A 57,671-nucleotide genomic window follows, 5' to 3' on the forward strand; every position below is an offset into this window, starting at 1 on the left:
GGTTGGCGAACATCGCCAACACCTGGTCACGGTCACGCTGTTCCAGATCGCCATGCAAACCGACGGCGGAGATGCCTTTGGCCGTCAGGTGGTCAACGGTTTCCTGAACCTGCTGCTTGGTGAAGCAGAAGGCCACGCAGGACGCCGGACGATGATGCGCGAGGATTTTGACCACGGCGTCCATGCGCTCTTCCGGGGAAATCTCGTAGAAGCGCTGCTCGATCTGCGTGTCGTCGTGGAACGCCTCGGCCTTCACTTGTTGCGGATTGCGCATGAACTTGGACGCCAGCTGCTTGATGCCCACCGGATACGTGGCGGAGAACAGCAGGGTCTGGCGACGCTCGGGGCACTGGGCAATGATTTCTTCGATGGAGTCGTAGAAACCCATGTCGAGCATGCGATCGGCTTCGTCCAGGATCAGCGTGTTCAGGCCATGAAGGATCAGCGAGCCCTTGCGCAGGTGCTGCTGGATGCGACCCGGCGTGCCGACGATGATATGCGCGCCGTGCTCCAGCGAACCGATCTGCGGGCCGAACGATACGCCGCCGCACAGGGTCAGGACCTTGATGTTGTCTTCGGAACGGGCCAGACGACGGATTTCCTTGGCGACCTGGTCGGCCAGCTCGCGTGTCGGGCAAATGACCAGCGCCTGGCAGCCGAAGAAGCGCGGATTGATCGGGTTGAGCAGGCCGATACCGAAGGCCGCGGTCTTGCCGCTGCCGGTCTTGGCCTGGGCGATCAGGTCCATCCCTTTCAGGATCACCGGCAAGCTTTGCGCCTGGATCGGCGTCATCTCGGCATAACCCAAAGAGTCGAGGTTAGCCAGCATGGCAGCGGACAGCGGCAAAGTATTAAAAGCGGTGGCGATGGTGGTCACGGGACTGGCCTGCAAAACAAAATGTCGCGCAGTGTATCAGTCCCGTGGCCATTGGCCCTAAGGTTCGATGTGTTCTTCCGGACGTTTGACACGCCGTCCGTCTTCCTTTGACAGCTGCGAGAAGATCGTCGCGGCCAGCATGGCCATGACGCCGACGGTCACGAAGGTCAGTTGGAAGGCGCCCAATACCGTGTCCACGCCATCGTTTCCGACCTCGGCCGTGAACCCGCCAAGCAGCGCACCGGCGCACGCAACGCCCAGGCTCAAGGACAACTGCGCGACCACCGACAGCAGGCTGTTGCCGCTGCTGGCGCTGGCGTCGTCGAGATCGATCAGGGTCACGGTGTTCATCGCGGTGAACTGCAAGGAGTTGATTGCGCCGAGAACCGCCAGCATGCCCAGCAGCAGCCAGTACGGCGTCTGCTCGCTGACCAGGCCCATGCTCGCCAGCATCAGACCCAGCGCCAACGTGTTGCCGGTCAGCACGATGCGATAGCCCAGGCGTTCGATCAGTGGCCGTGCCACCGACTTGGCAACCATCGCCGCAGCGGCCAGCGGCAACATGCTCATCCCGGCCTGGGACGGCGAGTAACCCAGCGCCACTTGCAGCAGCAACGGTACGAGGAATGGCAGCGCGCCGCTGCCCAGGCGGGCGAACAGGTTGCCGAGGATACCCACGGCAAAGGTCCGGGTCTTGAACAGCGACGGCGCGAACAGCGGATTATCGATGTGCCCGGCCCGCAGCCAGTACGCCGCCAGACAGGCCATGCCGCCGAACAGCAGCAACATCACGCGCAAATGCGGCAGGTGCAGTTCGCCGAGACCCTCCATGGCGACGGTGATCAGCACCATCGCCGCGCCAAACAGCAGGAAACCGAGGCTGTCGAAACGCGTGCGCTCAGTGCCGCGCAGGTCGGGGATGAATCTCCACACGGCGTAGCAACCGACGGCGCCGACCGGCAGGTTGATCAGGAAGATCCAGTGCCAGGTCAGGTATTCCACCATCCAGCCGCCCATGGTTGGGCCGATCAGCGGCCCGAGCAGGCCGGGAATGGTGATGAACCCCATGATCCGCACCAGCTCCGAGCGCGGGTAGGCGCGCAGCACCACGAGCCGCCCGACCGGGAGCATCAGCGCACCGCCCAGGCCTTGAATCACCCGGGCGCCGATCAGCATGCTCAAGGTGCTCGACAGGGCGCAGAGCAGTGAGCCGAAGCTGAACAGCAGGATCGCGCCGAAGAAGATTTTCTTGGTGCCGAAGCGATCGGCGATCCAGCCCGAGGCGGGGATGAGCAAGGCGACGGTGAGCATGTAGGCAATGATCACACCCTGCATGCGCAGCGGATCTTCCGCCAGGTCGCGGGCCATGGCCGGCAGGGCGGTGTTGAGGATGGTCCCGTCGAGGGACTGCATGAAGAAGGCAATGGCGACGACCCACGGCACCCAGCGGGCGGTGACAGCGTCGAGAGGCGGGCGGTTGGGCATGGGACCTCTTGTGGGATAGCCAGGAACCCTTGTGGCGAGGGGATTTATCCCCGTTCGGCTGCGAAGCAGCCGCAAATCCGACGAATGCGGTGTGCCTGAAACTCCGCGATTCGAGGTCATGGGGTCGCTTCGCGACCCAACGGGGATAAATCCCCTCGCCACAGGAACCCCTGTGTAAAGGGTTTTGTGTTTACAGCGTCAACGTCAGTTTGCTGATCAGCGCCCCCGGCAACAGCGCCGAAGCCGTTGCTCGCTGACTGTACGTGCTCGCCGACAGCAACAACTCGCGCTCTTCGGTCAACGCCTCCAGCTGTGAACCCAGCAAGCTGTAAGCACTGTCATCAAAACGCATGGTGCTCACCGGCGCCTGTATCTCGCCATTCTCGACCCAGAACGTCGCGAACCTTGTCATGCCGGTCATGCGCGCCCCCGGCTGGTCCGAGTAGTTCAAGTACCACAGATTGCTGATGTACAGCCCCGTGCCCAGTTGCTTGAGAATCTCTGCATCAGGCAACGTCCCGGCCGCCATGTTCAAGGCGCTCGGCATTTCACCGCCACTGGCACCGTTGGCGGTCAGGCCGTACTCGGCTGCACTGCGCGAGCTGACCATTTGCGCGCCGGCCTTGCCGTCGACAATCAACTTGAGATCGCTGCGCGGATACCCCTCGCCGGAGAACGCCGGGCTCAACGAACCGCTGACTTTTTCATCGACGGACACGAGCGGGCTGAACGAGCTGTTGCCTGCGAAAAGCTTCTGCAGCGGACTGTTTTTGCTGGCAATCGACTGCGCCGAAAAACCGCCCCAGCCGAGCATATCCATGATTTCGCCCATGGCTGCCGGTGCCAGAAAGGCGCGGTACTGACCTGGCGGCAGAGTGCGCTGCGGCCTGCCGAGAAACGCCAACTGCTCCCGTGCCTGGGCAAAGCGTTTGGCAAACCCTTCGCTGTTCCAGTCGTGCCCGGCGTAGCTGGCTTTCACTGCCTGCCCGTTGTCATGAAACAGGCTGAAGTCAAAGTTGAAGCTGTTGGCCTGGTGCCAGCCGAACGCGCCTGAAGAGCTGGCGAATCCGCGACTGATCGGACCGGCTGCATAGAAGCCCACCAGGTCCAGGCCTTCGGCAGCCTGGGCGATTTCGCCGACCACTTGCTCGGTGTCCGGCAGCGGATGCGCCTGCACGTTCTTGCTTTGCCAGCCGTTGTGGTTGAGCAGCAGATACGGATCTTTCGGCAGCAACGGCAAGGTCTCGCGCAACTGTTGCAGCCCTTCGGCCAAACGCTGGAGGTCGACTTCGGCATTGCCCGACAGCGTGATATCGAGGTCGGCATGCCGACCCTCGTTGATCAGTTTGAAGCCGACACTCGCTTGCTGAACCTGACCGGCCTGACGCACCTTGGCGTGGTTGAAACGAACAAAGGCCGATGACTCGGCGGCGTAGCTGAGGGTAAATTGCTCCGGTTCGCGAATGGCGTCGCGCAGCCAGTTGACCAAGGCCTTGAACCCGTCGGCCTGATTGTTTGACGTAGTCATCAGGCGTCTCCCCCAAACACATCCACATTGCTGAACACACAGGCCGGCGACGCATGGCCGACACGGATCACCTGGTTCGGCTCACCCTTGCCGCAGTTCGGGGTGCCAAGAACCTTGAAGGTGCTGGCATCGCCGACGGCGCTGAGGCTTTTCCAGAACTGCGCGGAAATCGCCCGGTAGTTCGGGTTTTTCACCACGCCTTTGAGCTCGCCGTTTTCAATCAACTGTGCCCATTCGCAACCGAACTGGAATTTGTTGCGCGCATCGTCGATCGACCAGGAGCGGTTGGTGCTCATCAAAATGCCGTGTTCGATGTTGCCGATCAGTTGCTCAAGCGGTTGGTCGCCAGGCTCGATGTTCAGGTTGGCCATGCGGTCGATCGGCGGGCGATTCCAGCCGCAGGCGCGGCTGTTGGCGACGCCGTCCATGCCGGATCGGAATTGCGACAGCGCACCGCCCAATGGACGCAGGAGCAAGCCTTCTTTGATCAGAAATTGCTTGCTGGCGGCGGTGCCGTCGTCGTCATGGCCGTAGCTGGCGAGCTGCTCGGGGATGTCCGGGTCGAAGGTCACGTTGAGCAGTGTCGAACCGTATTGCAGATGGCCGAAGTCTTCTGCCTTGACGAAACTGGTGCCGGCGTAATTGCGCTCGTCACCGAGGATACGGTCAAGTTCCAGCGGATGACCGATGGATTCGTGGATCTGCAGCATCATCTGGTCGGGCATCAACAGCAGGTCGCGCGGGCCTTGCGGGGCGTTCGGTGCCAGCAACAATTGCAGCGCCTGATCGGCGATTTTCGGGCCTGCACCCACCAGGCCGCAGCGACTGATCACATCAAAGCCGCCCTGTTGGCCGAAGTTTTCGCGGCCGAGGGTACGGGTCTGGCTGTCGCTGCCGTCGTAGGCGGTGACTTCCAGGCTCGGGTAGATGAAACGCTGGGCCTGGCGCAGTTCAGCGCCGGCGCTGCTGAGGTAGATCTGTTCGACGTTGGTGATGCCGATGCTCACCTGCCAGTTCACCAGTCGCTCGTCCTTGGGCACGGACGCTGATTCGGCGCCGAGCAGTTGATAGCAATCGCTCAGGGACGGGAAGGGCAGGTCGAAATTCGGCGAGAAGTAATCGGCGCGGTCGCTGGAGACGGCTTGATCACGCAAGTCGAGCAGGGCGTGGGGCTTGAGCCGGCGGGCGTGTTGCTCGGCTTTTTCCAGCGCGGCCTGCAGGCCGGATTGCGACAGGTCGTTGGTCGCGGCGTAGGCTTCGACGCCGTTGACGCGCACGGTCAACATCGCGCCTTCGTCACGACTCAGGCTCGGAGGTTCGGCGACGTTCTTGCGCACCGACAGGTACTGGCCGGACTCGCGCACATAACGCAGCGAAAAGAATTCAGCGCCCGTGCGCAAGGCAGCGAAGCGCTGCTTGAGCTGGGGGTGGAAATCGAACATTCGGGAACCTCCTTGGTATGGGGTTGCGATGTATCGGTGTCGCGAGGGGGGTGAAACGTTTGCGTGGCGCTAGATTAGGCCTGGGCGGGGATCGATATCAAGGGCGGGGCGGTGCAGGAAGTGCCGGGGTGTGTCAGGCAGGTAGGCGTTGTCTGGTCGGACCCCATCGCGGGCAAGCCCGCTCCCACAGGGGGCCTGGGTGAATCACAAATGTGTAATCCAACCCTGAACCTGGGGGAGCGGGCTTGCCCGCGATGAGCCACGCCGAGGCGTAACGGTCTTACTGAGCAGTCAGGCTCACATCCCGCAGCGGCTTGCCACGCACCGGTGCATCACCGGCCACGTAGTAGTCGGCCGTGCTGCGCGGCAACGGCTTGCGGCCACGGATCTTGTCGGCGATTTTCTCGGCGATCATGATCGTTGGCGCATTCAGGTTGCCGGTGGTGATGATCGGCATGATCGAGGCATCGACCACACGCAGGGCTTGCATGCCATGCACGCGACCTTCGGCATCGACCACGGCCATTTCGTCGGTGCCCATCTTGCACGAGCAGGACGGGTGGAACGCCGTTTCGGCGTGCTCGCGGATGAACTTGTCGAGCTGCTCATCGGTTTGCACGTCAATGCCCGGGCTGATTTCGCGGCCACGGAAAGCGTCCAGTGCCGGCTGTTGCATGATTTCACGGGTCAGGCGGATGCCGTCGCGGAATTCCTGCCAGTCCTGCTCGGTGGCCATGTAGTTGAACAGGATGCTCGGGTACTCGCGCGGGTCCTTCGACTTGGCCTGGATGCGACCGCGGCTCGGCGAACGCATGGAACCCATGTGCGCCTGGAAGCCGTGCTCTTTCACCCCGTTGCTGCCGTTGTAGTTAATGGCAACAGGCAGGAAGTGGTACTGGATGTTCGGCCAATCGAATTCTTCGCGGGTGCGGATAAAACCGCCGGCTTCGAACTGGTTGCTGGCGCCGATGCCGGTGCCGTTGAACAGCCACTCGGCGCCGATGGCCGGCTGGTTGTACCAGAGCAGCGACGGGTACAGCGAAACCGGTTGGGTGCAGGCGTATTGCAGGTACAACTCGAGGTGATCCTGCAGGTTTTCGCCGACGCCTGGCAGGTCGTGAACCACCGGGATGTCGAGCTTTTTCAGCAGTTCGGCCGGGCCGACGCCCGAGCGTTGCAGAATCTGCGGCGAAGCGATGGCGCCGGAGCACAACAGCACTTCTTTGCGGGCGCGGGCTTCAACGCGCTCTTCAGCGGCGCCGATCAGGTAACGCACGCCGACCGCACGCTTGCCTTCGAACAGGATCTTGTCGGTCAGGGCGTGGGTGACGATGGTCAGGGTCGAGCGCTTCTTGGCGATGTCCAGGTAGCCGCGTGCGGTGCTGGCGCGACGGCCGTTCGGCGTCACGGTGCGGTCCATCGGGCCGAAGCCTTCTTGCTGGTAACCGTTCAAGTCTTCGGTGCGCGGGTAACCGGCTTGTACGCCGGCTTCAACCATGGCGTGGAACAGCGGGTTGTTGCCGGCTTTCGGCGTGGTCACGCTGACCGGGCCGTCGCCACCGTGGTAGTCGTTCGGGCCGATGTCACGGGTTTCAGCCTTGCGGAAGTACGGGAGGCAGTTCAGGTAGTCCCAGTCTTCAAGACCTGGAAGCTTGGCCCAGTTGTCGTAGTCCATCGCGTTGCCGCGGATGTAGCACATGCCGTTGATCAGCGAAGAACCACCGAGGCCCTTGCCGCGACCGCATTCCATCCGGCGACCGTCCATGTGTGGCTCCGGATCGGTTTCGTAGGCCCAGTTGTAGCGACGACCTTGCAGCGGAAACGCCAGGGCGGCCGGCATTTGCGTGCGGAAGTCCAGGCGGTAGTCCGGACCGCCGGCTTCGAGCAGCAGGACGGTGACGCCTTCGTCTTCAGTCAGACGGGTCGCCAGGGTGTTACCGGCCGAGCCGGCACCGATGATGATGTAATCGAATTCTTGGGACATTTAAATGCACCCTCTTTGAAAGTGGTCAGGTCAGACCGTTGGGAGTGCTGCGCACTCGATCGCCACGGTGCGGCGATCCGACAGGCTGGCTCCCACATTGGAATACGTACTCTGTGGGAGCCAGCCTGCTGGCGATGACGGCCTCGCAGGCGAAGCAGATGCCGCCTTAGAACACCGAGGCGTAATCGCCCAGCTCAACCTGTACCGATTTGATGCGTGTGAAGTTGTTCAGCGAGCTGATGCCGTTCTCACGGCCAACACCCGACTGCTTGTAGCCGCCGACCGGCATCTTGGCGTCGGACTCGCCCCAGGCGTTGATCCAGCAGATACCGGCTTCCAGTTGATGAATCACGCGGTGAGCGCGGTTCAGGTCCTTGGTGACGATGCCAGCGGCCAGGCCGAAGTCGGTATCGTTGGCACGACGGATCACTTCTTCTTCGGTGTCGTAGGTCAGGATCGCCATGACCGGGCCGAAGATTTCTTCGCGCACAATGGTCATCTCGTCGGTGCAGTCGGTGAACACGGTCGGTGCCACGAAGGCGCCTTTGGCGAAGTCGCCTTCGGTCAGACGGCTACCGCCGCAGAGCACGCGAGCGCCTTCTTCCTTACCTTTGGCGATGTAACCCAGCACGCTTTCCATGTGGGCAAAGCTGACCAGCGGGCCGAAGTTGGTGTTTTCGTCTTCCGGGTTGCCGATACGGATACGGGCAACGCGCTCAGCGATCTTGGCTTCGAACGCCGCTTTCAGATGGCTCGGAACGAACACTCGGGTACCGTTGGTGCAGACCTGACCGGAGCTGTAGAAGTTGGCCATCATCGCGGTGTCGGCGGCGCGATCGAGGTCGGCGTCATCGAAAATGATCAGCGGGGACTTGCCGCCCAGTTCCATGGTCACGTCTTTCAGCGAGGAGCTGGAAGCACTGGCCATCACCTTCTTGCCGGTGTCGGTGCCGCCGGTGAAGGAGACTTTCTCGATGCGTGGGTGCTCGGTCAGCCAGGTGCCGACTTCACGGCCGCTGCCGGTCAGGACGTTGAACACACCCGCTGGAACGCCCGCTTCGGTGTAGATCTCGGCCAGTTTCAGCGTGGTCAAGGACGTGACTTCGCTCGGCTTGAAGATCATCGCGTTACCCGCCGCCAGGGCTGGTGCGGATTTCCACAGGGCAATCTGGATCGGGTAGTTCCACGCACCGATACCGGCGACAACGCCCAGCGGCTCGCGACGGGTGTAGACGAACGAGGTGGTACGCAGCGGAATCTGCTCGCCTTCGATGGCCGGAACCAGGCCCGCGTAGTACTCCAGCACGTCAGCACCGGTGACGATGTCGACATACTTGGTTTCGGAGAACGACTTGCCGGTGTCCAGGGTTTCCAGGGCGGCCAGTTCATCGTTGCGCTCGCGCAGGATGTCCACGGCACGGCGCAGGATGCGCGAACGCTCCATGGCGGTCATCGCGGCCCAGATTTTCTGGCCCTTTTCGGCGCTGACGACAGCGCGCTCGACGTCTTCCTTGGTCGCACGCTGTACGTTTGCGAGGACTTCACCGTTAGCCGGGTTGATGGCTTCGAAAGTGGCGTCGCTGCTGGCGTCGGAGTAACCGCCATCGATGTAGAGTTTTTGCAGTTCGAAACGGGCCATAGTGTCCTCGCAAGTGCATAAGTGGTTGGCGTAGGCCACCGCGGTGAAGCCATACAAGTGTGGCAACACCGATCGGCAGCAGTTCAGGGGCTGAGCGTTATGTGTGCTCTAACTCACCTGCTTGGCCAATTGGAAATCCATGTATTCGTAAGCGATCCGGTGCGCCTGCTCCGTGTCGAAAGCATCTCCCGACAGCGCCCCCCGCAACCACAAACCGTCAATCAACGCCGCCAGGCCCCGGGCTGCACTGCGCGCATCATCGAGCGGCAATACGCGACGGAACTGGCAGCACAGGTTGGAATACAGACGGTGATCGTTGATCCGCTGCAACCTGTGCAAAGACGGGTGGTGCATGCTGGTGGCCCAGAAGGCCAGCCAGGTTTTCATTGCCGGGCCATTGACCTGGCTGGCGTCGAAGTTGCCTTCGATGATCACCTGCAGATGCGCCCGCGGGCTGTCATCTTCCAGCGCCTGACGGCGCGCGGTGACGTTCTCGCTGAGGACACTCATCAGGTACTGCGCCGTGGCAGCTATCAGGCCGTTCTTGTCCTGAAAGTAATGACTGATGATGCCATTCGAGACACCGGCCAAACGGGCGATCAGCGCAATGCTGGCGTCCCCCATCCCGACCTGATCGACGGCCTGCAATGTGGCTTCGATCAATTGCTGGCGGCGGATGGGTTGCATACCGACCTTGGGCATCTTGCACATCTCCTTAGGCCTTCCGGCAGACGCAAAACGTCTATCGGGTTGAGGGCCAGTCTATTTTGTTTTGATTGAACGTTCAATCAACAAAGAATAAGATCTGCGACAAATCGTCGCTGCTTACAGATTTTTTCTACGTGTAAATGGCGATAAACCGACATCCAAAACGGCTCGAAACCTATACGCAACCGCGTCTACAGGCTTCGGGCTTTTTTCGGGGTGTCTTTATATCACCCGCCGGTCGGCTGCCAACTCATCGATTGGTCGGGTATCGCGTTGCCTTGTGTTCTTCTCTCGCACTGCCGGAGCCTCTGTGCCATGAGTTCTGCCTCTCTTATAAAGACCCCGCCCGAGAAGGTGACGGTCAACGGTTGGGTGTTCTACACCTCTACCGCGCTGATCCTGCTGTTGACCGCCATTCTGATCATCGCCCCGCAAGAGGCCGGCAGAATGCTCGGAGTGGCTCAGGCCTGGTTGTCCCGCAGCTTCGGCTGGTACTACATGGTGGTGATCGCCGCGTACCTGGTTTTCGTGGTCGGCCTGGCGTTTTCGTCCTACGGCAAACTCAAACTGGGCAGCAAGGACGACACCCCGGACTTCAGCTATGGCGCCTGGGCGGGGATGCTGTTCTCCTCGGGTATCGGCATCTCGCTGCTTTACTTCGGTGCTTCCGAGCCGCTGGACCACTACTTCAACCCGCCGGAAGGCGTTTCGGCCAGCAACATGGCCGCGCGTCAGGCGGTGCAGCTGACTTTCCTGCACTGGGGCCTGCACGGTTGGGCGATCTACGCACTGGTCGGCCTGGCCGTTGCTTACTTTGCCTATCGTCATAATCAGCCGCTGGCGTTGCGTTCGGCGCTGTATCCGCTGGTGGGCGAACGTTGGGTCAAAGGCGCGGCCGGTCACGCGGTGGACGGCTTCGGCATGTTCGTGACCCTGCTGGGGCTGGTGACGAACCTGGGGATCGGTTCGCTGCAAGTGTCGTCGGGCCTTGAAAACCTGTTCGGCATGGAACACAGCAACACCAACCTGCTGATCGTGATCATCGTGATGAGCACCGTGGCGACCATCGCTGCCGTGTCCGGCGTGGAAAACGGCATTCGCCGTCTGTCCAACCTGAACATCGTGTTGTTCAGCGGGCTGCTGATTTTCGTGCTGCTGTTCGGCCCGACTTTGCACCTGCTCAACGGCTTTGTGCAGAACATCGGTGACTACCTGAACGGCGTGGTACTGAAGACCTTCGACCTCTACGTTTACGAAGGCAACAGTGAGAAGTCCGACCGCTGGTTGGGCTTGTGGACCCTGTTCTACTGGGCCTGGTGGATTTCCTGGGCGCCATTCGTAGGCATGTTCATCGCGCGTATTTCCCGTGGTCGCACGGTGCGTGAACTGGTGGCGGGCGTGCTGCTTATTCCGCTGGGGTTCACCCTGGCGTGGCTGTCGATCTTCGGTAACTCGGCCCTGGACCTGGTGATGAACCATGGGGCGGTGGAGCTCGGGAAGACGGCGCTGGAACAGCCGTCCATGGCGATCTACCAGTTGCTGGAGCATTACCCGGCGTCGAAAGTGGTGATCGGCGTATCGATCTTCGTGGGTTTCGTGCTGTTCCTGACCCCGGCGGATTCCGGTGCGGTGATGATGGCCAACCTTTCGTGCAAGGGCGGCAATGTCGACGAAGATGCGCCGCACTGGCTGCGGATCTTCTGGTCCGTGGTGATCACCCTGGTGACCATCGGCCTGCTGTTCGCCGGTAACTTCGAAGCCATGCAAACCATGGTGGTGCTGGCCGGCCTGCCGTTCTCGGTGGTGCTGGTGTTCTTCATGTTCGGCTTGCACAAGGCCATGCGCCAGGACGTGCAGATCGAACAGGAGCAAGCGGAACTGGCTGCACGCGGTCGTCGTGGTTTCAGCGAGCGTCTGACCCAGCTGGACCTGCAACCGAACCAGTCGATCGTTCAGCGCTTCATGGACAAGCAAGTCAGCCCGGCGCTGGAAGAGGCCGTGGTTCAGCTGCGTGGCAAAGGTCTGGACGTGCAAACGTTGCTGGGCAAGGCCAAGCGCTGCATGGGCCTGCGGATCGAGATGGAAGAGGGCAACCCTTTTGTCTACGAAGTGAGCCTGGACGGCTATCTGGCGGCGGCGAGCGACACGGTGTCGGCCGAAAGTGCCGATGAACCGCGCGCACGTTACTACCGCGCCGAGGTGTACCTGCACAACGGCAGCCAGGATTACGACTTGATGGGCTTCACTCAGGATCAGATCACCCGTGACGTGCTCGATCAGTTCGAAAGCCATCGGCAGCTCCTTGGCCGGGTCTATAGCTGAAACTTGAGGTCATGCGGTGCAAGTTGCTGCACCGCAGATCCATTGTGGCGAGGGAGCTTGCTCCCGCTCGACTGCGTAGCAGTCGCATTTAACGATAACGCGGTCTTTCTGAATGACCGTGGTGTCTGGTTTTGGGGTTGCTACGCAACCCAGCGGGAGCAAGCTCCCTCGCCACAGTTATCAGCATTCCAAGCCAAATATCTGCACTAACAAAAACGCCGCGATCCTCTCGCGGCGTTTTTGTGTGTGCTGCCTTAGCCCAGGTTCTTGCCGAGCAGCGCGTGATACAGCTCGCTGTCGCCGAGAATCCCGACCACCTTGTTGTTGTCGTGCAGTACCAGCTTGTTGCCGGTCTGATAACGAATCTGCAGCGCATCGCGCATGCCGATGTTCGAATCCACCAGGGTGGGTCGACGACCCAGCCCTTCTACCGCCTGACCCGGCACCCAGTTCTGCAGATCCAGCGCTGAACCATTCTGGCGTGCGCCCTTGATGGTGTTGCCTTCGGCCAGGTCCAGCCACGAATCGCCGCCCGGATCGAGGCAGACCGAACCGTTGATGCGTTTGCAGTTGTCGAGGGTGCGCATCAGGCTGCGACCGCACAACACGTTCAGCGGGTTGGTGTGCGCGACAAAGGTCCGCACGTAATCGTCCGCCGGGTTCAACACGATTTCTTCTGGCTTGCTGTACTGAATGATCCGACCGTCTTTCATGATCGCGATGCGGCTGCCAAGCTTCAGGGCTTCATCGAGGTCGTGGCTCACGAACACGATGGTTTTGCTGAGCTTGCGTTGCAGTTCCAGCAGTTCGTCTTGCAGGCCCTGGCGGATCAGCGGGTCGAGGGCCGAGAAGGGTTCGTCCATCAACAGAATGTCGGCGTCCATCGCCAGCGCGCGGGCCAGGCCAACACGCTGCTGCATGCCGCCGGAGAGCTCGTCCGGCTTCTTGTTGCGCCACTGGGTCAGACCCACCAGCTCAAGCTTTTCGTCCACCAGTTTGCGCCGTTCTTTCTCGGGGCGGCCCTGCATTTCCAGACCGAAGCTGATGTTCTCGCGCACCGTCAGCCAAGGCATCAGGGCGAACTTCTGGAACACCATCGCGATACGCTTGGTGCGCATCATTTTCAGTTCTGCCGGAGTACAGGACGCGATGTCGATCTGCTTGCCTTCGTGCTCGACAAACAACTTGCCACGGCTGACGGTGTTGAGGCCGTTGATGCAGCGCAGCAGGCTCGATTTGCCGGAGCCGGACAGGCCCATCAACACGCAGATTTCACCTTTATCGATATCCAGGCTGGCCTTTTCAACACCGACGATCTGGCCGGTCTTTTTCAGGATCTGGTCGCGGGTCATGCCTTGATCGAGGAGCTTGAGCGCCTCGCGCGGATCTTTGGAGAAGATTACGTCGACGTCTTCGAAGCGAATAATGCTCATGCGTCACCCCCTGCTTTAGCGTCGGGTTGTTTGCAGATACGGTCGAGCATGATCGCCAGCAATACGATCGCCAGGCCGGCTTCGAAGCCCAGGGCGATATCAGCAGTGTTCAGTGCGTTGACCACGGGTTTGCCCAGGCCGTCGGCGCCCACCAGTGCCGCGATCACCACCATCGACAACGACAGCATGATGCACTGGGTGATACCGGCCGCGATGCTTGGCATGGCGTGGGGCAATTCAATCCGTGAGAGCAATTGACGACGCGAGCAGCCGAAGGCTTTGCCAGCGTCCATCAGTTCCTGAGGAACATCGCGAATGCCCAGGTAAGTCAGGCGGATAGGCGCGGCAATCGCGAACACTACCGTTGAAATCAGACCCGGGACCACACCCAGACCGAAGAGGGTCAGGGTAGGAATGAGGTAAACGAAGGTCGGTACGGTCTGCATCAGATCGAGTACCGGACGCATCACGGTGTAGAACATCGGCTTGTGCGCGGCGACGATGCCCAGCGGCACGCCGATGACCACGCAGACCAGGGTGGCGAACAACACCTGGGCGAGGGTTTCCATGGTTTCCTGCCAGTACCCCAGATTGAGGATCAGCAGAAAGGAGGCAATGACGAAAACGGTCAGCCCCCACTTTCGTTGAATGAAATGTGCCAGTAGCGCGATGAGGCCGATCAATGCCAGCGGGTTGAACCAGGTCAGCGCAAAAGTCACGCCGTGGATCATCGTTTCCAGTGACACGGCGATTGCGTCGAAGGTGTTGGCGCCGTGTTGCGTCAACCATTCAACGAAGCCCGCAATGTACTGGCCTAGAGGTATTTTCTGATCAATCAGCATGGTAGTGAACGTCCGCATGCAAGGAAATAAACAGCCCGGGCGAGCGAACCCGCCCGGCGTAAGCGATTACTGCGCGAGCTTGGCTTTCACGGCCTCCAGGCCTGGTTTACCGTCAATGGTGGTCACGCCAGCGAGCCAGGTATCGAGGACCTGTGGGTTCTTTTTCAGCCAGGCCTTGGCGGCCGCTTCAGGCTTCATTTTGTCGTCCAGGATGTTGCCCATCAGTGAGCTTTCCATGTCGACGGTGAATTCCAGGTTTTTCAGCAACTGGCCCACGTTGCTGCACTCCTGGACGTACCCCTTGCGGGTATTGGTTGCCACGGTGGCTGCACCGAAGTCAGGGCCGAAGAAGTCGTCACCACCGGTCAGGTACTGAATCTTGAAACGCTTGTTCATCGGATGCGGCGCCCAGCCCAGGAATACGACGGCGGTGTCGCGTTTCTGCGCGCGGTCGACTTGCGACAACATGCCCGCTTCGCTGGATTCGACCATCTTGAATCCGGCGTCCTTCAAGCCGAAGGCGTTCTTGTCGATCATACTCTGGATCAGACGGTTGCCATCGTTACCCGGTTCGATGCCGTAGATCTTGCCGTCGAGTTCTTTCTTGAATTTGGCGATGTCGGCGAAGTCATGCAGCCCTTTGTCGTACAGCGCCTGCGGCACGGCGAGGGTGTACTTGGCGCCGGTGAGGTTGGTGCGCACGACATCCACGGTGCCGGCATCGCGGTAGGCCTTGATGTCGTTTTCCATGGTCGGCATCCAGTTACCGAGGAAAATGTCCATGTTCTTGCCATCGGCCAGGGACTTGTAGGTCACCGGAACGGAAATCATGGTGGTTTTGGTCTTGTAGCCCAGGGCATCGAGCACGACGCTGGTGGTGGCGGTTGTCGCGGTAATGTCGGTCCAGCCGACATCGGAGAAGTTTACGGTACTGCACTGAGCGGGTTCTGCGGCTTGAGCCAGTAACGGCAGACTCAGCATGGCGGCCAACAACAACGACGGGGAACCTTTCATGGATGGACTCCTTGGTGTTTTTTTTGGCAGTGTTCCGACTGGACCACCGCACTTATAGGTTGCGGTTGGATGGCGTTTTGGAGACAGCTCTACCAGGGCGCCTTGCAATCGAGTCGATACGATCATGTACCAGTGAAAATCTGACGCCTACAGGGTGCGTCGTAACCAGTACAGGGATGGTCGCATCCAGTGTCGGTGACGTCGTTTACAGATTTTTTCAGCCCCTTTTCCCCCTCTGCATCGCCAAAAAATGGCGAAAACATGGCGTAAAACGCACACGGCGTTGGTGGGCATGAGTGCGTCGGTGTGAGACGTCGAACGACACCGCAAAAGCCTGATGATGCGGCCATCTCGGCGGATTGCAGCTTGAGCGTAGCAGCTCCGTCACCGGGCGCTTCTGCGTCTGGAGTAGGCACATCCAGGAGTTCGGCAGTAATGGCTATCAGCGTTTTCGACCTGTTCAAAATCGGCATCGGTCCTTCCAGTTCGCACACCGTGGGGCCGATGCGCGCCGCGGCGCTGTTCGTGCAAGGTTTGCGTGAACAGGGTCTTTTGGAACAAGTGCGGCGCGTCGAAGTTCAGCTTTATGGCTCGTTGTCCGCCACCGGCATCGGTCACGGCAGCGACAACGCGGTGATCATGGGCCTGATGGGCGAGTGGCCGGACGCGATCGATCCGTCGCAAATCGGCATTCGCATTGAAACCCTGCGCGAAACCCACACGCTGCTACTCGATGGCCGTTTGTCGGTGCCGTTCATCTGGGGCCGGGACATGCGCCTGATCGACGAAAACCTGCCGTTCCACCCCAACGCCATGACCCTGATCGTCGAAGGCGATGACGGCGAGCTGCACCGCGACACCTACTATTCCATCGGCGGCGGATTTGTCGTTGATGAAGCCCAGGCATCCAGCGGTGTGGTGGATCTGGATCGCACCGAGTTGCCGTACGATTTCTCCAGCGCCGTCGAACTGCTCAGCCTCTGCAAGCAGCACAACTTGCGTGTTGCCGAATTGATGATGGCCAACGAGAAGGTCTGGCGCAGCGAAGAAGAAATCCGCGCCGGGCTGATGAAACTCTGGCGGGCGATGCAGGATTGCGTCGAGCAGGGCCTCAAGCACGAAGGCATCCTGCCCGGTGGCCTGAACGTGCGCCGCCGTGCAGCCAAATTGCACCGTAGCCTGCAGGAGTTGAACAAGCCCAACGTGATCGGCTCGACCTTGAGCGCTATGGAGTGGGTCAACCTGTTCGCCCTGGCGGTCAACGAAGAAAACGCCGCCGGCGGGCGCATGGTCACGGCGCCGACCAACGGCGCAGCGGGGATCATTCCGGCGGTGTTGCACTACTTTATGAAGTTCAGCGAGGCGGTGACCGACGCCAACGTGGTCGACTATTTCCTCAGTGCCGCCGCGGTAGGGATTCTGTGCAAGAAGAACGCTTCGATTTCCGGTGCGGAAGTCGGTTGCCAGGGCGAAGTCGGTTCGGCTTGCGCCATGGCGGCTGCGGGGCTGGCGGAGATTCTTGGCGCCACGCCGGAGCAGTTGTGCAATGCGGCGGAAATCGGCCTGGAGCATAACCTCGGCCTGACCTGCGATCCGGTCGGCGGACTGGTGCAGGTGCCGTGCATCGAGCGCAATGCGATTGCCGCGGTGAAAGCGATCAACGCGGCACAGATGGCGTTGCGCGGCGATGGTCAGCACTTTATTTCGCTGGACCGGGTGATCCGCACCATGCGTGATACCGGGGCGGATATGCATGACAAATATAAAGAGACATCGCGGGGTGGGTTGGCGGTGAGTGCGGTCGAGTGCTGAAACCGCGTCGACCCTGTGGCGAGGGAGCTTGCTCCCGCTCGGCTGCGCAGCAGTCGCAAGACCGGCGACTGCGGTGTACCTGAAAGAATGCGGTCGCAGGGTTTGGGGCTGCTGACGCAGCCCATCGGGAGCAAGCTCCCTCGCCACAGGACGGTTTCTGCCACACCAGACCAGTCAAAACTGCGCGCTAAGTGAACACAGGAATTGAAACGCGCCACGTTTTGGCGCGTCGCTTACAGATAAGCCACGTGTATCAAGCCAGGGATCCAAACCGGCCCTGACCGTTCGTCTCTCGTGCTTGCGGTGACACTCTTTCCAGGAGCGCCGCAGCCCTGTTCCCACAAGTGCTACCGATCTGCTCACACGCAACGGAGCAGAGCGCTTGCTGCCCTTCCTGATACGTATAACCCCTACTCGCGACGCGGCTTATATAGACACGCCGCGACGTCGTTTTCAGGAGTTATTGAACGCGCATTCAATTTTAGGCATGGCAATTGCTCTGTCATTACAAAGCCCGTCTCCCATGCGAGAACGATGGCAATAACAAGAGCCTCCGCCTGAGGCCATCACCCGCTTTGTGTGAGGAGATACCGCGATGACGACGTTCAACTCCGGGGCTCAACCCCAGAACCGTGCGCCTCAATCCATCGGCTTTCTGCTGCTGGACAATTTCACGCTGATTTCTCTGGCCTCCGCCGTAGAGCCCCTGCGTATGGCCAACCAATTGTCCGGTCGCGAGCTGTATCGCTGGACCACGCTCACCGTCGACGGCGGTCAGGTCTGGGCCAGTGACGGTCTGCAGATCACCCCCGACGCCTCGATGCACAAAGCCCCCTCCATGGACACCATCATTGTCTGCGGCGGTATCGGCATCCAGCGCACCGTAACCCGCGAGCACGTGTCGTGGCTGCAAAGCCAGGCGCGTCAGTCCAAGCGCCTCGGTGCGGTTTGTACCGGCAGCTGGGCCCTGGCCTGTGCCGGCCTGCTGGACGGTTTTGATTGCAGCGTGCACTGGGAATGCCTGGCCGCTATGCAGGAAGCCTTCCCGCGCGTGGCCATGAGCACCCGTTTGTTCACCCTCGACCGTAACCGTTTCACCAGCTCCGGCGGCACCGCGCCGCTGGACATGATGCTGCACCTGATCAGTCGCGATCACGGTCGTGAACTGTCGGCTGCGATCTCGGAAATGTTCGTCTACGAGCGCATCCGTAACGAACAGGATCACCAGCGCGTGCCACTCAAGCACATGCTCGGTACCAACCAGCCGAAGTTGCAGGAAATCGTTGCGCTGATGGAAGCCAACCTTGAAGAGCCGATCGACCTCGACGAACTGGCGGTGTACGTCGCCGTGTCCCGTCGACAACTCGAGCGGTTGTTCCAGAAATACCTGCATTGCTCGCCGTCGCGTTACTACCTGAAACTGCGTTTGATCCGCGCCCGGCAATTGCTCAAGCAAACGCCGATGTCGATCATCGAAGTGGCGTCAGTGTGCGGCTTCGTGTCCACGCCGCACTTCTCCAAGTGCTACCGCGAATACTTCGGCATTCCGCCGCGTGACGAACGCGTAGGCTCCAACACCACGCAACAAGTGGCGATGATGCCGCTGCCGCAAGCATTGGTGCTGTCGCCGTTGTCCGGGCCGTTGTCGGCGCTGAGTCAGGCGCGCAATGAGTCGACGTTTGCCAGCGTAAGGCTCTAAACCGAGGCGCCTTTGGAAAAAGATCGCAGCCTTCGGCAGCTCCTGCAAAGATCGGTGTAGGAGCTGCCGAAGGCTGCGATCGTTTGATCTTTTATCAGGCGCTACGGCTTTGCTGGTACTCCGCCAATGCCGGCAACAATTGCTTGTCGATGGCCTGGCGCACCGCCGGCAGGATGGTCGCGCTGCTGGTATACATCTGCTTGACCATAGTCCGCAGTGTCATCGCCCGCTCATCATTCAAGCCCCGCACCGCACACTCGCAAGCCTGCTCGGCCGTGGAGCCGTTCGGTACTTGAAAACCCAACGATTTCAGTTGGCCCAACAGGTCTTCCTGGTCAATCAAATCGGCGTGCATCATGACGCAATCCTTCTTCAGGGAACGGTGTCGTGGTTCGATTCTCGTAGGGGTACGGGGTGGCGGCAAGGACGATTTGTCGCAATGGCCGCAATACCTATGAACAGGTCGTTTTCGGCTAACTTGCGAGAGGGGAGAGTGGGCACACTGGATTCAGCTGGCTCCTCGACGGTTTGGTCACCCTCGCGCAACGGCTCCTCAACAGTACCTTCTACCCCGATCCTGTCACGGCTTGATCGGGGTTTTTTTTGTCTGTGAATACGGGGTTTTTGTGTTGTATGGGCGGACGCCATCGCGGGCAAGCCACGCTCCCACAGAATCGGGGGGGGCACCACCGGTTTGGCGAACGCCGCGCAACCTCTGGGAGCGTGGCGTGCCCGCGATGAACGATGACGCGGTTTAACGCTGTAACACGAGGATTCGCGAGAGCAACTCATCCCGATCGACATAGCACCCCTGAAAATGCCGGGCGCCGCTGGCGGGGTCGAAGGCGTTGCGTGCGTGAAGGGTGCGGCGGTTATCAAAGCACCACATCTCCCCCGGATTAAGCCGTGTCATCACCCGGAATCGCGCCTCGCGAGTCATCGCAATGAAGCGCCGGTAAGCGCGATACAACCTGGGCATCTCATCCACCGATGCATCAAACGGCCCACGCAAAAAGTTCGCCATACGGATTTCCGACACCTGCCCCAACGCATCCAGCGCGATGATCGGCGCGAGGCAGCGGTAGTCGCTGTGACGGTCCTTGTTGCGAAACTCCACAGGGATTTCACACAAGGCCTTGAACGACTCGGGATCTTCCTCGCGCAACGCGTGGGCAATTGCAAAACCGTCGACAAAAATACTCTCGCCCCCGTCCGCATCATTGACCAGGCAATGCAGGAATTGCAGGCCCGGTTGCAACTCCCGGGTCGGCAGGTCGCTGTGCAACGGCAGATTGAAAGCGGTGTAGGCATTGCTGTCGGCATCGGCCTTGGATTGCACGTTGAACAGCACGCCGAAATTGCTCTCCCGGATGAAGGAAATCCGCTGGGCAATCAGCTTCAGCGAGCCCGGTTCGGTGGGCACGCCGCGCACTTGAGTCAGGCCGGTATCGCGCACCGCTAAAAGCCACTGCAACAGCGCATCGTTATCGTTCATCAACGCCTGGTAGTCGAACACTGGCAGTTGAAAGTCGCTTTTCCACAGCCTGGATTTCGGCTTGCCGGCCCGGCGTTCGGCGCGGGATTCGTCGTCATAGGCGTGGGCCCGCAACCAGCCTGGATCAAAGCGACTCTGGTGGCCGTCCTGCCAATCGACACGCAGGCAACCTTCAGCATCGACACGCGCATTTGCCGCCGTCAGGTCCTCAGCCACATCGACGATTTCCAGTACCTGCTCGCGGGTCACGGTGTAGACGCATTGCGGACACGGGCAGTTGTCCCGCAGCCATTGATGATGAAAGGGGCTGACACGGGTATCCGCCCATGTCACAAGAATGCGATCCGCCAAGGCCTGCACGCCACTCAGCGCGCTGATCAACGGATAAGTACGAAAGTCGGCAAACGCAGCGGCGGTGTTCATGGTGATCTCCTTGTTATTTTTTTGTAGGTAGAGCGATCACTCGGCCAATGCAGGCAGGGGCAGGCAGGTCGGTTTGTTCGGCAACGATGGCTTGCAGCTTTTCCAGCGTTGCTTCGCTGAACGGCGCGGAACGCGGTCCTGCGAGGTCGACGTGCAGCAGCATTTGTTCGTTGCCCGCCAGTTCCTTGTCATCGCCGACCAGATGCAGGCTGTGATAGAGGTGCAGGCGTTTGCTGTCGTGAGCAATGATCTGGGTGTGCACTTCAACGTTGGCGCCGAGCTTCACTTCGTGCAGGTAGTTGAGGTGCAGTTCGAGGGTAAACAGCGAGCTGCCGCTGGCTTCGCGGTTGTCGCTGTCCATGCCCAGGCGGTCCATCAGTGCGTCGGTGGCGTAGCTGAAAATCAGAAGGTAGAAGGCGTCGCGCAGGTGGCCGTTGTAGTCGACCCAGTCGGGGATGATTGTGGTTTGGTAGGTGGTGAGGGTGGGCATGGTGGAACTCCACAAATAGTGCGGGTGTGTGGCGAGGGAGCTTGCTCCCGCCGGAATGCGCAGCAGTCCCAAACCGATGTATGCGGTGTATCAGTCAAATCGCATTCGCTGGTTTACGACCGCTCGCGGCCGAGCGGCAGCAAGTTCCCTCGCCACAAGGGCAGTGTTTATTCGCTGAACGCCATCCCATGCTTTTCTTTGGTGGTCTTCACCGCCTCAAGCACCGCCAGCAGGCAGTCATCACGATAGCGCTCCAGCGCGGAAATGCTGTGCTTGCCCAACTGATCACTGGTGCCGTCCACCACATCGTCGATCAACTTGTCGGTCAGTTCCGGTGCTGGCAGGTACGTCCACGGCAATTGCAACGCCGGCCCGAACTGCGCCATGAAGTGCCGCATGCCGGCATCGCCGCCGGCCAGGGTGTAAGTCAAAAAGGTGCCCATGAACGACCAGCGCAGACCCGCGCCAAAACGGATCGCGTCGTCGATTTCACCGGTGGTCGCCACACCGTCGTTGACCAGGTGCAGCGCCTCGCGCCACAGTGCTTCGAGCAAACGGTCGGCGATGAATCCTGGCACTTCCTTGCGCACATGGAGCGGACGCATGCCCAAGGATTCGTAGACTTTCATGGCGGCTTGAACGGCTTCCGGGGCAGTGTTCCTGCCGCCGACCACTTCCACCAGGGGCAACAGATAAACCGGGTTGAACGGGTGGCCGACCACGCAGCGTTCGGGGTGGGTCGAGCTCTCGTAGAACTCGCTCGGCAACAGGCCCGAAGTGCTGGAGCCGATCAAGGCATCGGGCTTGGCCGCCGCGCTGATTTTGCTGTGCAGTTCCAGTTTCAGATCGAGGCGTTCCGGGGCGCTTTCCTGAATGAAATCGGCATCGCGAACACATTCTTCGATGGTCGCGACAAAGCGCAGGCGATCTTGCGAAGCACCGGGCGCCAGGCCTTGTTTCTCCAGCGCGCCCCAGGCATTGGCGACGCGTTTGCGCAGGGCGGCTTCGGCACCGGGCGCCGGGTCCCAGGCCACCACGTCGAGGCCGTGGGCGAGAGCGCGGGAGACCCAGCCGCTGCCGATGACACCGCTGCCCAGGGCGGCGAAGGTTTTGATTTCGGTGATAAAAGTCATGGCGATTACCTGAATTTGGCTCGGAAAAAACTGTGTGAGCGAGCCTGCTCGCGATGGCGGTATTCCTGTCGCAGATGATGTTTCGGTTGTACCGACGTCATCGCGAGCAGGTTCGCTCACACAGGGGGAAAGGTGTCGGGATCAACCGCGCTTGGTCAGGCCCATTTTTGCTCGGCCTTCCGCCGGCGTCAGAACCCGGGCGCCGAGGCGACTGAGGATTTCCGAGGCGCGTTCGACCAGTTGGCCGTTGGTTGCCAGCACACCCTTGTCCAGCCAGATGTTGTCTTCCAGACCGACCCGCACGTTGCCGCCCAGCAGCACCGCTTGCGCCGCCATCGGCATCTGCATGCGACCGATGCCGAAACCGGCCCACACGGCATTTGCCGGCAGGTTGTCGACCATGGCTTTCATGGTGGTGGTATCCGCCGGCGCGCCCCACGGGATGCCCAGGCAGAGCTGGAACAGCGGGTCGTCGAGCAGGCCTTCCTTGATCAACTGTTTGGCGAACCACAGGTGACCGGTGTCGAAAATTTCCAGCTCGGCCTTCACGCCCAGCTCTTGAATGCGTTTGGCGCCAGCACGCAGCTGCGCCGGGGTGGACACGTAAATGGTGTCGCCGTCGCCGAAGTTCAGGGTGCCGCAATCGAGGGTGCAGATTTCCGGCAGCAGTTCTTCGACGTGGGCCAGGCGGGTCAGCGGGCCGACCAGGTCGGTGTTCGGACCGAACTCCATCGGGTTCTCGCCGGCGCCGATTTCCAGGTCGCCGCCCATGCCGGCGGTGAGGTTGACGATGATGTCGACGTCGGCCTCGCGGATGCGCTCCATCACTTCGCGGTACAGCGCCACGTCACGGCTGAATTTGCCGGTTTCGGGGTTGCGCACGTGGCAGTGGACGACTGTGGCGCCCGCTTTTGCTGCTTCTACGGCGGCGGCGGCGATTTGTTTCGGGGTGACCGGCACGTGTGGGCTTTTGCTGGTCGTGTCGCCAGCACCGGTGAGTGCGCAGGTGATGATGACGTCGTGGTTCATGAGGCGGGTTCCTTGCAGGCGTGATGATTCCGTTCGCAGCCCCGTAGGGCTGCGAGTCGGTGGTTCAATCGGGGTTTATTTGCTGGTCAGTTTCAAATTGTCAGCCGCCGGTTTGCCATCGAAGGTGGTCACACCTTCCAGCCAGCGTTGTTTGTCTTGCGGGTGATCTTTCAGCCATTGCTTGGCCGATTCGAACGCGTCCTTGTGATCCAGCAGCGGCTGCATCATCCGGCTCTCGTCTTCGGCGGTGTAGGTCAGGTTGCTGAGCAACTTGCCGATGTTCGGGCACTGCTGCGCGTAGTTCGGCGAGGTGACGGTCCAGACCGTGGCCATGCCCTCGTTCGGGCCCAGCGCGTCGTCGCTGCCGGTGAGGTAAGTCATCTGCACGTTGACGTTCATCGGGTGCGGCGCCCAGCCGAAGAACACCACGGCTTCTTTGCGGCGTACGGCGCGGTCCACCGCGGCGAGCATGCCGGCCTCGCTGGACTCGACCAACTGGAACTTGCCGAGGCCAAACTGGTTCTTGGCGATCATCGCCTTGATCTGGGTGTTGGCGCCCGAACCGGGCTCGATGCCGTAGATTTTGCCGCCCAGTTCTTTTTCGAACTTGGCGATGTCGGCAAAAGTCTTCAGGCCCTTGTCGGCGAGATAAGTCGGTACGGCGAGAGTGGCGCGGGCGTCTTTCAGGCTTGGCGCTTCAAGCACCTTGACCTGATTGGCGTCGACGAACGGCGTGATGGTCTGGGTCATCAGCGGGTTCCAGTAGCCCAGGAACAGGTCCAAGCGCTGGTCGCGGACCCCGGCGAAAATGATTTGCTGGGACGCGCTGGTTTGTTTGGTGTTGTAGCCGAGGCCATCGAGCAGGACCTGAGTCATGGCACTGGTGGCGATCACGTCGGTCCAGTTCACCACGCCCATGCGGACGTTCTGGCAAGAAGCGGGTTCGGCGGCCATGACGCTGGCGCTCAGGAAAGCGGTACCGCTGAGTGCAAGAACACAGCTGCTGATCAGTCGTTTCATCTCAGGTTTCCTCGGCAGTTCGTTATTGTGGGTCCGGTCGTCTTTGTGCGCCGGTGATGCCAAGTTACGCAGCTTGAGGCCCGTTAAAGCGCACTGCGGCGACCAGCTCTTGCACTGCGGCGACCTGTGCTCTTGAATGCCGCGCGCAAGTGGCGTATCAACATCACACGCCAGCCGCCAACCGAGTGCGCTCCATGTCCCAGGATTTCTACTTCTTGTTGATGCCGGGTTTCTCGGCCATCGGCTTTATCTCGGCCATCGAGCCGCTGCGGGTCGCCAATCGCTTTCGCGGCGAGCTGTATCGCTGGCATGTGCTGAGCGCAGACGGCGGGGCGGTGCTGGCCAGTAACGGCATGTCGGTCAACGCCGATGCGGCACTAGAGCCGCTGAAGAAAGGTGCGACGCTGTTGGTGGTCGCCGGCTTCGAACCGCTGAAATTCGCCACCCCGGCACTGGAGCACTGGCTGCGCCGACTGGACAACGAAGGCGTGACCCTCGGCGCCATCGACACCGGCAGTTTCGTCCTTGCCGAAGCCGGCCTGCTCGACGGTCATCGCCTGACCCTGCACTGGGAAGCCATCGACGCCTTCAAGGAGTCTTATCCACAGCTCAGCGTCACCCAGGAGCTGTTCGAGATTGACCGTCGGCGCATCACCTCCGCCGGTGGCACCGCGTCCATCGACCTGATGCTCGACCTCATCGCCCAGGCCCACGGCCCGGAACTGGCGATCCAGGTCAGCGAACAATTCGTACTCGGCCGTATCCGCCCGCGCAAAGACCACCAACGCATGGAAGTCGCCACGCGGTATGGCATCAGCAACAAGAAGCTCGTTCACGTTATCGGCGAGATGGAACAGCACAGTGAGCCGCCGCTGACCACGCTGGAGCTTGCGGAATCTATCAAAGTGACGCGGCGGCAGCTGGAGCGTTTGTTTCGGTTGCACCTGAACGACACGCCGAGCAATTTCTACCTGCGATTAAGGCTGGAGAAGGCGCGGCAGTTATTACGTCAGACCAATATGAGTGTGCTGGAGGTGAGTATCGCGTGCGGGTTTGAGTCGCCGTCGTATTTCACCCGCAGTTATCGGGCGCGGTTTGCCCGTTGCCCCCGGGAAGACCGGCGTACTGCCAACGCCTGATGCAGGTACACAGAACCAATGTGGGAGCCAGCCTGCTAACGATGGCGGTGTGTCAGGCAACAATGTTGTTGACTGCTACTCCCTCATCGCCAGCAGGCTGGCTCCCACAGGTGATTTGTGTCGCCAGAAAGAACGCTTACTTCTTCAGCAGCGCCGAACACGCCGCCTTGTAAGCCTCATGCTGATACTTGTTCAACGTCCCCGGCAGCTCAAAATCAAACTTCTTGTTCTGCGCATTGATCGTCTGCGGTGACAAGAGCGTCACCTCGCAGTTCTCCAGCAACTGAAAAATGCCCTCGATCTTGAACGTGGTCGGCCCACCGGCGAATTCACCTTTCTTGCTGCGCTTCTTGATCGCGATCCGGTCAATGGCGTTCTCGCGAACAAACGACGCCACCTGAGCGGCAAAGACCTTGACGTTGGCGGCCTCGTCGTCATCGTCGAGGGCGATTTTCTTGGTGTTGAGCGCGACGTGGCTTAGCACCTGATCGTCGAGAGAGGCCACGGCGATGATTGCTTCGCTGCCTTTGATTTCGATGCCGCAGATGTTCATTTCGATCCCTTTACTGGCTGAAGTAAGCAGCTTTACCGCTCTGGTTGGCCGGAGTTTGCATCACTCCTGCCCAATCGACTCCAAAAACTCCGACCGCTCATCACTCATCCGCGCTACGCAGTCATTCTGCGCAATCGTAAACGCCTTGCTGCCACTGGTCGCCGGAAACGCTTCAACCGCGCAATCCGCGTCCCGGGTCTTCAGCCATTGCTGCTGGGCGGCCTTGATTTTGGCGGTGATGTCGGCCAGTTGCGTCGGGCTCTTGCCATAGAGCGTTTGCATGCGCTCGGTCAGGCTTTGGTAGTTGTCCTTGAGCAGGTCTTCGGCGGTGGTTCGGCTGTAGACCGAGCATTCCAGGGTCTGGACGTCGTTTTCGACTGCATCGCAGGGGTTGGTGTCGGACTCTTCAGCCGCCTGTACGCCGGTCGCTATCAGTGCCAAAGCCAGGAAGATCGATTTCATTGCGTCGCCCTAAATCCAGTAAGCATCCAGTAATACGCCGAATTCTGGCCCAAGCGGACGGCATTGAACAGCCAGGTGATAAGCGCCGATATCGACCCTTTGTCGCAGATTGACGCTTTCGGCAAACCCCCTGTCGTTTTTGCACCCGGCTGCACCGGTCCTCAGGCATATGCTGGCCCCAAAGCGCCGGCACACGATTCGGCGCACGAATCGCTAATAGGGGACAGCCTGATGAGCCCAGCCGAATTGCACGCCGACAGCATCGTTATCGACGGGCTGATTATTGCCAAGTGGAACCGCGAGCTGTTTGAAGACATGCGCAAGGGCGGTCTGACCGCGGCCAACTGCACCGTGTCGGTGTGGGAGGGCTTTCAGGCCACCGTCAACAACATCGCCGCCAGTCAGAAGCTGATCCGCGAGAACAGCGACCTGGTGATTCCGGTGCGCACCACCGCCGACATCCGCAAGGCCAAGGAGCAGGGCAAGACCGGCATCCTGTTCGGTTTCCAGAATGCTCACGCGTTTGAAGACCAGATCGGCTACGTCGAGGTGTTCAAGCAGCTGGGCGTCGGTATCGTGCAGATGTGCTACAACACCCAGAACCTGGTCGGCACCGGTTGCTACGAGCGCGATGGCGGCCTGTCGGGCTTCGGTCGTGAAATCGTTGCCGAGATGAACCGCGTTGGCGTCATGTGCGACCTGTCCCACGTCGGTTCAAAGACTTCCGAAGAAGTGATCCTCGAATCCAAGAAGCCGGTCTGCTACTCCCATTGCCTGCCGTCGGGCCTGAAAATTCATCCGCGCAACAAATCCGATGAAGAGCTGAAGTTCATCGCCGATCACGGCGGTTTCGTCGGTGTGACCATGTTCGCGCCGTTCCTGGCCAAGGGCATCGATTCGACCATCGACGATTATGCCGAAGCCATCGAATACACCATGAACATCGTTGGCGAAGACGCCATCGGTATCGGCACCGACTTTACCCAGGGCCATGGCCAGGACTTCTTCGAATACCTGACCCATGACAAGGGCTACGCCCGCCGTCTGACCAGCTTCGGCAAGATCATCAACCCGCTGGGCATCCGCACCGTGGGCGAGTTCCCGAACCTGACCGAAACCCTGCTCAAGCGCGGCCACTCCGAGCGCGTGGTCCGCAAGATCATGGGCGAGAACTGGGTCAACGTCCTCAAGGACGTCTGGGGCGAGTAAGCCACAGCACCTCTGAATCCTTTCCCCCGGCCGCCCGTGCCGGGGGCAACACCCAAATTTTTCTGGAGTTAAGTTTCCATGGCCAAGATCGCCCCGCAATTGCCAATCGAAGTCGACAGCGAAACCGGTGTCTGGACTTCCGACGCCCTGCCAATGCTGTACGTACCGCGTCACTTCTTCGTGAATAACCACATGGGCATCGAGGAAGTGCTGGGCGCCGAAGCCTATGCCGAGATCCTGTACAAGGCCGGCTACAAATCCGCCTGGCACTGGTGTGAAAAAGAAGCTGAATGCCACGGCCTGGAAGGCGTCGCGGTGTTCGAGCACTACATGAAGCGTCTGTCGCAACGCGGCTGGGGCCTGTTCAAGATCCAGGACATCGACCTCGACAAAGGCACCGCCAGCGTCAAGCTTGAACACTCGGCATTCGTCTACGTGTACGGCAAGGTCGGGCGCAAGGTCGACTACATGTTCACCGGCTGGTTTGCCGGTGCCATGGACCAGATTCTGCAGGCCCGCGGCAGCAAGATTCGTACGGTTGCCGAGCAAGTCTACGGTGGCTCCGAAGAAGGCCACGACGACGGTTTGTTCACCGTCAAGCCGTTGTAAGTCGAGGACCCCGCCATGGCTTTCGAAGCAATGTTCCAGCCGATCCAGATCGGCAAACTGACCATCCGCAACCGCGTGCTCAGCACTGCGCACGCCGAGGTCTACGCGACCGACGGCGGCATGACCACCGACCGGTACGTCAAGTATTACGAAGAGAAAGCCAAGGGCGGGATCGGCCTGGCGATTTGCGGCGGTTCCTCCAGCGTGGCCATCGACAGCCCGCAAGGCTGGTGGAAGTCGGTCAACCTGGCCGACGACCGGATCATCCCGCACTTCCAGAACCTGGCCGATGCCATGCACAAGCATGGCGCCAAGATCATGATCCAGATTACCCACATGGGCCGTCGTTCGCGCTGGGACGGCGAGCACTGGCCAACCCTGCTGTCGCCGTCGGGTATCCGTGAACCGGTGCACCGCGCGACCTGCAAAACCATCGAGCCGGAAGAAATCTGGCGGGTGATCGGCAACTATGCCAGCGCCGCCGCGCGGGCCAAGGCCGGAGGCCTGGATGGCGTCGAGCTGTCCGCCGTGCACCAGCACATGATCGACCAGTTCTGGAGCCCGCGGGTCAACAAACGCACCGACGAATGGGGCGGCAGCTTCGAGAACCGCATGCGTTTCGGCCTGGAAGTGATCAAGGCTGTGCGGGCTGAAGTCGGCCCGGATTTCTGCGTCGGCATCCGTCTGTGCGGTGATGAATTCCACCCGGACGGCTTGTCCCACGAGGACATGAAGCAGATCGCCAAGTACTACGACGACACCGGCATGATCGACTTCATCGGCGTGGTGGGTTCGGGTTGTGACACCCACAACACCCTGGCCAACGTTATTCCGAACATGAGTTATCCACCGGAGCCATTCCTGCACCTGGCCGCCGGTATCAAGGAAGTGGTGAAGGCCCCGGTTCTGCATGCGCAGAACATCAAGGATCCGAACCAGGCGACCCGTATTCTGGAAGGCGGCTACGTGGACATGGTCGGCATGACCCGCGCCCACATCGCCGACCCGCACCTGATCGCCAAGATCAAGATGGGCCAGGTTGACCAGATCAAGCAATGCGTCGGCGCCAACTACTGCATTGACCGTCAGTACCAGGGCCTGGACGTGTTGTGCATCCAGAACGCCGCGACCTCCCGTGAATACATGGGCGTGCCGCACATCATCGAGAAATCGACCGGTGTGAAGCGCAAAGTCGTGGTGGTCGGTGCCGGCCCTGCCGGGATGGAAGCGGCTCGCGTGTCTGCCGAACGTGGCCACGACGTGACCCTGTTCGAGAAGAAAGAATTTATCGGCGGGCAGATCACCACCGCCTCGAAAGCCCCGCAACGGGACCAGATCGCCGGTATCACGCGCTGGTTCCAACTGGAGCTGGCGCGTCTGAAAGTCGACCTGCGCCTGGGCGTGGCCGCCGATGCGGCAACCATTCTCGACCTGCGCCCGGATGTAGTGGTGCTCGCCGTTGGCGGTCATCCATTCCTGGAGCAGAACGAACACTGGGGCGCGGCCGAAGGCCTGGTGGTCAGCAGTTGGGACATCCTTGACGGCAAAGTGGCGCCGGGCAAGAACGTGCTGGTCTACGACACCATTTGCGAGTTCACCGGGATGTCGACCGCCGACTTCCTCGCCGACAAGGGCTGCCAGGTCGAGATCGTCACCGACGACATCAAGCCGGGCGTAGCGATTGGCGGTACCTCGTTCCCGACGTACTACCGCAGCATGTACCCGAAAGAAGTGATCATGACCGGGGACATGATGCTGGAGAAGGTCTACCGCGAAGGCGACAAGCTGGTGGCGGTGCTGGAAAACGAATACACCGGCGCCAAAGAGGAGCGGGTGGTGGACCAGGTGGTCGTCGAAAACGGCGTGCGTCCGGACGAAGAAATCTACTACGCCATGAAGGAAGGCTCGCGCAACAAAGGCCAGATGGACATCGAAGCCCTGTTCGCGATCAAGCCGCAACCTTCGCTGAGCCAGGCGGGCGACGGCTACTTGCTGTTCCGCATCGGTGACTGCGTGGCGCAGCGCAACACCCACGCGGCGATCTACGACGCGCTGCGGTTGTGCAAGGATTTCTAACGGATAACCACCATCACCTGTGGCGAGGGAGCTTGCTCCCGCTGGGCTGCGAAGCGGCCCCAAAACCGGCAGTCGAGGTGTATCAGATGGATACCTGCGGCTGTTTTGGGAGCGCTTCGCGCTCCAGCGGGAGCAAGCTCCCTCGCCACAAGTTGTGCGTCGCTCTTACCGGCACGCACACGACCCTGCGGTCTTTGGGAGCTCCACCATGTTGAACACCCTTCTTCCAATCCTGTTGTTCGCTGCCCTGGGCCTTGCGGTTCTGGGCGCGTTGCGGCGGGTGGCTATGTGGCGCCGGGGCCGGGCTTCGAAAGTCGACCTGATCGGCGGCCTGTTCGCCATGCCCAAGCGCTACATGGTCGACTTGCACCACGTCGTCGCGCGGGACAAATACATCGCCAACACCCACGTCGCTACGGCCGGCGGTGCGGTTGCGTCCGCTGTGCTCGCGATTCTGGTGCACGGTTTCGGCCTGCATAACCGCTTCCTCGGTTATGCGCTGTTGCTGATGACGGCGGTGATGTTCGTCGGCGCGATCTTTGTGTACCTGCGTCGGCGCAACCCACCGGCCCGCCTGTCAAAAGGCCCGTGGATGCGTTTGCCGAAAAGCTTGCTGGCGTTTTCGGCGTCGTTCTTTCTGGTGACCCTGCCGGTGGCAGGCATCCTGCCGGAAAACTTTGGTGGCTGGATCCTGGCCGTGATCCTCGGGATCGGCGTGCTCTGGGGTGTCTCGGAATTGTTCTTCGGCATGACCTGGGGCGGGCCGATGAAGCACGCCTTCGCCGGTGCCTTGCACCTGGCCTGGCACCGTCGCGCCGAACGTTTTGGCGGTGGTCGTTCCACCGGTCTGAAGCCGCTGGACCTCAGCGATCCAAGCGCACCGCTGGGTGTGGAAAAACCCAAGGATTTCACCTGGAACCAACTGCTCGGTTTCGACGCCTGCGTGCAATGCGGCAAGTGCGAAGCCGCCTGCCCGGCGTTCGCCGCCGGCCAGCCGTTGAACCCGAAAAAGCTGATTCAAGATATGGTGGTCGGCCTCGCCGGTGGCACCGATGCCAAGTTCGCCGGCAGCCCTTATCCGGGCAAGGCGATTGGTGAGCACGCCGGCAATCCGCATCAACCGATCGTCAACGGTCTGGTGGACGCCGAAACCCTGTGGTCCTGCACCACCTGCCGTGCCTGCGTCGAGGAATGCCCGATGATGATCGAGCACGTCGATGCCATCGTCGACATGCGCCGCCATCTGACCCTGGAAAAAGGCGCGACCCCGAACAAGGGCGCCGAAGTCCTGGAAAACCTGATCGCCACCGACAACCCCGGCGGTTTCGCACCGGGCGGGCGGATGAACTGGGCAGCGGACCTGAACCTCACTCTGATGAGCGAGAAGAAATCCGTCGACGTGCTGTTCTGGGTCGGCGACGGCGCTTTCGACATGCGCAACCAGCGCACTCTGCGCGCTTTCGTCAAAGTGCTGAAAGCGGCCAAAGTCGACTTCGCCGTGCTCGGTCTTGAAGAGCGCGACAGCGGTGACGTGGCCCGCCGACTGGGCGACGAAGCAACCTTCCAGTTGTTGGCCAAGCGCAACATCCAGACCCTGGCCAAGTACAGCTTCAACCGCATCGTCACCTGCGACCCGCACAGCTTCCATGTGCTGAAAAACGAATACGGCGCTTTCGACGGCAACTACCTCGTTCAGCATCACAGCACCTACATGGCCGAGATCATCGGCGCTGGCGCCCTGAGTCTTGGCCAGCACAAAGGCAGCAGCGTGACCTATCACGACCCGTGCTACCTCGGTCGCTACAACGGCGAATACGAGGCGCCGCGTGAAGTGCTGCGCGCCCTCGGGATCGAAGTCAAAGAGATGCAACGCTCCGGTTTCCGCTCGCGCTGCTGTGGCGGTGGTGGCGGCGCGCCGATCACCGACATTCCGGGCAAGCAACGGATCCCCGACATGCGCATGGAAGACATCCGCGAAACCGGCGCCGAACTGGTGGCCGTGGGTTGCCCACAGTGCACCGCGATGCTCGAAGGCGTGGTCGAACCGCGTCCGTTGATCAAGGACATCGCCGAACTGGTGGCGGACGCGCTGCTCGAAGACGCAGCCCCAAGCAAACCGTCCACACCGGCTCAACGTGAACCTGCGGAGGCCCACTGATGAGCGACATTATCCGCCGTGACCCCCGCGCCGAATGGATTGCCCGTAACCGCCTGCACCCGCTGCACGCGGCCATGCAACCGGCGCAACACAGCTGGATGGGGCCGAATGGCGTCATCCGCAAAAATCCCCATGGCATGGGTTTCATCGGCCCGAACGGCATTAAACGGATCGACCGCAGCGGCGCTCAGCAGGGCGGGGCGACCAAACGCTCGGCCGCCGTTGAAGTGCAATTGCCGCTGCATCAGGTCCCTGCCCCGGCGTTCTACATCAGCGTGGTGCCCGACATGGTCGGCGGCCGCTTGAGCAGCCACGACCGCGACTTGCTCGGTCTGGCCCATCAATTGGCCGGCAAGGACGGCGCGGTATTGGCCGTGGTCTTCGGCGAACACAAGGAAAGTGTCTTCGCCACTGCCGGCGTCGATCGCCTGCTGGTACTCGAAGGCGACGAATTCAGCGGTTATGCACCGGAACAACGAATCCAGGGCCTGCGGGCTGTGGATAACCAGTTCAGCCCGCGTCACTGGCTGCTGCCGGACAGCCGCAGCGGTGGCGGCGAACTGGGTCGACGCTTTGCCGCTGCATTGGGCGAACGCCCGGCCACACGGGTCTGGCAGGTCAAGGATCAGGAATGCATCGGCCGCGCCGGTGCGGGTCTGCAAGACCTTGCACGTCCGATTGCACGCTTGATTCTGGCTGCCGTCGAATGTGCCGAACCCGTGAGCGAAACCCGACACGAAGCCTTGCCGGTGGAGTTATCCACAACCGTGGCGCGCAGTCTGTCGCGGATCGAGGATCTGGGCGCAGTGGCAGTGGACCCGGCGGCGATTCCGATGGCCGAAGCCGAGTTCATCTTCTCCGGCGGCAACGGCGTCAAGGACTGGGGACTTTTCCACAGGACCGCCGAAGCGCTCGGCGCCACCGAAGGCGCGTCCCGGGTGGCAGTGGACGACGGCTTCATGGCCCGTGACCGGCAGGTCGGGGCGTCGGGCACCTGGGTCACGGCTCGGGTGTACGTGGCGGTAGGGATCTCCGGGGCGATCCAGCACCTGCAAGGCATCGGTGCCTGCGACAAGGTGGTGGCGATCAACCTCGACCCTGGCTGCGACATGATCAAACGGGCCGACCTGTCGGTGATCGGCGAAAGCGCCGAGATTCTTCAAGCCTTGATCGCGGCGGTAGAGGCTTACCGCAACGAAGCCAAGCGCGATGCGGCTTAAGGGAAGGAAAGGGTTATGAGCACGAAAATCATCAGCCTGGTGTCCATCGGTGCCCACCCGACTTCCGGCCGGCCACGTCGCGCGGAGCAGGATGCGCGGGCCGTGGAACTGGGTCTGCAACTGGCTGGGGATAACTTGCAAGTGCTGCATGCCGGCGACGTCGCGGAACCGGCGTTGCGCGCTTATCTGGGCATGGGCCTGGAACAATTGCATGTACTGGAACAACCTCAGGGCGCCGATGCATTGCCGGCGTTGACCGCCTATCTGCGCGATGCCGGTGCGCAAGTCGTGCTGACCGGCAGCCAGGCAGAAACCGGTGAAGGCTCGGGCATGCTGCCGTTCCTGCTGGCGGAGAGCCTCGGCTGGCCGCTGGTGGTCGGGCTGGCTCAGGTGGAATCCATCGATGGCAGTACGGCGCTGGTGCTGCAAGCCTTGCCCCGTGGTCAGCGTCGTCGTTTGAAGGTCCGTCTGCCGTTTCTCGCGACAGTGGATAACGCCGCGCCGAAGCCTCGGCAGAGCGCCTACGGCCCGGCTCGGCGCGGGGTGTTGCAGGCGGATGAAGTCGAAGTGATCGACGATGACCTGCTGGCGGTCGCCACGTTGCAACCTGCCAAACCGCGGCCTAAACGCTTGAAAGTGATCAAGGCGAAAAGCGGCGCAGACCGGATGAAAGCCGCGACGGCCAAGGCCAGTGGCGGCGGCGGACAAGTGCTTAAAGGCGTGACTGCGCAAGCGGGTGCCGAGGCGATTCTCAAATTATTGATCGAAGAAGGCGTGGTTCGCTGACTCACAACCACCACACATCAAATGTGGGAGCGAGCAAGCCCGCTCCCACAAGGAACAACAATGACCGTTGAATTCCGCTCGGCTCAGCGCACTGATGCGCGAGAGATTGCTCGTCTGTTCCAGATTTCGTCAGAGGGTGCTGCGGATTACATCTGGAGCCAGCTGGCAGAGCCCGACCAGGATCTATTGGACGTGGGCGCCAGTCGTTATGCCCGCGACGATGTCGATTTTTCTTATCAGAACTGCCTCATTGCCGAAGCGGACGGGCAGGTCATCGGCATGATGCACAGCTACACGATGCGCCACGATCCCCTGGCCGAACCCACCACCGACCCGGTGCTGGCGCCGTATGCCGACATGGAAATCCCCGATACGCTCTACATCTCCAGCCTGGCGCTGCACGAAGGCTGGCGCAATCAGGGGCTGGGCAAGCAGTTTCTCGCCCATGCTCACGAGCGCGCCCGCCAGTTGGGCCTCAAGGGGTTGAGCCTGATCGACTACGCCGTCAACACCGGCGCCCGTCGGTTCTACGAGCGCCATGGCTTTCGAATCGTCGATACCTGCCAGATCACCCCTCACCCGATGATTCGGGTGACCGGTGAGGCCTACCTCATGCAGTGGCCCTAGTGGGACTGGACCGCCAAGCGACGCTGGCGATCCTGTCCTGTTTCAACAGGTTGCGATGACGTTACCCACAATCCCTGTTAGCGCTTCTGTGGATAACATGTTCGCCCATCGCTGCACGCCATGAAAACAAAGCCCTGCAAGCCTTCGTACAAAAAACAACCAGCCTAACTTACGGTTTTTTCGGGCTTTTTCCCGAGGATAAGTTGATGCGGGCGGCAATACTTGCCCCCAATCTCTGTTGGCGCTTCTGTGGATAAGATGTTCGCTGTCGGCTACAGACCATATAAAACGGGCTTTTCATGGGGTTGGTTGAAAAACGATCAATCTACTGTTTTTGAGCAGGAAAGATCGCTGGAACCTCGATTTATCGTGAGTTTGAGCGGTTTTCCACAGATCAATCGAAGTTGCCCCCAAAGTCTGTTGGCGCTTCTGTGGATAAGGTGTTCGCCATCCTCTGTGAGCCTTTAAAACCGTGGCCTGCAAGAATCAGATCAAAAAACAACCAATCGTTGCTGAAAACCCTGCTTCTGGATAAGTCACGGATTTTCTTCAGTTTCCGTGACGAATATGGGGGCGATAAACCGAGTTGTCCCCATTTGCTGTGGGTGGACGTGTGGATAACTTGTTGGCTAACCGCTACAGCCCCCTATCCGCAGCAGCTCTAAAGCAATTGGTCGAAATTTGAACAATAAAAAACCGCGAAACATGTTCGCGGTTTTTTTTGTCCCGGGGGATCGGTCAGCCCTGAACCGGAACCCCTTTGAGGTAAGGCGCAGGTTCCGCGCCCAGGTTGTTCAGCAACCGCTCGCTGTACCAGTCCACAAAGTTCACCACGCCAAACTCATAAGTCTTCGAGTAAGGCCCAGGCTGGTACGCGGTGGAGTTGATCCCGCGCTGGTTCTCTTCGGCCAGGCGACGGTCCTGGTCGTTGGTCGCATCCCAGACCTGGCGCATGCGCTCCACGTCGTAGTCCACGCCTTCAACGGCGTCCTTGTGGACGATCCACTTGGTGGTGACCATGGTTTCCTGCGCGCTGATCGGCCACACCGTGAAGACAATGATGTGGTCGCCCATGCAGTGGTTCCACGAGTGCGGCAGGTGCAGGATGCGCATCGAGCCCAGGTCCGGGTTCTTTATGCGGCCCATGAGTTTGGCACAGCCCTGTTTGCCATCCATGGTCATCGACACGGTGCCCTTGAGCAGCGGCATGCGCACGATGCGGTTACGCAGGCCGAAGCTGGCGTGGGCGTAAGGAATCTTCTCGGCTTCCCAGGCAGCGGCGGAGGCAGCGACGTGGTCCTTGAACGCCTGGTCGGCGCGCGGGTCGGTGACGTCGTCCCATTCCAGCAGGGTTTTCAGCAGTTCCGGGTGCGACGCGTTGCAGTGGTAGCACTCGCGGTTGTTTTCCAGGACCAGTTTCCAGTTGGCCTTTTCCATCAAGGTGGTTTGCACCGCCACCTTGGTGTTCTCCATGTCGTACGGTTCCATGTAATGGTTCAGCGTCGACAGGAAGTCATCGATGGCCGGCGGGTTCTCCGACAGGCTGATGAAAATGTAGCCGCCGGCGGTCTTCACGTTCACCGGTTTGAGGCCGTACTGCTTCATGTCGAAATCGGCGCCCATTTCGGTGCCGGCGAACAGCAGGCGGCCGTCCAGCTCGTACGTCCACTGGTGGTAGTGGCAGACCAGCTTGGCGACCTTGCCCTTTTCACTGGTGCACAGCCGCGAACCGCGGTGACGGCAGACGTTGTGGAACGCATGCACCACGCCTTCGGCGCCGCGAATCACGATGATCGGGTTCTTGCCGACCTGCAGGGTCAGGTAGTTGCCCTTGGTCGGGATTTCGCAGGTCATGCCGGCAATCAACCACTCTTTCTGGAAGATTTCCTGCATGTCGATATCAAACAGCCGCTCGTCAGAGTAAAACGGCTGCGGCAGCGAGAAAGTACGCTCGCGCTCTTGCAGCATCTGCGCGGTGGCCTTGCGTGCGGGTTCCAGTGGATCGCCCAGGCTCAGGGTAGTGGTGACGTCCATCATTTAATCCTCAAGGCCATTCTGTGTGGCCGGCGAAAGTGGCTAATCAGGTTTGCTACGCAAGGGTGTAAAGAGTGTGTCTTGGTATGGGGCGAGTGTGGGGCCGGCGCTACCCAGAACCTTATCCATGGGCGACATGGCCCAATCTGTTCCCGACGCGCAACCCTCGGTAGTTGGGGGCTGGTCGCGATAAGTATGTGAATGTCGCAGATAGGTAAATGGGTGGTTCACGCTATACGCAGAATCGCCAACATAAGGCCGACCATCGGCGGTGGAGAACAGCATGTCCAACAGCTTCCTGAATCCGGTAACTACCCAGACCTGGGCCAATGGCCGACACATTGTCCGTTGCGTCAAAGTCATCCAGGAAACCTGGGATGTGCGCACCTTCTGCTTTATGGCCGACCAGCCGATCCTGTTCTTCTTCAAGCCGGGCCAGTTTGTCACCCTGGAGCTGGAAATCGAAGGCGTGCCGATCATGCGCTCCTACACCATTTCCAGCTCGCCATCGGTGCCGTACAGCTTTTCGGTGACCATCAAGCGCGTACCGGGCGGCAAGGTATCGAACTGGTTGCACGACACCTTGCACGAAGGTCAGGAACTGGCGGTACACGGGCCGGTCGGGCTGTTCAACGCTATGGATTTCACCGCGCCGAAAGTGCTCTACCTCAGCGGCGGTGTCGGCATCACGCCGGTGATGTCGATGGCGCGCTGGTTCTACGACACCAACGGCAACGTCGACATGGTGTTTATCCACAGCGCGCGTTCGCCCAAGGACATCATTTACCACCGCGAGCTGGAACACATGGCGTCGCGGATCGACAACTTCAGCCTGCACCTGATCTGCGAGAAGCATGGTCTGGGTGAACCGTGGGCCGGTTATCGCGGTTACCTGAATCACAAGATGCTGGAACTGATGGCACCGGACTTCCTTGAGCGCGAAGTGTTCTGCTGCGGGCCGACGCCGTACATGAACGCTGTGAAACGCATGCTCGAGGCTGCTGGTTTCGACATGAAGCGGTATCACGAGGAGTCCTTCGGTGCCACGCCACCGGAAGCCCGCGCCGATGCGGTGGAGCAAGCCGAAATTGCAGCCGAAGCACCGGACATCGATGTGGCGGATCTGCATCAAGTGGAATTCACCGCGTCCGGCAAGAGCATTCGCGTTGCGCCGGGAGAAACGGTCCACGCCGCTGCTGCCAAGCTGGGGCTATTGATTCCGAAGGCCTGCGGGATGGGGATCTGCGGCACGTGCAAGGTGATGAAGCTGGGAGGCGAAGTCGAGATGGACCACAACGGCGGGATCACCGAGGAAGACGAAGCCGAAGGGTATATTTTGTCGTGCTGCAGCGTGCCGAAGGGCGACGTGCGCATCGAGTTTTAAACCTGTGGGAGCGAGCCTGCTCGCGATAGCGGTCTGTCAGTCAACATCTCTGTTGGATATGACGGCCTCATCGCGAGCAGGCTCGCTCCCACAAGGATTGGTGCTTCAGTCCACAAACAAGTCGGTCATCAGCTTGTCGTTGGTGCCGGGCTCAAAGCGGTAGTGATCAAAACCGGTCGCGCCATTCTCTCGCAGAATCTCCTCATCAATCAGCAACCGCCCAGTAATGCGGCGACCGCTGCTGTCCAGGATCACATGGGCCGCATCGGCCATGATCGCCGGCGTACGCGCATGCTTGAACGACTCCCGTGACCCCAGCTGAAACTCGATGGCGGCGGTGGCGATCATGGTCTGCGGCCACAGCGAATTGACGCTGATGCCGTAGTTCCTGAATTCCTCGCTCATGCCCACCGTGAGCATGCTCATGCCGTATTTGGTCACGGTGTACGGGCTGTATTGGGCGAACCATTTGGTGGCCAGGTTGAGCGGTGGTGACAGGTTGAGGATATGGCCGCTGCTTTTTTTCAGATAGGGCAGGGCAGCCTGACTGCACAGCAACACCGCGCGGGTGTTGATCTGGTGCATCAGGTCAAAGCGCTTGAGTTCGATGTGCTGAACGCCCGTCAGCTTGATTGCGCCGGCGTTGTTGATCAGCGCATCAATGCCGCCGAAATGTTCGTTGGCCTGGGCCAGTGCTTCACGCACCGCGACTTCATCACGCACATCCACCTGCAAGGCCAGCGCCTTGCCGCCTGCGTCCTCGACTTCCTTCGCCACACTGAAAATCGTACCCGGCAGTTTGGGGTGAGGCTCGGCACTTTTGGCCGCAATCACAATGTTGGCCCCGTCCCGCGCCGCCCGCAGTGCGATCTCACGACCAATCCCGCGACTGGCGCCGGTAATGAACAGGGTTTTGCCTTGTAAGGACATGCGTGCGCTCCTGATTGTTATTGTCTGAGCGAATCGAGTGGCTCGCAGGACAATGTAGACCAAGAGGCTGTGGTGAGTGGCGAGTGAGCTTTTGTGACGAGGGCGCTTGCTCCCGCTGGGCTGCGCAGCAGCCCCAAATACGGAGGATGCGGTCTGTCAGGCAGACCGCGATGGCGGTTTTTGCGACGGCTTCGCCGCCGGGCGGGAGCAAGCTCCCTCGCCACAGGGGGGATCGGGGTGGTGGTTAGCGGGACATTACTTCCCGGATGTCCGCCGCCAGTTCACGAACGCGTTCTTCTTCGGTGTCCCACGAGCACATGAAGCGTGCGCCGCCGTTGCCGATGAAGGTGTAGAAGCGCCAGCCCTTGGCGGTCAGCGCGGCAATGGCCGGTTCCGAGAGTTGCAGGAACACGCCGTTGGCCTGCACCGGGAACATCAACTCAACGCCCTGAATGTCGCTGACCAGTTCGGCCAGCAACTGCGCGCAGTGGTTGGCGTGGCGGGCGTATTTGAGCCAGGCGTCGTTTTCCAGAATCCCGACCCACGGCGCCGAGAGGAAACGCATCTTGGATGCCAGCTGACCGGCCTGTTTGCAGCGGTAGTCGAAGTCTTCAGCCAGTTTGTGGTTGAAGAACAGAATCGCTTCACCCACGGCCATGCCGTTTTTCGTGCCGCCGAAGCACAAGACATCGACCCCGGCCTTCCAGGTCAGGTCCGCTGGCGAGCAGCCAAGGAATGCACAAGCATTGGAGAAGCGCGCGCCGTCCATGTGCAGGTTCAGGCCCAGCTCTTTGCAGGTGGCGCTGATGGCGCGGATTTCTTCCGGGGTGTAGATGCTGCCGACTTCGGTGGCCTGGGTCAGGGTCACGACGCGCGGTTTCGGGTAGTGGATGTCCTGGCGCTTGAGGGCCACTTCGCGGATCGATTCCGGGGTCAGCTTGCCGTTTTCGGTGCGGGCGACCAGCAGCTTGGAGCCGTTGGAAAAGAATTCCGGTGCGCCGCATTCGTCGGTTTCGACGTGGGCGGTTTCCGAGCAGATCACGCTGTGGTAACTCTGGCACAGCGACGACAGGGCCAGGGAGTTGGCGGCGGTGCCGTTGAAGGCGAAGAACACTTCGCAGTCGGTTTCGAACAGTTTGCGGAATTGATCGGACGCGCGAGCGGTCCACTCATCGTCGCCATAGGCGCGTTGGTGGCCGTGGTTGGCCTGTTCCATGGCGGCCCAGGCTTCAGGGCAGATACCGGAATAGTTGTCGCTGGCGAATTGTTGGCTCTTGTCGGTCATGGCCGGCTTCCGTGGTCGAAGCTCCTATGGTGAAGAGCTTCGTGGTCAATGATGGTGCGCACTTTACCGAAGATCGTCCGGGGAGCACACGGGATGTCACTGTCAGAACATTACAAGGACACCGGGCAATTATGCACATGACTCAACGCGACGGGGCACTCGATCTGCTCAAGTGGCTGGCGCTATTGAGCATGGTGCTCGATCACCTGCGATATGTCGGTTATTCCGTCGATATTCTGTATGTACCGGGGAGGCTAGCGTTTCCTTGGTTTTGTTTAGCGATAGCGGCCAATCTGTCGCGCGCCGGTGCAGCGACGACTGACGGCCAGTGGCGTTATCTGGGTTGGTTGCTGCTGTTCAGCGCCATCAGTGAAATTCCCTACCGGATGTACATTCCTGATCCGGACACCTTGAACGTGTTGCCTACGCTGGCGCTTGGGCTGCTGGTCGCGCGCGGCTGGCGGCACGAAACGCTGCACTCGCGACTGCTCGCGGTGGGGGCTCTGACCGTGGCAGCACTGTTCTCGGAGCGACTGATGTTCGGTTTCTTCGGCGTTCTGCTGCCGCTGGCCATGTTGCTGGTGATCAAGCGGCCCTGGTACTTCAGCCTGTTGCCCGGACTGGTCTGCCTGGCCGCCAACCAATGGGAGGTGCTGTATCACTCCGCCAGGTTTGGAAATGGTGCAGCCATCCTTGGCATCGCCACTTGCCTGATCGCGCCATTGCCAGGGCTGCTCTTGTTGCGACAGGCCAGGCATTTCAAACCGCCGCCGATGCGGCGTTGGGCGTATGCGCTCTATCCCGTACATTTTCTCGTTCTTCTGGCCTTGCGCCAACTCCTGTCCTGACTCCAGCCCTGTGGCGAGGGAGCTTGCTCCCGCTGGGCTGCGCGGCAGCCCGACACCCAGCAAATGCGATTCTGCAGTTAGATCGAGTTTGTCGGTTTTACGACTGCTTTGCAGCCGAGCGGAAGCAAGCTCCCTCGCCACAAGAGCCTTTGCCGGCCATCCTTTGCGGCCCATGTCGTAAACGCACCTTTGCGTGGCGTCCGTAGGCATTTGACCTGTCTGCGCCGGTCATACCATCGCATCAAAGGGCACTGCCGACAGGTACGTGCCTCACCGAGACGAATGGCGCACCGCCGCCGCTGGGAGAGACGCGATGTTCAGCAAGCAAGACCAGATCCAGGGTTACGACGATGCACTGCTGGCGGCGATGAATGCCGAAGAGCAACGCCAGGAAGATCACATCGAGCTGATCGCGTCAGAGAACTACACCAGCAAACGCGTCATGGAAGCGCAAGGCAGTGGCCTGACCAACAAATACGCCGAAGGCTATCCGGGCAAGCGCTACTACGGTGGCTGCGAGCACGTGGACAAGGTTGAAGCCCTGGCCATCGAACGCGCCAAGCAGTTGTTCGGCGCCGATTACGCCAACGTGCAGCCGCACTCCGGTTCCTCGGCCAACAGCGCCGTGTACCTGGCCCTGCTGCAAGCCGGCGACACCATTCTGGGCATGAGCCTGGCCCATGGCGGTCACCTGACCCACGGTGCCAAGGTGTCGTCCTCGGGCAAGCTGTACAACGCCGTGCAGTACGGGATCGACACCAAAACCGGTCTGATCGACTACGACGAAGTCGAGCGTCTGGCCGTCGAATGCAAGCCGAAGATGATCGTCGCCGGCTTCTCGGCCTACTCCAAGACCCTCGACTTCCCACGCTTCCGCCAGATCGCCGACAAGGTTGGTGCGCTGCTGTTCGTCGACATGGCCCACGTCGCCGGCCTGGTCGCTGCCGGCCTGTACCCGAATCCGCTGCCTTACGCCGACGTGGTCACCACCACCACCCACAAGACCCTGCGCGGTCCGCGTGGCGGCCTGATCCTGTGCAAGGCCAACGAAGAAATCGAGAAGAAGCTCAACGCGGCAGTCTTCCCGGGTGCCCAGGGCGGCCCGCTGATGCACGTGATCGCCGGTAAGGCCGTGTGCTTCAAGGAAGCGCTGGAGCCCGGTTTCAAGGCTTACCAGCAACAAGTGATCGACAACGCCCAGGCCATGGCCGGCGTGTTTATCAAACGCGGCTACGATGTAGTGTCCGGCGGCACCGATAACCACCTGTTCCTGGTCAGCCTGATCCGTCAGGGCCTCACCGGCAAAGAGGCGGATGCAGCACTCGGTCGCGCCCACATCACCGTGAACAAGAACGCTGTCCCGAATGATCCACAGTCGCCGTTCGTCACGTCCGGCCTGCGCATCGGCACCCCGGCGGTGACCACGCGCGGCTTCAAGGTGACCCAGTGCGTCACGCTGGCCGGCTGGATCTGCGACATCCTCGACAACCTCGGCGACGCCGATGTCGAGGCCAATGTCGCGCAGCAAGTGTCGGCCCTGTGCGCAGATTTCCCGGTTTATCGCTGAGCGCGGTTTTGGAGTAAATGACTATGCAACGCTATTCGGGCTTCGGCCTCTTCAAACACTCCCTCAGCCATCACGAAAACTGGCAGAAGATGTGGCGCACACCGACCCCTAAAAAGGTCTATGACGTGGTCATCGTCGGCGGTGGCGGGCATGGTCTCGCCACGGCTTACTACCTGGCCAAGGAGCACGGCATCACCAACGTGGCCGTGGTCGAAAAAGGCTGGCTGGGCGGCGGTAACACCGCGCGCAACACCACCATCGTTCGCTCCAACTACCTGTGGGACGAGTCGGCTCACCTGTACGAACACGCAATGAAATTGTGGGAAGGCCTTTCCCAGGACCTGAACTACAACGTGATGTTCTCCCAGCGTGGCGTCTACAACCTGTGCCACACCCTGCAGGACATCCGTGATTCCGAGCGTCGGGTCAGCGCCAACCGCCTCAACGGCGTGGACGGTGAACTGCTCGATGCCAAGCAAGTGGCCGACGAGATCCCGTACCTCGACTGCTCGAAGAACACTCGCTACCCGGTGATGGGCGCAACCGTTCAGCGTCGCGGCGGCGTGGCCCGTCACGATGCCGTGGCGTGGGGCTTTGCCCGTGCCGCCGACGCACTGGGCGTGGACCTGATCCAGCAGACCGAGGTGATCGGCTTCCGCAAGGAAAACGGCGTGTGCATCGGTGTCGAAACCAACAAGGGCTTCATCGGCGCCAAGCGCGTCGGCGTGGTCACGGCCGGTAACTCCGGGCACATGGCCAAGCTGGCCGGTTTCCGTCTGCCGATCGAATCCCACCCGCTGCAAGCGTTGGTGTCCGAGCCGATCAAACCGATTATCGACAGCGTGATCATGTCCAACGCCGTGCACGGCTACATCAGCCAGTCCGACAAGGGCGACCTGGTGATCGGCGCCGGCATCGACGGCTACAACGGCTACGGCCAGCGTGGTTCGTACCCGGTGATCGAGCACACCATCCAGGCCATCGTCGAGATGTTCCCGGTGCTGTCCCGCGTACGCATGAACCGTCAGTGGGGCGGCATCGTCGACACCACGCCGGATGCCTGCCCGATCATTTCGAAAACCCCGGTCCCGAACATGTTCTTCAACTGCGGTTGGGGCACCGGTGGCTTCAAGGCCACACCTGGCTCGGGCAACGTGTTTGCCGCAAGCCTGGCCAAGGGTGAAATGCACCCATTGGCCGCACCTTTCTCCATCGACCGTTTCCACAACGGTGCGTTGATCGACGAACACGGCGCTGCTGCGGTTGCCCACTAACAGGAGAAATCCCCATGTTGCATATCTTCTGTCCTCACTGCGGCGAACTGCGCTCCGAAGAGGAATTCCACGCATCCGGCCAGGCGCACATCCCGCGTCCACTGGACCCGAACACCTGCACCGACGAGGAGTGGGGCGACTACATGTTCTTCCGCGACAACCCTCGCGGTCTGCACCATGAACTGTGGATTCACGCTGCCGGTTGCCGTCAGTACTTCAACGCCACCCGCGACACCGTGACCTACGAGATTCTCGAGACCTACAAGATCGGCACCAAGCCACAATTCACCGACAAGACCGATAGCCCGAAAGCGGCCACCACGGCTCTGGGAGAGAAGGTATGAGCCAGATCAATCGCCTGTCCAACGGCGGACGGATCGACCGCAACAAAGTGCTGAGCTTCACCTTCAACGGCCAGGTCTACAAAGGCTTTGAAGGCGATTCCCTGGCCGCAGCCCTGCTGGCCAACGGTGTCGACATCATCGGTCGCAGCTTCAAGTACTCCCGTCCGCGCGGCATCTTCGCTGCCGGCGCTGAAGAGCCGAACGCCGTGCTGCAGATTGGCGCGACCGAAGCCACGCAGATCCCGAACGTACGTGCCACGCAACAGGCGCTGTATCAAGGTCTGGTCGCCACCAGCACCAACGGCTGGCCAAGCGTGAACAACGACATGATGGGGATTCTCGGCAAGGTCGGCGGCAAGCTGATGCCTCCGGGCTTCTACTACAAAACCTTCATGTACCCGCAATCGTTCTGGATGACCTACGAGAAGTACATCCGTAAGGCCGCCGGCCTTGGCCGCTCGCCGACCGAGAACGATCCGGACACCTACGACTACATGAACCAGCACTGCGACGTGCTGATCGTCGGCGGTGGCCCTGCCGGCCTGGCCGCTGCACTGGCGGCTGCGCGCAGCGGTGCTCGCGTGATCCTCGCCGATGAGCAGGAAGAGTTCGGCGGCAGCCTGCTCGATTCCCGCGAAAGCCTCGACGGCAAGCCAGCCACCGAGTGGGTCGCCAGCGTCATCGCCGAGCTGAAGGACACCCCGGACGTGCTGCTGTTGCCGCGCGCCACGGTCAACGGTTACCACGACCATAACTTCCTGACCATTCACGAGCGCCTGACCGATCACCTCGGCGACCGCGCCCCGATCGGCCAGGTGCGTCAGCGCATCCACCGGGTTCGCGCCAAGCGCGTGGTCCTGGCGACCGGTGCTCACGAACGTCCACTGGTGTATGGCAACAACGACGTGCCGGGCAACATGCTCGCCGGCGCTGTCTCGACTTACGTGCGCCGTTACGGCGTGGCACCGGGCAAGAAACTGGTGCTGTCGACCAACAACGATCACGCCTACCGCGTTGCCCTGGATTGGCTCGATGCCAGCCTGCAAGTGGTGGCCATCGCCGACGCCCGTAGCAATCCGCGCGGTGCATTGGTTGAAGAAGCACGCGCCAAAGGCATTCGCATCCTGACCGGTAGCGCCGTGATCGAGGCCCGTGGCAGCAAGCACGTGACCGCCGCTCGCGTCGCCGCGATCGATGTCAAGGCGCACGCCGTGACCAGTCCTGGCGAATGGCTCGATTGCGATTTGATCGCCAGTTCCGGCGGTTACAGCCCGGTGGTTCACCTGGCGTCGCACTTGGGTGGCAAGCCGATCTGGCGTGAAGACATCCTCGGTTTCGTACCGGGCGAAGCACCGCAGAAACGCGTGTGCGTCGGTGGCATCAACGGCGTCTACGGCCTCGGCGATTCCCTGGCCGATGGTTTTGAAGGCGGCGCTCGCGCAGCCAGTGAAGCCGGTTTCAGCGTGGTCGAAGGTACTTTGCCGAAAGCCCTGAGCCGTCTGGAAGAGCCCACCCTGGCGCTGTTCCAGGTGCCGCACGAAAAGAACACCGCACGGGCGCCGAAGCAATTCGTCGACCTGCAAAACGACGTCACCGCTGCCGCCATCGAACTGGCGACCCGCGAAGGCTTCGAGTCGGTCGAGCACGTCAAACGCTATACCGCACTGGGCTTCGGTACTGACCAGGGCAAGCTCGGCAACGTCAACGGCCTGGCCATCGCCGCCCGTTCGTTGAACGTGACCATCCCGCAGATGGGCACCACCATGTTCCGTCCGAACTACACGCCGGTGACCTTCGGCGCCGTGGCCGGCCGTCACTGCGGGCACATCTTCGAACCTGTCCGCTTCACCGCGCTGCATCACTGGCACGTGAAGAATGGCGCCGAGTTCGAGGACGTCGGTCAGTGGAAACGTCCGTGGTACTTCCCGAAAAACGGTGAAGACATTCACGCCGCAGTGAAACGCGAATGCAAAGCCGTGCGCGACAGCGTCGGCCTGCTGGACGCCTCGACCCTCGGCAAGATCGACATTCAAGGCCCGGATGCGCGCGAGTTCCTCAACCGCATCTACACCAACGCCTGGACCAAGCTCGACGTGGGCAAGGCCCGTTACGGCCTGATGTGCAAAGAAGACGGCATGGTCTTCGACGACGGCGTCACCGCTTGCCTCGCCGACAACCACTTCGTGATGACCACCACCACCGGCGGCGCTGCACGCGTGCTGCAATGGCTGGAAATCTACCAACAGACCGAATGGCCAGACCTGAAGGTGTACTTCACTTCCGTGACGGATCACTGGGCAACCATGACCCTGTCCGGGCCGAACAGCCGCAAGCTGCTCAGCGAAGTCACCGACATCGACCTGAGCAACGAAGCCTTCCCGTTCATGACCTGGAAAGAAGGCCTGGTCGGCGGTGTGCCGGCGCGGGTGTTCCGGATTTCGTTTACCGGTGAGCTGTCGTACGAAGTCAACGTGCAGGCCGACTACGCCATGGGCGTGCTCGAGAAAATCGTCGAGGCCGGCAAACAGTACAACCTGACCCCGTACGGCACCGAAACCATGCACATCCTGCGGGCCGAGAAGGGCTTCATCATCGTCGGTCAGGACACCGACGGCTCGATGACCCCGGACGATTTGAACATGGGCTGGTGTGTCGGTCGCACCAAACCGTTCTCGTGGATCGGCTGGCGTGGCATGAACCGCGAAGACTGCGTGCGTGATCAACGTAAACAGCTGGTGGGCCTGAAGCCGATCGATCCGACCAAATGGCTGCCGGAAGGTGCGCAACTGGTGTTCAACACCAAGCAGACGATCCCGATGACGATGGTCGGTCACGTCACTTCCAGCTACCTGCACAACTCCCTGGGCTATTCGTTTGCCATGGGCGTAGTGAAAGGCGGTTTAAAGCGTATCGGCGAACGGGTGTTCGCACCGCTGGCGGATGGCAGCGTGATCGAGGCGGAAATCGTTTCTTCGGTGTTCTTCGATCCGAAAGGTGATCGCCAGAACATCTAGTGGCCTCGGGTCCTGTGGAGAGTCTGCTACCGCAATCGCTAGCAGACTAGCTCCCACCGGGGAACGCGGTTGAATGTGGGAGCTGGCCTGCTGGCGATGACGGCAGTGCAGCCACCACAGGAACCAACAGAATTCAGGAAAGGTGCTTTATGACCGTAGCCAACGTTTACCAACAACGCCCAACCACCGGGGCCAAGGCCGAGTCGTCGCTGCATCATGCCGACCTCGCCAGCCTGGTCGGCAAGGGTCGCAAAAACGCCGGCGTGATCGTGCGTGAGAAAAAACTCCTCGGCCACCTGACCATTCGTGGCGACGGCTACGATGCGGCGTTCAGTGCTGGCGTGCACAAGGCCCTTGGCATCGAATTGCCAGGCGCGCTGACGGTCATCGTCAAGGGTGAAACCAGCCTGCAATGGATGGGGCCGGATGAGTGGCTGTTGATCGTGCCGACTGGCGAAGAGTTCGCCGCCGAGCAGAAACTGCGTGAAGCGCTGGGCGATCTGCACATCCAGATCGTTAACGTCAGCGGTGGCCAGCAGATCCTCGAACTGAGCGGCCCTAACGTGCGCCAGGTGCTGATGAAATCCACCAGCTACGACGTACACCCGAACAGTTTCCCGGTCGGCAAGGCAGTGGGCACCGTGTTCGCCAAGTCGCAACTGGTGATCCGCCACACCGCCGAAGACACCTGGGAACTGCTGATCCGCCGCAGCTTCTCGGATTACTGGTGGTTGTGGCTGCAGGATGCAGCGGCCGAGTACGGCCTGAGCGTTCAGGCTTAATGATCGTTTGTGGTGATGGGCTTTGTGGCGAGGGGATTTATCCCCGTTGGGCTGCGCAGCAGCCCTGAAACCTCACAACTCGGTATCCCAGCCAAATTGAGTTGACTGGTTTTACGACTGCTTCGCAGCCGAACGGGGATAAATCCCCTCGCCACAGGGGTCTCTGCGACCACCTAATTTGTAGCAGGAGTCACCGCACTATGAGCCGCGCCCCAGACACATGGATTCTGACCGCCGACTGCCCCAGCGTCCTCGGCACCGTGGACGCGGTGACCCGATTTCTGTTCGAGCAGGGCTGCTACGTTACCGAGCACCATTCGTTCGATGACCGTCTCTCGGGTCGTTTCTTCATTCGCGTGGAATTCCGTCAACCCGACGGCTTTGACGAACAAGCCTTCCGCGCCGGGTTGGAAGAGCGTGGTAAAGCCTTCGGCATGATCTTCGAACTGACCCCGCCGAACTACCGGCCGAAAGTGGTGATCATGGTCTCCAAGGCCGATCACTGCCTCAACGATTTGCTCTACCGCCAGCGCATCGGCCAGTTGTCGATGGACGTCGCCGCCGTGATCTCCAACCATCCGGACCTCAAGCCGTTGGCCGACTGGCACCAGATTCCGTACTACCACTTCCCGCTCGACCCCAACGACAAGCCGTCGCAGGAGCGTCAGGTGTTGCAGGTGATCGAAGACTCCGGCGCCGAACTGGTGATCCTTGCGCGCTACATGCAGGTTTTGTCACCGGAGCTGTGCCGCAAGCTCGACGGCAAGGCGATCAACATCCATCACTCCCTGCTGCCGGGGTTCAAGGGCGCCAAGCCTTATCACCAGGCCTACAACAAAGGGGTGAAGCTGGTCGGCGCCACGGCGCACTACATCAACAACGACCTGGACGAGGGACCGATCATCGCCCAGGGCGTGGAGGTGGTGGATCACAGCCATTATCCGGAAGACCTGATCGCCAAGGGGCGGGATATCGAAGGGCTGACCCTGGCTCGCGCCGTGGGTTATCACATCGAACGACGGGTGTTTTTGAACGCCAATCGCACGGTCGTTCTGTAGATCGCCATCGCTAGCCTGCTAGCGATGAGGCCCTGACAAACAACACAAGACACACAGGCAACAACCAGAGCAATCAACGCGCCGCCGATCCGTGGCGACGCGACCGCTACATAAAAACAACAGCGAGGTGAAAGCATGTCTGGCAATCGTGGTGTGGTGTATCTCGGCGCTGGCAAGGTCGAAGTACAGAAAATCGACTATCCGAAAATGCAGGACCCGCGTGGCAGGAAGATTAATCACGCTGTCATCCTGCGCGTGGTTTCCACCAACATCTGTGGTTCCGACCAGCACATGGTGCGCGGCCGTACCACCGCTCAGACCGGTCTGGTGCTGGGCCACGAGATCACTGGCGAAGTGATCGAGAAGGGCAGCGACGTCGAAAACCTGCAAATCGGCGACCTGGTGTCCGTACCGTTCAACGTGGCTTGCGGGCGCTGCCGTTCCTGCAAGGAAATGCACACTGGCGTTTGCCTCAGCGTGAACCCGGCGCGTCCGGGCGGTGCTTACGGTTACGTCGACATGGGCGACTGGACCGGCGGCCAGGCTGAATACGCGATGGTGCCGTACGCCGACTTCAACCTGCTGAAACTGCCTGATCGCGATCGCGCGATGGAAAAAATCCGCGACCTGACCTGCCTCTCCGACATCCTGCCGACCGGTTACCACGGCGCAGTGACGGCCGGCGTTGGCCCGGGCAGCACCGTGTACATCGCCGGTGCCGGTCCGGTCGGTCTGGCGGCTGCCGCTTCCGCTCGCCTGTTGGGCGCGGCGGTGGTGATCATCGGCGACGTCAACACTGTTCGCCTGGCACACGCCAAGGCGCAGGGTTTCGAAATTGCCGACCTGTCCCTGGACACCCCGCTGCACGAACAGATCGCTGCGCTGCTGGGTGAACCCGAAGTGGATTGCGCCGTCGACGCCGTGGGCTTCGAAGCGCGCGGTCACGGCCATGACGGCGTGAAACACGAGGCTCCGGCCACCGTGCTCAACTCGCTGATGGGTGTAGTTCGGGTGGCTGGCAAAATCGGTATCCCTGGCCTGTACGTGACCGAAGATCCGGGTGCCGTGGACGCGGCCGCGAAAATGGGCAGCCTGAGCATTCGCTTCGGTCTGGGCTGGGCCAAGTCCCACAGCTTCCACACTGGCCAGACGCCGGTGATGAAGTACAACCGCCAGCTGATGCAGGCGATCATGTGGGATCGCATCAACATCGCCGAAGTGGTGGGCGTTCAGGTGATCAGCCTGGATCAGGCACCGCAAGGCTACGGCGAGTTCGATGCGGGCGTGCCGAAGAAGTTTGTGATCGATCCGCACAAGCTGTTCAGCGCGGCGTAAGGCTTCACGCAATACAGAACGGCGACCTTCGGGTCGCCGTTTTTGTTTGAGTCGACGAGCGGGTAGAAAATGGACGTGGCGCTGAGGAACATGCCGACGCAAGACCGGTCAAAACGGCAGCTTTTCCGCCTGTTACCGGGCGGTTTTCATGGCACAAGAGGATGTCTGGATGAAGATTTCACGCGGTTTTGCACTGGCATCGCTCATGACCCTGGGGGCCAGCCCGGTCTTTGCTCAGTTCAGCCTGAGCGATGCGGCCAATGCCATTTCCGGCATGAAGGGCGATAACGCTGCCACAGCGGCAGCGCCGACCTCTGAAACGGCAGGTCTGCTGGGTGCGCTCAGCCAATTGAACCTGACACCACAGCAAGTCGTTGGCGGCACCGGAGCGATGCTCGGTCTGGCCAAGAATCAATTGAGTTCGACCGACTACTCGGAACTGGCCAAGAGCGTTCCGGGCATCGACATGTTGTCCGGCGGTGGTGAACTGGGCGTCCTCGCCGGGTTGCTCGGTTCGAGCGGTAAGTCGGCCGGCCTGGATAACGCACTGGGCAACGTCAAGGACACCAACGACCTGAACAACGCGTTCAGCGCATTGGGCATGGACAGCGGCATGATCGGCCAGTTTGCCCCACTGATTCTGCAATACTTCGGTCAGCAGGGCGTGGGCGGTTCGCTGCTGCAGAGCCTGGGCGGAATCTGGGGCGCCGGCAGCTGATTCAGCGGCGCTCGGCGCGCAAGGCGTCGATGCGCCGGTCCTTCTCGATCCAGAGCTGGTTCACCCAGTTCTGGACGGTCTCGCGAAACGCCGCATCATTCTCGTAATCGCCCTGCCACAGCGCGGGGTCGAGTTCGCGGGTGTTGATGTCGATGATGACCCTCGGCACGTTGCCGCTGATCAAATCCCAGAACCCCGGGATCTTCTGCTGCGGATATACCACCGTCACATCGAGAATGGCGTCCAGCTGTTCACCCATCGCTGCCAGCACAAACGCCACGCCGCCAGCCTTGGGCTTGAGCAGATGCGTGAACGGTGACTGTTGCTGAGCGCTTTTTGCCGAGGTGTAGCGGGTGCCTTCGAGGTAATTGACCACGGTCACCGGCTGGCGCTTGAACAGCTCGCACGCCGCTTTGGTAATCTCCAGATCCTTGCCCGCCAGCGTCGGGTTTTTCGCCAGAAAGGCCTTGGTGTAGCGCTTCATGAACGGGTAATCCAGCGCCCACCACGCCAGGCCCAAGAACGGTACCCAGATCAGTTCTTTCTTGAGGAAGAATTTGAAAAACGGCGTGCGCCGGTTGAGTGTCTGGATCAGCGCCGGGATATCGACCCAGGATTGATGGTTGCTGATGACCAGATAAGAGGTGTCGCGGCGCAAGTCATCGCCGCCGCGAATGTCCCACTGCGTGGGGATGCACAGACGGAAGATCAGCTTGTCGATCTCGGCCCAGGTCTCGGCGATCCACATCACCGCTGTTGATGCGTAATCACGCCAGCGGCCGGGCAGGACCAGTTTGAACAGGGCAAACACCATCAGTGGCCCGAACAGGACCAGGGTGTTGAGTAACAGCAGCAGGGTAACGAAACAGCCGGTGAGCAGGCGGCGCATAAGTAACTCTTGAAAGCGTTTGGGCGCGCCATGATAAGCAGCTTCGGGCGACAGGCCAAATCGGCGGTGACGAATGTTTCACCTTCTTGGCCGTATGCTTGCGGCTTTGTGAGAGCACTTGCTCGCTTCGCAGCCCAGCGGGAGCAAGCTCCCTCGCCACAGAAGTGTGTGGTCGTCCAACTATCGTTGTTTTTTGCGGTCTAGAATTCGGACTCTGCGCTCCTATTTTCAAAAAAGGACATCCATCACGTGAAATCCCTCCTTGCCCTGCTTTCCCTCGTGGCCCTGCCGGTCCTGGCCGCCGAGCCGACCCTGTACGGGCGCTACGAATACATTGCGCTGCCGGAAATCGGCGGCGAAGTCCTCAAGGCGAAAATGGACACTGGCGCCCTGACCGCATCGCTGTCGGCCAAGGACATCGAAACCTTCACCCGCGACGGCGATGAGTGGGTGCGTTTCCGCCTCGCGACCAAAGACGCCAGCAACAAGGTCTACGAGCACAAGGTCGCGCGGATCAGCAAGATCAAGACCCGCTCCGAAGAAGACGAGGATGAAGATGTCGCGGCGCCCACCAAACGTCCGGTGGTCGATCTGGAACTGTGCCTGGGTAACGTCAAGCGCACCGTCGAGGTCAACCTGACCGACCGCAGCAGCTTCAACTACCCGCTGCTGATCGGCGCCAAAGCCCTGCGTGAATTTGGCGCGGCAGTGAACCCGGCGCGACGTTTCACTGCCGACAAGCCCGACTGCTGATTTCAAGTGGTCTCATTGACGTAAGGTGAGGCTTGGGGCACCGTTCGCCCACCCAACTGCCGGGCTCGGACGCCATGCCTCATATCCTGATTGTCGAAGACGAAGCGGCGATTGCCGACACCCTGATTTTCGCCTTGCAGGGCGAAGGGTTCACCACCACCTGGCTGAGCCTGGGTGCCGCCGCGCTGGAGCTTCAGCGGCAGACCCCGGCCGATCTGATCATTCTGGACATTGGCCTGCCCGACATCAGTGGCTTCGAAACCTGCAAGCAACTGCGGCGTTTCAGCGAGGTGCCGGTGATTTTCCTCAGTGCCCGCGATGCGGAAATCGATCGGGTCGTGGGCCTGGAAATCGGTGCCGACGATTACGTGGTCAAGCCGTTCAGCCCACGGGAAGTGGCGGCGCGCGTGCGGGCCATCCTCAAGCGCATGGCGCCACGTGCGGTGGCCGAGGTCGCACCGACACTGTTTCGCATCGACAGCGAGCGCGTTCAGATCAGCTATCGCGGCCAGTTGCTGACCCTGACTCGCCACGAGTTCCGTCTGCTGCAATGCCTGCTCGAACAACCTGAGCGCGTCTTCAGCCGCGAGCAATTGCTCGATGCGCTGGGCGTCGCCGCCGATGCCGGGTACGAGCGCAGCGTCGACAGCCACATCAAGAGCGTGCGCGCCAAATTGCGCCAGGTGAAGGCCGGCGCCGAGCCGATCCAGACCCATCGCGGCCTCGGCTACAGCTACAGCCCGGGCCACAGCTGATGCCATTGGGGATCCGGATTTTCCTGGTGTATGTGCTGTTCATCGGCCTGACGGGTTACTTCGTGCTCAGCACGGTGATGGAAGAAATCCGCCCCGGCGTACGTCAGTCCACCGAAGAAACCCTGGTCGACACCGCCAACCTGATGGCCGAAATCCTGCGCGACGACTTCAAGGCCGGCACGCTCAACCAGAACCGCTGGCCGGAACTGCTCAGGGCCTATGGCGAGCGGCAGCCAAACGCCAGTATCTGGGGGCTGCCGAAGAATCAGGTCAACCACCGGATCTACGTCACTGACGCTAAGGGCATCGTGGTCCTGGACTCCAGCGGTGTGGCGGTAGGCCAGGATTACTCGCGATGGAACGATGTTTTGCTGACCCTGCGCGGCGAGTACGGCGCTCGCTCCAGTCGCAGCGACCCGAACGATGCCAGCTCTTCGGTGATGCACGTTGGTGCGCCGATTCGCGATAACGGCCGGATCATTGGCGTGGTCACCGTGGCCAAACCCAACAGCTCGTTGCAGCCTTACGTCGATCGCACGGAGCGTCGATTGCTCGCGTATGGCGCCGGGCTGATCGGCCTCGGTCTGTTGTTCGGCGCGCTGCTGTCGTGGTGGCTGAGCGCAGCGTTGCGGCGCTTGACCGCTTATGCGAAAGCCGTGAGTGAAGGCCGACGGGTCGAGGTTCCGCATTATCGCGGCGGCGAAATGGAGCAACTGGCGACCGCCGTGGAGCAGATGCGCACGCAGCTCGAAGGCAAAGCCTACGTCGAGCGTTATGTGCACACGCTGACCCATGAACTGAAAAGCCCGCTGGCGGCGATTCGTGGCGCAGCGGAGTTGCTGCAGGGCGAGATGCCGTTGGCTCAACAACAGCGTTTCGTCAGCAACATCGACAGTGAAAGCGTGCGGATGCAGCAGTTGATCGAGCGGCTGTTGAATCTGGCTCAGGTCGAGCAGCGCCAAGGGCTGGAAGAGCGAGTGGCCGTGCCGTTGGCGGGGCTGGTCAATGAGTTGCTGAATGCCCAGGCCGCGCGTATCGAAGGCAAGCAGTTGCGGGTGGAACAGGCGATTCCAGCAGATCTGGCGATCACTGGCGAGCCGTTTCTATTGCGTCAGGCGCTGGGCAATCTGCTGGAAAATGCGTTGGATTTCACGCCGGTGAAGGGTGTGCTGCGATTCAGCGCGAAGCAGATCGGAGAGCAGATTGAATTCAGACTGTTCAACCAGGCCGAGGCCATTCCCGACTACGCGTTGCCGCGATTGAGTGAGCGTTTCTATTCCTTGCCGCGTCCGGAGAGCGGGCGCAAGAGCACCGGACTTGGGCTCAACTTCGTTGAAGAAGTGGTGAAGTTGCATGGTGGGGCATTGCACGTCGGCAATGTCCAAGACGGGGTTGAAGTGACTCTGCATTTGCCTTCAGACCGCTAAAGATCACAAAGTCTCCACATTCCCCCCACAAAACCCCCACACACCAATCCCAGACTCTTCCCATCCAAACAGGGAGAGTCCCATGAACCGAAATCTGACCTTAAAACTCGGGGCCATTGCCCTGCTGATTCTGTTGTTGCTGATCCCGTTGCTGATGATCAACGGCGTGATCCAGGACCGTCAGCAACTGCGCGACGGTGTGCTCGAAGACATCGCGCGCAGCTCCAGCTACAGCCAGCGGCTGAGCGGACCATTGATGGTGGTGCCCTATCGCAAAGTGGTGCGCACCTGGAAACTCAACGAAAAAACCAACGAGCGTTACCAGGAAGTCGGAGAAGAACGCGGTCGTTTGTATTTCCTGCCGGAGCGTTTCGAGCTCGACGGACAGGTCCAGACCGAACTGCGTTCCCGGGGTATTTACGAGGCGCGCTTGTTCCACGCCGACAACCGCATCAGCGGGCACTTCTCGGTTCCGGCGCAACTGGGCATCAAGGAAGACTTCGCGGATTACCAGTTCTACCTGCCGTTTCTCGCGGTCGGGATCAGCGATATTCGTGGCATCGAGAATGCGTTGAAACTGGAACTCAATGACCTGCGCCTGGACTTCGTGCCGGGCAGTCAGGTGGGCTGGCTGGGCGAGGGCGTGCATGTGACGTTGCCAGCGCTGAACACCACGCAACCCACAGAACTAGCCTTCGGTTTCGACCTGCGTTTGCAAGGCACCGGTCAACTGCAAATCCTCCCGGTGGGCAAGACGAGCAAGGTGTCGCTGGCCGCCAACTGGCCGCATCCGAGCTTCATCGGCAACTACCTGCCGGCCCAGCGCGAAGTCTCCGATCAGGGCTTTACGGCCAACTGGCAGACGACGTTCTTCTCCACCAACCTGCAAGAAGCCCTGAGCAGTTGCGTATCCGGCAACGACTGTGACGCGTTCAACGGGCGCAGCTTTGGCGTGAGCTTCATCGACCCCGTGGACCAGTATTTGAAAAGCGATCGAGCGATCAAATATGCACTCCTGTTCATCGTCCTGACCTTCGCCGGTTTCTTCCTCTTCGAAGTCCTGAAAAGCCTGGCCGTGCACCCGGTGCAATACGCGCTGGTGGGCGTGGCACTGGCATTTTTCTACCTGTTGTTACTGTCGTTGTCCGAACACATCGGCTTTGCCCTGGCGTATCTGTTGTCGGCCAGCGGTTGTGTGTTGTTGATCGGCTTCTATGTCTGCCACGTGCTGCGCAGCGTGCGTCACGGCTTGAGTTTTTCGGCGGGATTGGCCGCGTTGTACGGCTTGCTCTACGGCTTGTTGAGTGCCGAAGATTACGCGCTGCTGATGGGCTCGTTGCTGCTGTTCGGCTTGCTCGGCGTGTTCATGGTGCTGACACGGAAACTGGACTGGTACGGGATCGGGCAGAAAGCCGCCAAGCCGCTGGCGTTTGATATCGGGGTGGTGGAATGAGCCGGTCGTTGGGGTTGCGTGAGGATCAGCGGGTGGGTGCAGACTTGGCTGCGCGAATTGCCGAGTTGTTTCAGGAAACAGGTGAACTGCGGCAGGTTGGTCTAACCTCGAACAATTGCGTATCGAGAGTCTGGACATGGAACCCGGCCACGCCTTACATCGAAATACACCGAAGCTGGCAGTGGTCGACCCTCGTGGATTGGCCGTCGCCTCTGTTGCCTACTATCGCAAGACCAGCGCTGATGCGAGCCCCGAGCCGCGTGTGACGCGTGAGACGTTTGATGTGGCGGGGCGATCGGTGGCGAATTGGGATGCGCGCTTGGGTTCGGGCAGCACGCCGATCGCTTCGCTGACCATCGTTCCCGCTTTCTCGGGCAAACCGGTATTGACGGTCAGCGTCGATGCGGGTTGGCGGCTGGCCTTGCAGGACGAAGCTGGCCAGGTTCGTCAGAATTGGGATGGCGCGGGTAACACAACGTGGTTTGACTACGACTTGATGGGCAGGCCGTTGATTGTCGAGCAAGCGTCCGTCAATGCCGCCTCGCAATGTGTGGAGCGCTTGTATTACGGAGCTGCCGAACCTGACGTTAGCGATCGAAACCAGTGT

At 60.8% G+C, this 57,671-nt stretch carries 48 protein-coding genes (2 of these 48 cut by a window edge); 26 read left to right on the forward strand and 22 right to left on the reverse strand.

Annotated features, from left to right (window positions below):
* The 7 genes from dbpA to betI form a co-directional block, all read right to left on the reverse strand.
* Positions 1-829: the 5' portion of an ATP-dependent RNA helicase DbpA gene (dbpA, locus tag ACM6I5_RS01935; RefSeq protein WP_238588330.1), read on the reverse strand. Its footprint begins 509 nt before the window's first position; the window shows 829 of its 1,338 coding nt (coding positions 1-829); its start codon is at positions 827-829; its stop codon lies beyond the left edge, outside the window.
* Positions 830-934: 105 nt separating this feature from the next.
* The gene (mdtD, locus tag ACM6I5_RS01940) at positions 935-2,362 is read right to left on the reverse strand and encodes a multidrug transporter subunit MdtD (RefSeq protein ID WP_414883084.1); all 1,428 of its coding nucleotides are present in this window, start codon (positions 2,360-2,362) and stop codon (positions 935-937) included.
* Positions 2,363-2,552: 190 nt separating this feature from the next.
* Positions 2,553-3,890, reverse strand: a complete 1,338-nt coding sequence (locus ACM6I5_RS01945; RefSeq protein WP_017341214.1) for a TldD/PmbA family protein — start codon at positions 3,888-3,890, stop codon at positions 2,553-2,555.
* Positions 3,890-5,332, reverse strand: coding sequence for a TldD/PmbA family protein (locus ACM6I5_RS01950; RefSeq protein ID WP_414883085.1), 1,443 nt, complete (start codon positions 5,330-5,332; stop codon positions 3,890-3,892). Before ACM6I5_RS01950 ends, ACM6I5_RS01945 begins: the two co-directional genes overlap by 1 nt.
* Positions 5,333-5,612: 280 nt before the next feature.
* Positions 5,613-7,316, reverse strand: coding sequence for a choline dehydrogenase (betA, locus tag ACM6I5_RS01955; protein WP_017341212.1), 1,704 nt, complete (start codon positions 7,314-7,316; stop codon positions 5,613-5,615).
* A 166-nt stretch (positions 7,317-7,482) separates the two neighbouring features.
* Positions 7,483-8,955 (reverse strand): betaine-aldehyde dehydrogenase, encoded by a 1,473-nt coding sequence (gene betB / locus ACM6I5_RS01960; RefSeq protein WP_414883086.1) that lies wholly within the window; start codon positions 8,953-8,955, stop codon positions 7,483-7,485.
* Positions 8,956-9,063: 108 nt separating this feature from the next.
* Entirely contained in the window at positions 9,064-9,657 is a 594-nt protein-coding gene (betI, locus tag ACM6I5_RS01965) for a transcriptional regulator BetI (protein WP_017341210.1), read from the reverse strand.
* A gap of 378 nt (positions 9,658-10,035) precedes the next feature.
* On the opposite strand from betI, the gene ACM6I5_RS01970 reads away from it, so the two are divergent.
* Positions 10,036-11,985 (forward strand): BCCT family transporter, encoded by a 1,950-nt coding sequence (locus tag ACM6I5_RS01970; protein ID WP_238588329.1) that lies wholly within the window; start codon positions 10,036-10,038, stop codon positions 11,983-11,985.
* 254 nt (positions 11,986-12,239) lie between these two features.
* On the opposite strand, the gene choV is transcribed toward ACM6I5_RS01970, so the two are convergent.
* The 3 genes from choV to ACM6I5_RS01985 form a co-directional block, all read right to left on the reverse strand.
* Positions 12,240-13,418, reverse strand: coding sequence for a choline ABC transporter ATP-binding protein (gene choV / locus ACM6I5_RS01975; RefSeq protein WP_017341208.1), 1,179 nt, complete (start codon positions 13,416-13,418; stop codon positions 12,240-12,242).
* Positions 13,415-14,260 (reverse strand): choline ABC transporter permease subunit, encoded by an 846-nt coding sequence (gene choW / locus ACM6I5_RS01980; protein ID WP_017341207.1) that lies wholly within the window; start codon positions 14,258-14,260, stop codon positions 13,415-13,417. Before choW ends, choV begins: the two co-directional genes overlap by 4 nt.
* 66 nt (positions 14,261-14,326) lie before the next feature.
* A complete protein-coding gene (locus ACM6I5_RS01985; protein ID WP_017341206.1) occupies positions 14,327-15,274 on the reverse strand; it encodes a choline ABC transporter substrate-binding protein in 948 nt (315 codons plus the stop codon).
* Between the two features lie 435 nt (positions 15,275-15,709).
* Between ACM6I5_RS01985 and ACM6I5_RS01990 the strand changes: the two genes are divergently transcribed.
* The gene (locus tag ACM6I5_RS01990; RefSeq protein ID WP_017341205.1) at positions 15,710-17,086 is read left to right on the forward strand and encodes an L-serine ammonia-lyase; all 1,377 of its coding nucleotides are present in this window, start codon (positions 15,710-15,712) and stop codon (positions 17,084-17,086) included.
* A gap of 595 nt (positions 17,087-17,681) precedes the next feature.
* Positions 17,682-18,785 (forward strand): GlxA family transcriptional regulator, encoded by a 1,104-nt coding sequence (locus ACM6I5_RS01995; RefSeq protein WP_017341204.1) that lies wholly within the window; start codon positions 17,682-17,684, stop codon positions 18,783-18,785.
* A gap of 94 nt (positions 18,786-18,879) precedes the next feature.
* Here ACM6I5_RS01995 and ACM6I5_RS02000 read toward each other — a convergent pair whose 3' ends face one another.
* From ACM6I5_RS02000 to ACM6I5_RS02025, 6 genes are all read right to left on the reverse strand, one after another.
* Entirely contained in the window at positions 18,880-19,143 is a 264-nt protein-coding gene (locus ACM6I5_RS02000) for a hypothetical protein (RefSeq protein WP_017341203.1), read from the reverse strand.
* A 396-nt stretch (positions 19,144-19,539) separates the two neighbouring features.
* A complete protein-coding gene (locus ACM6I5_RS02005) occupies positions 19,540-20,703 on the reverse strand; it encodes a gamma-butyrobetaine dioxygenase (RefSeq protein ID WP_414883087.1) in 1,164 nt (387 codons plus the stop codon).
* Positions 20,704-20,716: 13 nt separating this feature from the next.
* The gene (locus ACM6I5_RS02010; RefSeq protein ID WP_414883088.1) at positions 20,717-21,193 is read right to left on the reverse strand and encodes a thioesterase family protein; all 477 of its coding nucleotides are present in this window, start codon (positions 21,191-21,193) and stop codon (positions 20,717-20,719) included.
* A 167-nt stretch (positions 21,194-21,360) separates the two neighbouring features.
* Positions 21,361-22,326, reverse strand: coding sequence for an L-carnitine dehydrogenase (locus ACM6I5_RS02015; RefSeq protein WP_414880190.1), 966 nt, complete (start codon positions 22,324-22,326; stop codon positions 21,361-21,363).
* A 141-nt stretch (positions 22,327-22,467) separates the two neighbouring features.
* Positions 22,468-23,355: a 3-keto-5-aminohexanoate cleavage protein gene (locus ACM6I5_RS02020; RefSeq protein ID WP_017341199.1), complete on the reverse strand. Its 888-nt coding sequence runs from the start codon at positions 23,353-23,355 to the stop codon at positions 22,468-22,470.
* A 75-nt stretch (positions 23,356-23,430) separates the two neighbouring features.
* Positions 23,431-24,375 (reverse strand): choline ABC transporter substrate-binding protein, encoded by a 945-nt coding sequence (locus ACM6I5_RS02025; protein ID WP_414883090.1) that lies wholly within the window; start codon positions 24,373-24,375, stop codon positions 23,431-23,433.
* A 194-nt stretch (positions 24,376-24,569) separates the two neighbouring features.
* On the opposite strand from ACM6I5_RS02025, the gene ACM6I5_RS02030 reads away from it, so the two are divergent.
* Entirely contained in the window at positions 24,570-25,514 is a 945-nt protein-coding gene (locus tag ACM6I5_RS02030) for a GlxA family transcriptional regulator (protein WP_017341197.1), read from the forward strand.
* Between the two features lie 136 nt (positions 25,515-25,650).
* Here ACM6I5_RS02030 and ACM6I5_RS02035 read toward each other — a convergent pair whose 3' ends face one another.
* Both ACM6I5_RS02035 and ACM6I5_RS02040 read right to left on the reverse strand, forming a co-directional pair.
* Positions 25,651-26,067 carry a DUF3010 family protein gene (locus tag ACM6I5_RS02035; protein ID WP_414883091.1) on the reverse strand — a complete coding sequence of 139 codons (417 nt, stop codon included), beginning with the start codon at positions 26,065-26,067 and terminating at the stop codon, positions 25,651-25,653.
* 60 nt (positions 26,068-26,127) lie between these two features.
* Positions 26,128-26,529, reverse strand: coding sequence for a lysozyme inhibitor LprI family protein (locus ACM6I5_RS02040; RefSeq protein ID WP_017341195.1), 402 nt, complete (start codon positions 26,527-26,529; stop codon positions 26,128-26,130).
* A gap of 231 nt (positions 26,530-26,760) precedes the next feature.
* On the opposite strand from ACM6I5_RS02040, the gene ACM6I5_RS02045 reads away from it, so the two are divergent.
* The 7 genes from ACM6I5_RS02045 (at position 26,761) to ACM6I5_RS02075 (ending at position 35,214) form a co-directional block, all read left to right on the forward strand.
* Complete coding sequence (locus ACM6I5_RS02045; RefSeq protein ID WP_008033250.1) at positions 26,761-27,738, forward strand: dipeptidase; 978 nt, start codon at positions 26,761-26,763, stop codon at positions 27,736-27,738.
* 78 nt (positions 27,739-27,816) lie between these two features.
* Positions 27,817-28,347: a DUF5943 domain-containing protein gene (locus ACM6I5_RS02050; RefSeq protein WP_007947752.1), complete on the forward strand. Its 531-nt coding sequence runs from the start codon at positions 27,817-27,819 to the stop codon at positions 28,345-28,347.
* Positions 28,348-28,362: 15 nt separating this feature from the next.
* Positions 28,363-30,423, forward strand: coding sequence for a dimethylglycine demethylation protein DgcA (dgcA, locus tag ACM6I5_RS02055; RefSeq protein WP_017341193.1), 2,061 nt, complete (start codon positions 28,363-28,365; stop codon positions 30,421-30,423).
* A 208-nt stretch (positions 30,424-30,631) separates the two neighbouring features.
* Positions 30,632-32,581 carry a dimethylglycine demethylation protein DgcB gene (dgcB, locus tag ACM6I5_RS02060; RefSeq protein ID WP_017341192.1) on the forward strand — a complete coding sequence of 650 codons (1,950 nt, stop codon included), beginning with the start codon at positions 30,632-30,634 and terminating at the stop codon, positions 32,579-32,581.
* Entirely contained in the window at positions 32,581-33,801 is a 1,221-nt protein-coding gene (locus ACM6I5_RS02065; protein ID WP_414880195.1) for an electron transfer flavoprotein subunit alpha/FixB family protein, read from the forward strand. The genes dgcB and ACM6I5_RS02065 overlap by 1 nt, the downstream gene beginning before the upstream one ends.
* 15 nt (positions 33,802-33,816) lie before the next feature.
* On the forward strand, positions 33,817-34,587 hold the full coding sequence (locus ACM6I5_RS02070; protein ID WP_017341190.1) for an electron transfer flavoprotein subunit beta: 771 nt from the start codon (positions 33,817-33,819) through the stop codon (positions 34,585-34,587).
* A gap of 60 nt (positions 34,588-34,647) precedes the next feature.
* Positions 34,648-35,214, forward strand: coding sequence for a GNAT family N-acetyltransferase (locus tag ACM6I5_RS02075; protein WP_414883092.1), 567 nt, complete (start codon positions 34,648-34,650; stop codon positions 35,212-35,214).
* A 738-nt stretch (positions 35,215-35,952) separates the two neighbouring features.
* Here the strand turns inward: ACM6I5_RS02075 and gbcA are convergent.
* Positions 35,953-37,248 (reverse strand): glycine-betaine demethylase subunit GbcA, encoded by a 1,296-nt coding sequence (gene gbcA / locus ACM6I5_RS02080; RefSeq protein ID WP_031319164.1) that lies wholly within the window; start codon positions 37,246-37,248, stop codon positions 35,953-35,955.
* Positions 37,249-37,531: 283 nt separating this feature from the next.
* On the opposite strand from gbcA, the gene gbcB reads away from it, so the two are divergent.
* Positions 37,532-38,632: a glycine-betaine demethylase subunit GbcB gene (gene gbcB / locus ACM6I5_RS02085; RefSeq protein WP_017341187.1), complete on the forward strand. Its 1,101-nt coding sequence runs from the start codon at positions 37,532-37,534 to the stop codon at positions 38,630-38,632.
* Positions 38,633-38,737: 105 nt separating this feature from the next.
* On the opposite strand, the gene ACM6I5_RS02090 is transcribed toward gbcB, so the two are convergent.
* Entirely contained in the window at positions 38,738-39,562 is an 825-nt protein-coding gene (locus ACM6I5_RS02090; RefSeq protein ID WP_414883093.1) for an SDR family oxidoreductase, read from the reverse strand.
* Between the two features lie 244 nt (positions 39,563-39,806).
* On the reverse strand, positions 39,807-40,847 hold the full coding sequence (locus ACM6I5_RS02095) for a low specificity L-threonine aldolase (RefSeq protein ID WP_017341185.1): 1,041 nt from the start codon (positions 40,845-40,847) through the stop codon (positions 39,807-39,809).
* A 131-nt stretch (positions 40,848-40,978) separates the two neighbouring features.
* Here ACM6I5_RS02095 and ACM6I5_RS02100 point away from each other — a divergent pair, with 131 nt between their 5' ends.
* From ACM6I5_RS02100 to ACM6I5_RS02140, 9 genes are all read left to right on the forward strand, one after another.
* Entirely contained in the window at positions 40,979-41,695 is a 717-nt protein-coding gene (locus ACM6I5_RS02100; RefSeq protein ID WP_414880267.1) for a TraX family protein, read from the forward strand.
* Between the two features lie 313 nt (positions 41,696-42,008).
* Positions 42,009-43,262 (forward strand): serine hydroxymethyltransferase, encoded by a 1,254-nt coding sequence (gene glyA, locus ACM6I5_RS02105; protein WP_017341183.1) that lies wholly within the window; start codon positions 42,009-42,011, stop codon positions 43,260-43,262.
* Between the two features lie 23 nt (positions 43,263-43,285).
* On the forward strand, positions 43,286-44,536 hold the full coding sequence (locus ACM6I5_RS02110) for a sarcosine oxidase subunit beta (protein WP_007947735.1): 1,251 nt from the start codon (positions 43,286-43,288) through the stop codon (positions 44,534-44,536).
* Between the two features lie 14 nt (positions 44,537-44,550).
* A complete protein-coding gene (locus ACM6I5_RS02115) occupies positions 44,551-44,880 on the forward strand; it encodes a sarcosine oxidase subunit delta (RefSeq protein ID WP_017341182.1) in 330 nt (109 codons plus the stop codon).
* Entirely contained in the window at positions 44,877-47,894 is a 3,018-nt protein-coding gene (locus tag ACM6I5_RS02120; protein ID WP_017341181.1) for a sarcosine oxidase subunit alpha, read from the forward strand. Before ACM6I5_RS02115 ends, ACM6I5_RS02120 begins: the two co-directional genes overlap by 4 nt.
* A gap of 149 nt (positions 47,895-48,043) precedes the next feature.
* Complete coding sequence (locus ACM6I5_RS02125) at positions 48,044-48,676, forward strand: sarcosine oxidase subunit gamma (protein ID WP_414883094.1); 633 nt, start codon at positions 48,044-48,046, stop codon at positions 48,674-48,676.
* A gap of 200 nt (positions 48,677-48,876) precedes the next feature.
* Positions 48,877-49,734: a formyltetrahydrofolate deformylase gene (purU, locus tag ACM6I5_RS02130; RefSeq protein ID WP_017341179.1), complete on the forward strand. Its 858-nt coding sequence runs from the start codon at positions 48,877-48,879 to the stop codon at positions 49,732-49,734.
* A 135-nt stretch (positions 49,735-49,869) separates the two neighbouring features.
* Positions 49,870-51,069 carry a formaldehyde dehydrogenase, glutathione-independent gene (gene fdhA / locus ACM6I5_RS02135; RefSeq protein ID WP_017341178.1) on the forward strand — a complete coding sequence of 400 codons (1,200 nt, stop codon included), beginning with the start codon at positions 49,870-49,872 and terminating at the stop codon, positions 51,067-51,069.
* Between the two features lie 169 nt (positions 51,070-51,238).
* Positions 51,239-51,787, forward strand: coding sequence for a DUF2780 domain-containing protein (locus ACM6I5_RS02140; protein WP_414883095.1), 549 nt, complete (start codon positions 51,239-51,241; stop codon positions 51,785-51,787).
* Between the two features lies 1 nt (position 51,788).
* On the opposite strand, the gene ACM6I5_RS02145 is transcribed toward ACM6I5_RS02140, so the two are convergent.
* On the reverse strand, positions 51,789-52,676 hold the full coding sequence (locus ACM6I5_RS02145; RefSeq protein WP_414883096.1) for an acyltransferase: 888 nt from the start codon (positions 52,674-52,676) through the stop codon (positions 51,789-51,791).
* 249 nt (positions 52,677-52,925) lie between these two features.
* Here ACM6I5_RS02145 and ACM6I5_RS02150 point away from each other — a divergent pair, with 249 nt between their 5' ends.
* The 5 genes from ACM6I5_RS02150 to ACM6I5_RS02170 all read left to right on the forward strand — a co-directional run.
* On the forward strand, positions 52,926-53,429 hold the full coding sequence (locus ACM6I5_RS02150; RefSeq protein ID WP_223413630.1) for an ATP-dependent zinc protease: 504 nt from the start codon (positions 52,926-52,928) through the stop codon (positions 53,427-53,429).
* Positions 53,430-53,503: 74 nt separating this feature from the next.
* A complete protein-coding gene (creB, locus tag ACM6I5_RS02155; protein ID WP_414883097.1) occupies positions 53,504-54,184 on the forward strand; it encodes a two-component system response regulator CreB in 681 nt (226 codons plus the stop codon).
* Positions 54,184-55,611: a two-component system sensor histidine kinase CreC gene (gene creC / locus ACM6I5_RS02160; RefSeq protein ID WP_414883098.1), complete on the forward strand. Its 1,428-nt coding sequence runs from the start codon at positions 54,184-54,186 to the stop codon at positions 55,609-55,611. The genes creB and creC overlap by 1 nt, the downstream gene beginning before the upstream one ends.
* An 82-nt stretch (positions 55,612-55,693) precedes the next feature.
* Positions 55,694-57,064 (forward strand): cell envelope integrity protein CreD, encoded by a 1,371-nt coding sequence (gene creD, locus ACM6I5_RS02165; protein ID WP_414883099.1) that lies wholly within the window; start codon positions 55,694-55,696, stop codon positions 57,062-57,064.
* Positions 57,065-57,200: 136 nt separating this feature from the next.
* Positions 57,201-57,671, forward strand: the 5' portion of a protein-coding gene (locus ACM6I5_RS02170) for an RHS repeat-associated core domain-containing protein (protein WP_414883100.1). Its footprint extends 2,328 nt past the window's final position; only the first 471 of its 2,799 coding nucleotides appear in the window; the start codon lies at positions 57,201-57,203; the stop codon falls past the right edge of the window.

Source organism: Pseudomonas sp. IT-P171, from assembly GCF_949767765.1.
GTDB classification, from domain to species: Bacteria; Pseudomonadota; Gammaproteobacteria; order Pseudomonadales; family Pseudomonadaceae; genus Aquipseudomonas; species Aquipseudomonas fluorescens_B.

What these genes read in the sequence shown, in the direction of transcription:
- mdtD (WP_414883084.1), bottom strand. Translation starts at nt 2,362, where the DNA reads ATGCCCAACCGCCCGCCTCTCGACGCTGTCACCGCCCGCTGGGTGCCG.
- ACM6I5_RS01945 (WP_017341214.1), bottom strand. Translation starts at nt 3,890, where the DNA reads ATGACTACGTCAAACAATCAGGCCGACGGGTTCAAGGCCTTGGTCAAC.
- ACM6I5_RS01950 (WP_414883085.1), bottom strand. Translation starts at nt 5,332, where the DNA reads ATGTTCGATTTCCACCCCCAGCTCAAGCAGCGCTTCGCTGCCTTGCGC.
- betA (WP_017341212.1), bottom strand. Translation starts at nt 7,316, where the DNA reads ATGTCCCAAGAATTCGATTACATCATCATCGGTGCCGGCTCGGCCGGT.
- betB (WP_414883086.1), bottom strand. Translation starts at nt 8,955, where the DNA reads ATGGCCCGTTTCGAACTGCAAAAACTCTACATCGATGGCGGTTACTCC.
- betI (WP_017341210.1), bottom strand. Translation starts at nt 9,657, where the DNA reads ATGCCCAAGGTCGGTATGCAACCCATCCGCCGCCAGCAATTGATCGAA.
- choV (WP_017341208.1), bottom strand. Translation starts at nt 13,418, where the DNA reads ATGAGCATTATTCGCTTCGAAGACGTCGACGTAATCTTCTCCAAAGAT.
- choW (WP_017341207.1), bottom strand. Translation starts at nt 14,260, where the DNA reads ATGCTGATTGATCAGAAAATACCTCTAGGCCAGTACATTGCGGGCTTC.
- ACM6I5_RS01985 (WP_017341206.1), bottom strand. Translation starts at nt 15,274, where the DNA reads ATGAAAGGTTCCCCGTCGTTGTTGTTGGCCGCCATGCTGAGTCTGCCG.
- ACM6I5_RS01990 (WP_017341205.1), top strand. Translation starts at nt 15,710, where the DNA reads ATGGCTATCAGCGTTTTCGACCTGTTCAAAATCGGCATCGGTCCTTCC.
- ACM6I5_RS01995 (WP_017341204.1), top strand. Translation starts at nt 17,682, where the DNA reads ATGACGACGTTCAACTCCGGGGCTCAACCCCAGAACCGTGCGCCTCAA.
- ACM6I5_RS02000 (WP_017341203.1), bottom strand. Translation starts at nt 19,143, where the DNA reads ATGATGCACGCCGATTTGATTGACCAGGAAGACCTGTTGGGCCAACTG.
- ACM6I5_RS02005 (WP_414883087.1), bottom strand. Translation starts at nt 20,703, where the DNA reads ATGAACACCGCCGCTGCGTTTGCCGACTTTCGTACTTATCCGTTGATC.
- ACM6I5_RS02010 (WP_414883088.1), bottom strand. Translation starts at nt 21,193, where the DNA reads ATGCCCACCCTCACCACCTACCAAACCACAATCATCCCCGACTGGGTC.
- ACM6I5_RS02015 (WP_414880190.1), bottom strand. Translation starts at nt 22,326, where the DNA reads ATGACTTTTATCACCGAAATCAAAACCTTCGCCGCCCTGGGCAGCGGT.
- ACM6I5_RS02020 (WP_017341199.1), bottom strand. Translation starts at nt 23,355, where the DNA reads ATGAACCACGACGTCATCATCACCTGCGCACTCACCGGTGCTGGCGAC.
- ACM6I5_RS02025 (WP_414883090.1), bottom strand. Translation starts at nt 24,375, where the DNA reads ATGAAACGACTGATCAGCAGCTGTGTTCTTGCACTCAGCGGTACCGCT.
- ACM6I5_RS02030 (WP_017341197.1), top strand. Translation starts at nt 24,570, where the DNA reads ATGTCCCAGGATTTCTACTTCTTGTTGATGCCGGGTTTCTCGGCCATC.
- ACM6I5_RS02035 (WP_414883091.1), bottom strand. Translation starts at nt 26,067, where the DNA reads ATGAACATCTGCGGCATCGAAATCAAAGGCAGCGAAGCAATCATCGCC.
- ACM6I5_RS02040 (WP_017341195.1), bottom strand. Translation starts at nt 26,529, where the DNA reads ATGAAATCGATCTTCCTGGCTTTGGCACTGATAGCGACCGGCGTACAG.
- ACM6I5_RS02045 (WP_008033250.1), top strand. Translation starts at nt 26,761, where the DNA reads ATGAGCCCAGCCGAATTGCACGCCGACAGCATCGTTATCGACGGGCTG.
- ACM6I5_RS02050 (WP_007947752.1), top strand. Translation starts at nt 27,817, where the DNA reads ATGGCCAAGATCGCCCCGCAATTGCCAATCGAAGTCGACAGCGAAACC.
- dgcA (WP_017341193.1), top strand. Translation starts at nt 28,363, where the DNA reads ATGGCTTTCGAAGCAATGTTCCAGCCGATCCAGATCGGCAAACTGACC.
- dgcB (WP_017341192.1), top strand. Translation starts at nt 30,632, where the DNA reads ATGTTGAACACCCTTCTTCCAATCCTGTTGTTCGCTGCCCTGGGCCTT.
- ACM6I5_RS02065 (WP_414880195.1), top strand. Translation starts at nt 32,581, where the DNA reads ATGAGCGACATTATCCGCCGTGACCCCCGCGCCGAATGGATTGCCCGT.
- ACM6I5_RS02070 (WP_017341190.1), top strand. Translation starts at nt 33,817, where the DNA reads ATGAGCACGAAAATCATCAGCCTGGTGTCCATCGGTGCCCACCCGACT.
- ACM6I5_RS02075 (WP_414883092.1), top strand. Translation starts at nt 34,648, where the DNA reads ATGACCGTTGAATTCCGCTCGGCTCAGCGCACTGATGCGCGAGAGATT.
- gbcA (WP_031319164.1), bottom strand. Translation starts at nt 37,248, where the DNA reads ATGGACGTCACCACTACCCTGAGCCTGGGCGATCCACTGGAACCCGCA.
- gbcB (WP_017341187.1), top strand. Translation starts at nt 37,532, where the DNA reads ATGTCCAACAGCTTCCTGAATCCGGTAACTACCCAGACCTGGGCCAAT.
- ACM6I5_RS02090 (WP_414883093.1), bottom strand. Translation starts at nt 39,562, where the DNA reads ATGTCCTTACAAGGCAAAACCCTGTTCATTACCGGCGCCAGTCGCGGG.
- ACM6I5_RS02095 (WP_017341185.1), bottom strand. Translation starts at nt 40,847, where the DNA reads ATGACCGACAAGAGCCAACAATTCGCCAGCGACAACTATTCCGGTATC.
- ACM6I5_RS02100 (WP_414880267.1), top strand. Translation starts at nt 40,979, where the DNA reads ATGCACATGACTCAACGCGACGGGGCACTCGATCTGCTCAAGTGGCTG.
- glyA (WP_017341183.1), top strand. Translation starts at nt 42,009, where the DNA reads ATGTTCAGCAAGCAAGACCAGATCCAGGGTTACGACGATGCACTGCTG.
- ACM6I5_RS02110 (WP_007947735.1), top strand. Translation starts at nt 43,286, where the DNA reads ATGCAACGCTATTCGGGCTTCGGCCTCTTCAAACACTCCCTCAGCCAT.
- ACM6I5_RS02115 (WP_017341182.1), top strand. Translation starts at nt 44,551, where the DNA reads ATGTTGCATATCTTCTGTCCTCACTGCGGCGAACTGCGCTCCGAAGAG.
- ACM6I5_RS02120 (WP_017341181.1), top strand. Translation starts at nt 44,877, where the DNA reads ATGAGCCAGATCAATCGCCTGTCCAACGGCGGACGGATCGACCGCAAC.
- ACM6I5_RS02125 (WP_414883094.1), top strand. Translation starts at nt 48,044, where the DNA reads ATGACCGTAGCCAACGTTTACCAACAACGCCCAACCACCGGGGCCAAG.
- purU (WP_017341179.1), top strand. Translation starts at nt 48,877, where the DNA reads ATGAGCCGCGCCCCAGACACATGGATTCTGACCGCCGACTGCCCCAGC.
- fdhA (WP_017341178.1), top strand. Translation starts at nt 49,870, where the DNA reads ATGTCTGGCAATCGTGGTGTGGTGTATCTCGGCGCTGGCAAGGTCGAA.
- ACM6I5_RS02140 (WP_414883095.1), top strand. Translation starts at nt 51,239, where the DNA reads ATGAAGATTTCACGCGGTTTTGCACTGGCATCGCTCATGACCCTGGGG.
- ACM6I5_RS02145 (WP_414883096.1), bottom strand. Translation starts at nt 52,676, where the DNA reads ATGCGCCGCCTGCTCACCGGCTGTTTCGTTACCCTGCTGCTGTTACTC.
- creB (WP_414883097.1), top strand. Translation starts at nt 53,504, where the DNA reads ATGCCTCATATCCTGATTGTCGAAGACGAAGCGGCGATTGCCGACACC.
- creC (WP_414883098.1), top strand. Translation starts at nt 54,184, where the DNA reads ATGCCATTGGGGATCCGGATTTTCCTGGTGTATGTGCTGTTCATCGGC.
- creD (WP_414883099.1), top strand. Translation starts at nt 55,694, where the DNA reads ATGAACCGAAATCTGACCTTAAAACTCGGGGCCATTGCCCTGCTGATT.